The 42,577-nt window shown below is 33.1% G+C and carries 44 protein-coding genes and 1 riboswitch; of the genes, 24 read left to right on the forward strand and 20 right to left on the reverse strand.

From position 1 onward, the window contains the following. Positions 1 to 93 precede the first annotated feature (93 nt). Complete coding sequence (locus tag CD150_RS08440) at positions 94 to 951, reverse strand: ABC transporter substrate-binding protein (protein WP_073344420.1); 858 nt, start codon at positions 949 to 951, stop codon at positions 94 to 96. Positions 952 to 1,334: 383 nt separating this feature from the next. After that, a riboswitch (SAM riboswitch) is annotated at positions 1,335 to 1,444 on the forward strand. Between the two features lie 93 nt (positions 1,445 to 1,537). Between CD150_RS08440 and CD150_RS08445 the strand changes: the two genes are divergently transcribed. The 6 genes from CD150_RS08445 (at position 1,538) to CD150_RS08470 (ending at position 9,421) form a co-directional block, all read left to right on the forward strand. After that, positions 1,538 to 2,353, forward strand: coding sequence for a MetQ/NlpA family ABC transporter substrate-binding protein (locus CD150_RS08445; protein WP_064209198.1), 816 nt, complete (start codon positions 1,538 to 1,540; stop codon positions 2,351 to 2,353). 52 nt (positions 2,354 to 2,405) lie between these two features. Continuing rightward, a complete protein-coding gene (locus CD150_RS08450) occupies positions 2,406 to 3,338 on the forward strand; it encodes a lactate/malate family dehydrogenase (protein ID WP_073344409.1) in 933 nt (310 codons plus the stop codon). Between the two features lie 237 nt (positions 3,339 to 3,575). Further along, complete coding sequence (locus CD150_RS08455) at positions 3,576 to 5,438, forward strand: BglG family transcription antiterminator (RefSeq protein WP_073344407.1); 1,863 nt, start codon at positions 3,576 to 3,578, stop codon at positions 5,436 to 5,438. Positions 5,439 to 5,516: 78 nt separating this feature from the next. Beyond that, entirely contained in the window at positions 5,517 to 7,466 is a 1,950-nt protein-coding gene (locus CD150_RS08460) for a PTS fructose transporter subunit IIABC (protein ID WP_073344404.1), read from the forward strand. A 16-nt stretch (positions 7,467 to 7,482) separates the two neighbouring features. Further along, positions 7,483 to 8,418, forward strand: a complete 936-nt coding sequence (gene manA / locus CD150_RS08465; RefSeq protein WP_073344401.1) for a mannose-6-phosphate isomerase, class I — start codon at positions 7,483 to 7,485, stop codon at positions 8,416 to 8,418. Between the two features lie 106 nt (positions 8,419 to 8,524). Continuing rightward, positions 8,525 to 9,421 carry an ROK family protein gene (locus CD150_RS08470; RefSeq protein WP_103161491.1) on the forward strand — a complete coding sequence of 299 codons (897 nt, stop codon included), beginning with the start codon at positions 8,525 to 8,527 and terminating at the stop codon, positions 9,419 to 9,421. 100 nt (positions 9,422 to 9,521) lie between these two features. On the opposite strand, the gene CD150_RS08475 is transcribed toward CD150_RS08470, so the two are convergent. The 5 genes from CD150_RS08475 to CD150_RS08495 all read right to left on the reverse strand — a co-directional run bounded on the left by CD150_RS08475 (position 9,522) and on the right by CD150_RS08495 (position 14,618). Beyond that, on the reverse strand, positions 9,522 to 9,980 hold the full coding sequence (locus CD150_RS08475; RefSeq protein ID WP_046206676.1) for a threonine/serine exporter family protein: 459 nt from the start codon (positions 9,978 to 9,980) through the stop codon (positions 9,522 to 9,524). 11 nt (positions 9,981 to 9,991) lie between these two features. After that, positions 9,992 to 10,744 (reverse strand): threonine/serine exporter family protein, encoded by a 753-nt coding sequence (locus tag CD150_RS08480; protein WP_073344397.1) that lies wholly within the window; start codon positions 10,742 to 10,744, stop codon positions 9,992 to 9,994. A 469-nt stretch (positions 10,745 to 11,213) separates the two neighbouring features. Further along, positions 11,214 to 12,494: a homocysteine synthase gene (locus tag CD150_RS08485; protein WP_073344394.1), complete on the reverse strand. Its 1,281-nt coding sequence runs from the start codon at positions 12,492 to 12,494 to the stop codon at positions 11,214 to 11,216. A gap of 221 nt (positions 12,495 to 12,715) precedes the next feature. Then, entirely contained in the window at positions 12,716 to 13,960 is a 1,245-nt protein-coding gene (locus tag CD150_RS08490; protein ID WP_073344391.1) for an MFS transporter, read from the reverse strand. Positions 13,961 to 14,060: 100 nt separating this feature from the next. After that, complete coding sequence (locus CD150_RS08495; protein WP_073344388.1) at positions 14,061 to 14,618, reverse strand: TetR/AcrR family transcriptional regulator; 558 nt, start codon at positions 14,616 to 14,618, stop codon at positions 14,061 to 14,063. Positions 14,619 to 14,789: 171 nt separating this feature from the next. On the opposite strand from CD150_RS08495, the gene CD150_RS08500 reads away from it, so the two are divergent. From CD150_RS08500 to CD150_RS08510, 3 genes are read left to right on the forward strand one after another with little or no spacing between them, the layout of a single operon-like run. Beyond that, positions 14,790 to 15,494 (forward strand): ABC transporter ATP-binding protein, encoded by a 705-nt coding sequence (locus CD150_RS08500; RefSeq protein ID WP_046206681.1) that lies wholly within the window; start codon positions 14,790 to 14,792, stop codon positions 15,492 to 15,494. A gap of 2 nt (positions 15,495 to 15,496) precedes the next feature. Next, on the forward strand, positions 15,497 to 16,642 hold the full coding sequence (locus tag CD150_RS08505) for an ABC transporter permease (protein WP_073344385.1): 1,146 nt from the start codon (positions 15,497 to 15,499) through the stop codon (positions 16,640 to 16,642). Positions 16,643 to 16,660: 18 nt separating this feature from the next. Further along, a complete protein-coding gene (locus CD150_RS08510; protein ID WP_103161492.1) occupies positions 16,661 to 17,308 on the forward strand; it encodes a TetR/AcrR family transcriptional regulator in 648 nt (215 codons plus the stop codon). A 76-nt stretch (positions 17,309 to 17,384) separates the two neighbouring features. On the opposite strand, the gene CD150_RS08515 is transcribed toward CD150_RS08510, so the two are convergent. After that, positions 17,385 to 17,855: a thioesterase family protein gene (locus tag CD150_RS08515; RefSeq protein ID WP_046206684.1), complete on the reverse strand. Its 471-nt coding sequence runs from the start codon at positions 17,853 to 17,855 to the stop codon at positions 17,385 to 17,387. Positions 17,856 to 18,295: 440 nt separating this feature from the next. Between CD150_RS08515 and CD150_RS08520 the strand changes: the two genes are divergently transcribed. Together CD150_RS08520 and CD150_RS08525 are read left to right on the forward strand one after the other, a co-directional pair. Then, a complete protein-coding gene (locus tag CD150_RS08520) occupies positions 18,296 to 19,387 on the forward strand; it encodes a YkvI family membrane protein (protein ID WP_046206685.1) in 1,092 nt (363 codons plus the stop codon). A 104-nt stretch (positions 19,388 to 19,491) separates the two neighbouring features. After that, a complete protein-coding gene (locus CD150_RS08525) occupies positions 19,492 to 19,698 on the forward strand; it encodes a hypothetical protein (RefSeq protein ID WP_046206686.1) in 207 nt (68 codons plus the stop codon). Between the two features lie 326 nt (positions 19,699 to 20,024). Here the strand turns inward: CD150_RS08525 and CD150_RS08530 are convergent, their stop codons facing one another. From CD150_RS08530 to CD150_RS08560, 7 genes are read right to left on the reverse strand one after another with little or no spacing between them, the layout of a single operon-like run. Continuing rightward, a complete protein-coding gene (locus tag CD150_RS08530) occupies positions 20,025 to 20,867 on the reverse strand; it encodes an urease accessory protein UreD (protein WP_073344378.1) in 843 nt (280 codons plus the stop codon). Beyond that, a complete protein-coding gene (gene ureG / locus CD150_RS08535) occupies positions 20,867 to 21,481 on the reverse strand; it encodes an urease accessory protein UreG (RefSeq protein ID WP_073344375.1) in 615 nt (204 codons plus the stop codon). Before ureG ends, CD150_RS08530 begins: the two co-directional genes overlap by 1 nt. Positions 21,482 to 21,494: 13 nt before the next feature. Further along, on the reverse strand, positions 21,495 to 22,184 hold the full coding sequence (locus tag CD150_RS08540; protein ID WP_073344372.1) for an urease accessory protein UreF: 690 nt from the start codon (positions 22,182 to 22,184) through the stop codon (positions 21,495 to 21,497). Then, complete coding sequence (gene ureE, locus CD150_RS08545; RefSeq protein ID WP_064209209.1) at positions 22,177 to 22,629, reverse strand: urease accessory protein UreE; 453 nt, start codon at positions 22,627 to 22,629, stop codon at positions 22,177 to 22,179. The genes CD150_RS08540 and ureE overlap by 8 nt, the downstream gene beginning before the upstream one ends. A gap of 11 nt (positions 22,630 to 22,640) precedes the next feature. After that, a complete protein-coding gene (gene ureC / locus CD150_RS08550; RefSeq protein WP_073344369.1) occupies positions 22,641 to 24,356 on the reverse strand; it encodes an urease subunit alpha in 1,716 nt (571 codons plus the stop codon). Then, on the reverse strand, positions 24,353 to 24,766 hold the full coding sequence (locus CD150_RS08555) for an urease subunit beta (protein WP_070658020.1): 414 nt from the start codon (positions 24,764 to 24,766) through the stop codon (positions 24,353 to 24,355). The genes ureC and CD150_RS08555 overlap by 4 nt, the downstream gene beginning before the upstream one ends. 13 nt (positions 24,767 to 24,779) lie before the next feature. Continuing rightward, a complete protein-coding gene (locus CD150_RS08560; protein ID WP_046206693.1) occupies positions 24,780 to 25,082 on the reverse strand; it encodes an urease subunit gamma in 303 nt (100 codons plus the stop codon). 211 nt (positions 25,083 to 25,293) lie between these two features. Here CD150_RS08560 and yut point away from each other — a divergent pair, with 211 nt between their 5' ends. From yut to CD150_RS08610, 10 genes are all read left to right on the forward strand, one after another. Further along, a complete protein-coding gene (gene yut / locus CD150_RS08565; protein ID WP_064209211.1) occupies positions 25,294 to 26,193 on the forward strand; it encodes an urea transporter in 900 nt (299 codons plus the stop codon). A gap of 114 nt (positions 26,194 to 26,307) precedes the next feature. After that, on the forward strand, positions 26,308 to 27,786 hold the full coding sequence (gene nikA / locus CD150_RS08570; protein WP_103161493.1) for a nickel ABC transporter substrate-binding protein: 1,479 nt from the start codon (positions 26,308 to 26,310) through the stop codon (positions 27,784 to 27,786). Continuing rightward, the gene (gene nikB, locus CD150_RS08575; protein WP_073344363.1) at positions 27,783 to 28,763 is read left to right on the forward strand and encodes a nickel ABC transporter permease; all 981 of its coding nucleotides are present in this window, start codon (positions 27,783 to 27,785) and stop codon (positions 28,761 to 28,763) included. The genes nikA and nikB overlap by 4 nt, the downstream gene beginning before the upstream one ends. After that, positions 28,760 to 29,581 carry a nickel transporter permease gene (nikC, locus tag CD150_RS08580; protein ID WP_073344360.1) on the forward strand — a complete coding sequence of 274 codons (822 nt, stop codon included), beginning with the start codon at positions 28,760 to 28,762 and terminating at the stop codon, positions 29,579 to 29,581. The genes nikB and nikC overlap by 4 nt, the downstream gene beginning before the upstream one ends. Further along, positions 29,574 to 30,359, forward strand: coding sequence for an ATP-binding cassette domain-containing protein (locus tag CD150_RS08585; RefSeq protein WP_073344358.1), 786 nt, complete (start codon positions 29,574 to 29,576; stop codon positions 30,357 to 30,359). The genes nikC and CD150_RS08585 overlap by 8 nt, the downstream gene beginning before the upstream one ends. Then, positions 30,352 to 31,044 (forward strand): ABC transporter ATP-binding protein, encoded by a 693-nt coding sequence (locus CD150_RS08590; RefSeq protein WP_073344356.1) that lies wholly within the window; start codon positions 30,352 to 30,354, stop codon positions 31,042 to 31,044. Before CD150_RS08585 ends, CD150_RS08590 begins: the two co-directional genes overlap by 8 nt. A 119-nt stretch (positions 31,045 to 31,163) precedes the next feature. Beyond that, the gene (locus CD150_RS08595; protein ID WP_073344354.1) at positions 31,164 to 32,078 is read left to right on the forward strand and encodes an ABC transporter substrate-binding protein; all 915 of its coding nucleotides are present in this window, start codon (positions 31,164 to 31,166) and stop codon (positions 32,076 to 32,078) included. A 496-nt stretch (positions 32,079 to 32,574) separates the two neighbouring features. After that, positions 32,575 to 32,988, forward strand: coding sequence for a MarR family winged helix-turn-helix transcriptional regulator (locus CD150_RS08600; RefSeq protein ID WP_064209217.1), 414 nt, complete (start codon positions 32,575 to 32,577; stop codon positions 32,986 to 32,988). Positions 32,989 to 33,127: 139 nt separating this feature from the next. Next, positions 33,128 to 33,508: a VOC family protein gene (locus CD150_RS08605; RefSeq protein WP_073344351.1), complete on the forward strand. Its 381-nt coding sequence runs from the start codon at positions 33,128 to 33,130 to the stop codon at positions 33,506 to 33,508. Between the two features lie 58 nt (positions 33,509 to 33,566). Continuing rightward, positions 33,567 to 34,388, forward strand: a complete 822-nt coding sequence (locus tag CD150_RS08610; RefSeq protein ID WP_073344348.1) for a Cof-type HAD-IIB family hydrolase — start codon at positions 33,567 to 33,569, stop codon at positions 34,386 to 34,388. An 89-nt stretch (positions 34,389 to 34,477) separates the two neighbouring features. Here CD150_RS08610 and CD150_RS08615 read toward each other — a convergent pair whose 3' ends face one another. Both CD150_RS08615 and CD150_RS08620 read right to left on the reverse strand, forming a co-directional pair. Then, positions 34,478 to 34,900, reverse strand: coding sequence for a universal stress protein (locus CD150_RS08615; protein ID WP_070037261.1), 423 nt, complete (start codon positions 34,898 to 34,900; stop codon positions 34,478 to 34,480). Positions 34,901 to 35,006: 106 nt separating this feature from the next. Then, on the reverse strand, positions 35,007 to 36,071 hold the full coding sequence (locus CD150_RS08620; RefSeq protein WP_073344344.1) for a quinone-dependent dihydroorotate dehydrogenase: 1,065 nt from the start codon (positions 36,069 to 36,071) through the stop codon (positions 35,007 to 35,009). Between the two features lie 205 nt (positions 36,072 to 36,276). Here CD150_RS08620 and CD150_RS08625 point away from each other — a divergent pair, with 205 nt between their 5' ends. Beyond that, the gene (locus tag CD150_RS08625; protein ID WP_073344341.1) at positions 36,277 to 37,134 is read left to right on the forward strand and encodes a fructosamine kinase family protein; all 858 of its coding nucleotides are present in this window, start codon (positions 36,277 to 36,279) and stop codon (positions 37,132 to 37,134) included. Between the two features lie 215 nt (positions 37,135 to 37,349). Here the strand turns inward: CD150_RS08625 and CD150_RS08630 are convergent, their stop codons facing one another. Further along, positions 37,350 to 37,583, reverse strand: coding sequence for a DUF896 domain-containing protein (locus CD150_RS08630; protein WP_046206707.1), 234 nt, complete (start codon positions 37,581 to 37,583; stop codon positions 37,350 to 37,352). Beyond that, on the reverse strand, positions 37,567 to 38,538 hold the full coding sequence (locus tag CD150_RS08635; RefSeq protein ID WP_046206708.1) for an LLM class oxidoreductase: 972 nt from the start codon (positions 38,536 to 38,538) through the stop codon (positions 37,567 to 37,569). The genes CD150_RS08630 and CD150_RS08635 overlap by 17 nt, the downstream gene beginning before the upstream one ends. A gap of 303 nt (positions 38,539 to 38,841) precedes the next feature. Between CD150_RS08635 and CD150_RS08640 the strand changes: the two genes are divergently transcribed. Further along, positions 38,842 to 39,609, forward strand: coding sequence for a trypsin-like serine peptidase (locus tag CD150_RS08640; RefSeq protein ID WP_080937841.1), 768 nt, complete (start codon positions 38,842 to 38,844; stop codon positions 39,607 to 39,609). Positions 39,610 to 39,734: 125 nt separating this feature from the next. Here CD150_RS08640 and CD150_RS08645 read toward each other — a convergent pair whose 3' ends face one another. Then, positions 39,735 to 40,304 carry a TetR/AcrR family transcriptional regulator gene (locus tag CD150_RS08645; protein WP_103161494.1) on the reverse strand — a complete coding sequence of 190 codons (570 nt, stop codon included), beginning with the start codon at positions 40,302 to 40,304 and terminating at the stop codon, positions 39,735 to 39,737. An 88-nt stretch (positions 40,305 to 40,392) separates the two neighbouring features. Continuing rightward, on the reverse strand, positions 40,393 to 41,361 hold the full coding sequence (locus tag CD150_RS08650) for a DMT family transporter (protein ID WP_103161495.1): 969 nt from the start codon (positions 41,359 to 41,361) through the stop codon (positions 40,393 to 40,395). A 305-nt stretch (positions 41,362 to 41,666) separates the two neighbouring features. Here CD150_RS08650 and CD150_RS08655 point away from each other — a divergent pair. Continuing rightward, a partial coding sequence (locus CD150_RS08655) for a nucleoside hydrolase (protein ID WP_103161496.1) occupies positions 41,667 to 42,577 on the forward strand: 911 nt, incomplete at its 3' end.

Below are 42,577 nucleotides of genomic sequence, written 5' to 3' on the forward strand. Positions count from 1 at the left end.
ATCTTAAATAACTAACTATTTTTATAATTAATATCATCATTTATAACTAATTTTAAAAAACGAGTAAACTGATAATACAATTGTAAAGATACATTATTCTTTAAGATTAGCTAAAGTTTTTGCAATATCTTCAGAGGCAAATAAGCCACGCAGTTTTGACCATTCATCTCTATTTACGAAATGAACAGTATTATTTTTTACAGCATCAAGTTGGTCCCATTGATTACTGTTTTGTAATTTGTTTAAATCTTCATCATTATTTTCATCAATCATTATAATTAATCTTTCTGGATTAACCTCAGCAAGCTGTTCATATGACATTTCTAAATAATTTGATTCTCTGTATGCAGGTAGTTTATCCGCAATGTTTTCACTAAGTGCATTATTGAAACCTAATTTACTTAGAAGTTCACCTACATACGTTTTGTTAGAATGTGCAGTTATACCTTGTTCAGAAACTACAGCCGCCAATGTTTCTTTGTTTTTATCTATATCAATTTGCTTGTTGAAATCATTGATTAATTCATTGTGTTTGTCTAAGCGTTCTTTAGCCTCTTTAGATTTATTAACTGCTGTACCAATACGTTGGAATATTTCTAAAGTTTCTTGATAGCCAGCATCAAAACTTCTAAATAAAATAGTAGGTGCAATCTCACTTAATTCATTATATATATCTTGATGACGATCAACATCTCCAATGATAAGTTGCGGAGAGGCAGAACGAATTGATTCAAAATCTGGATCAATACGAGTGCCAACAGATCTATATTTACCAACTGCTTCTTTAATTGGTGATATTAAATTTGAGCTATCATTATCATCAGCAATGCCTTTAACATCTATATTTAAAGCAACGAATGCATCAACAAAAGAAAATTCTAAAGCTACTGCTGAATGAATATCTTCTGGTAAATCAGTCGTTCCTAAATCATGTTTAAATTCAAAAGTCATTGTATTACCTCCTAATAGATAGTACAGTATTAATATTCCACTTAACTGTTATACAAAACGTAATAGAAATCTATATTTTCAAATGCCAACAATGATTATAAACGAATGTTTTATATTTTAGAAAACCCACACAATATTGGTGGATTCATATACGGACAGCATCATGTTTATTTGAAAATAGAAGTAAAACCATTATGTAAACTTACAAATTAAATAATTAAGATGTGAGTGCATTGCCGGTTCATAGTGTAAATATATTCGTTTCACATGGAACAATTTTATTAACATTAGATTAATCAATAATTAATTAGAATTTTCTAAAATTTATTGACTATACATGAGTGGAATGCTAGGATTAATACAACTCAAATACATAGAATTGACTCTTATTTAGAGAGGTGGAGGGATGTGCCCGATGAAACCCGGCAACCATCGTTAAACGAAATGGTGCTAATTCACAGAAAGTAATCTTGATTACTTTCAAAGATAAGAGAAGGTGGATACTTTCTCTTTATTACAATAAGAGAAAGTATTTTTTTACATAATGAGTGAATTTTATTTTCAGACAAGGTTAAGGAGAGATGTTATGAAAAAGTTGATTAGTTTAACAATTTTAGTATGTTTTGCTGCAATACTCGTAGCTTGTGGTTCGTCCAAAGATAAAGAAAATAAAAAAATAACGATTGCTACATCACCAGCACCTCATGGCGAAGTTCTAAAACATGCGAAAGATGAAATGAAGAAAAAGGGGTATGATTTAGAAATTAAAGTTGTTAATGACTACAAAGTACCTAATAAACTTTTAGACAAAGGTGATGTTGATGCAAACTTCTTTCAACATGTACCTTATTTAAAGGCTGAAAGAGATGACCATAATTATAATATTGAGGAAGTAGGAAAAGTATTTACGACACCAATGGGCGTATACAGTAAAAAATATAAAGACATCAAAGACATTCCTAAAGGCTCTACAATCTACGTTTCCAATAATCCAGCTGAAGAAGGGCGTTTCTTATCATTTTTCGTAGATAAAGGATTAATAAAAATTAAAAAAGGTGTCAAAATTGAAGATGCCAAATTTGAAGATATCGTGGAAAATAAAAAGAATCTCAAATTTAACAATAAGCAGGGTGCAGAATTTTTACCTAAAACATATAAAAGTAAAGAAGGCGCAGCTGTCATCATGAATTCTAATTATGCGATAGATAATGGTTTGACGCCACACAAAGATGCTATTGCAATAGAAGGTAAATCATCACCATTTGCTAACATTATTGCAGTTCAAAAAGGCCATAAAGATGATGAAAAGTATCAAACTCTATTAAAAGTTTTACAATCTGAAGATATGAAAAAGTTCATAAAAAAAGAATATAATGAAGATGTTATACCGTATGAAAAATAAAAACATTAATTTATGATATAGATTTTAACAAACAGAGGAGGTATGGTTACACATGTCTAAGTTAGGAATTGTCGGACTTGGTAGAGTGGGCAGCCAAGTATTGACAGACGTTCAATATTTGAATTTATTTTCAGAAATTGTATTAATTGATAGCAAAGAAGAAATTGCAAGCGGTGAGGCGCTTGATCATAATCATTCGCAAGGACTGTTTAATACAAGTCATGTGCGAATTAAAGCTGGCGCATATCAAGATTTAGCTGATGCAGATTTTATAGTAATTGCCGCAAGTATACAAACGGATAAAAACGATGGTGATCGTACACTATTGGCACAAGATAATCATGATATTATAAAAAATGTTATGAAACAAATTGCTGAAGTAACGCAAGAAGCTATTATTATTTTAATTTCTAACCCAGTGGATTCGATGGTATATTTTGCTAATCAAGTCAATTATCCAACTCATAAAATCATTGGAACGGGTACAGCATTGGAAAGCTCAAGGTTCAAAACCATTATCGCTCAGCATTACCAAATTGATCCTAAAAATGTTGAAGCTTTTGTTATTGGTGAACATGGTCAGTATGCAGTGCCTGTATGGAGCAAAGTGCGCATTCATGGTATGGAACTATCAGAGTATGAAGCTTTAAGTCAATCACCAGTAATTGATAAAGCACATATTACATCAATTATCAATGAAGTATCAATGGATGTTTTTTATCAAAAAGGGTGGACCAATGCAGCGATTTCCAGGGTGACTACTACATTGATACAAGCGATTGCTTTGAATCAACGCACAATTATGCCACTAACATCAATCAGTCAGGAATATAGGCTAGATGACGGGGCGTATAGTTTGCCGACATTAATTGATCAGCATGGTATTGTACAAAGATATCCTATCACATTGGACGAACAAGAAGAACAGCAGCTCGTTGAAGCATATCAATATATCAGACAAACAATTCATATAGCACAAAAATAAGCTCATTTAATATAGAGTGAGAAACATAAGTATCACATAGCATAAAAAATGGCGATTTCTAGATTTTATATAGAAATTGCCACTTTTTTATTTTGTACTCATATTTTTGTTTCATCATTATGTCAGAAGTATCATAGTGTGACTGCTTGCTTTAATATGAAGGTATGGCTACAATGTATTTAAATATTAATACTGAATTTAATAAAAAATTAAACGATTAGAAAGCGCGGTGCAATCATGTTGATAAGACATGCTAAACTCATTAGGTTATTGTTGAACAACAGTAATCATTACCTAAGCGCAGATGAAATAGCTAATTATTTAAGTGTTTCCAATAGAACAGTGAGAAATGATATACAATACATTAATGGTGAAATTATAAATCGCTTGATTACAAGTGTTAAAGGGAAAGGATATAAACTCAATCATAACCATTATGATGAGACAGAATTAGAGACATTGATACATTCGTATTTAACAAAAGAAAATGAAAAGTTAATGAAAATTGGATATGAATTATTAATGTATCAGAAACCCACTACCATTGATCAAATAGAATCAGCATTTATGGTAACGAAAGCAGAAGCTAATGATTATATAAATAGAATAAAGGCTTGGTGTGCATCATTTGATATTAACGTTGAGGTCATTAAGAAAAAAGGTGTTACCATAACTGGTAATGAAATGAATATAAGGAATGCGATATTACATTTAAATCAATTGTCTAATAATGAAAAGACGGTAGAGGGTTTGATACTTAATGAAATACCTCAAGCGCACATCAAAACCATATGTCATATTATTAAAAACAGATTAGCGCAACATTATATTTTTACTTCTAATATGCGTATTCAACAATTACTCATTCATTTAGTCATTATTATAAAAAGGGAAAAGGTAAGTGAAGATTCATGGGTGATAAATGAAGAGGCTGAAGAAATAGCGATGCAGTGTATAGAAGATATCAACCATAAATTAGCTTATGGATTATCGAAAGATACAGCTAAGTTATTTTCTTTTTTCATTAGTTATTACTTTAATAAATATGATTTGGGTATAGAAACCTTTTTTGTTGAAAGCTATGTAGCGCGCATGATTCATCAAATGGAAAAAATAGTTGGTATCAATTTTACCCAAGACAATATTTTACGTGAAAACATTCAAGTACATTTTAGCAGAGCGTATTTGCGTATCGCTAAAAATGTATATATCAATAATCCATTAACGGATGAGATCAAAAAATACTATCCTTTTGTTTTTAATGCATTGTATGAAACTGTAAAATACTTGGCTAAAGATTCAAATTTAAGCTTAGTAGAAGATGAAATTGCTTTTTTAGCATTACATTTTCAATCATCTATTGATCGTAATAAAAAAGACGAAGTTAACATTGTGATAACCTGTTATTATGGTTTAGGAATATCTAGTTTGTTGGAAGTGAAAATTGCGAATCTAGATAGTCATATAAATATTGTTGATACTTTAAAATTAGAGAGACTGTCTCATTACAATTTTTCAAATATTGATATGTTGATTACCACGCATCCCATTGACACTGCTGACTTACCAAATACATTACACGTGATAGAGGTATCCCCTTTGCTTTCGGATAATGATATAAATCAAATTAAATCATTTATCAATAATAAAAGAAACCCTGTGTTGAAACAGGATGAAATATCTGCAATTCAATTTGATGTTCAAACGATGACAGATGAGGAAACTGCAACCCATGTTTTTGAAAACGCACAGTCAATGCTGATGAAACAACATGCTATTACGGAAAGTTATATGAAGAGTGCATTGGAACGTGAAAAATTTGCTTCAACATATATAGGGAATGGTATTAGTATGCCACATGGTGATCCTGCGAAAGTGTTGCGTTCACATGTTATTATATTTAAATGCCCTCATGGCTTACTATGGAAACAAAATAAAGTTAAATTAGTGTTCTTTTTAGCCATCGCAAATTCTGATACCTCAGCAATGAAGAAAATCATACATGTGATAGCTGGATTAAACGAGTATGATGTCGATCAACTTATGACTATGGATGTACAACATCTAAAACAGTATATGATTAAACTCATCAAAACATAATTGCCGTTATCAACGGCAATTATGTTTTTTTATCAATGTTAGAAAGCGTTTACAATTGAATGTGAGGAGGATGAAATGATGAAAATATTAGCGATTACATCGTGCCCAAATGGTATAGCGCATACATATATGGCACAAGAAAAGTTAGAACAGGCTGCTCAAGAAATGGGCGTCAATATAAAAGTAGAAACTCAAGGTGGTGTAGGGGCAGAAAATGTTTTAACATCAAAAGAAATTAAGGAAGCGGATGGCATTATCATTGCAGCCGATAGGCAAGTAGATTTGTCACGTTTTGATGGGAAATTAATTATAAATGAAAGTGTTCGTGAAGGCATTCATAAACCAAAAGAATTAATTCAACGTATCATTGATAAAGACGGACATATTCATCATGATCGTAATGGGGATACAAATCAAAAAGATGATGATCAAGAGCAAAAAAGTGGGATGCAAATGGTCTATCAACATTTAATGAATGGTGTATCATTTATGGTACCTTTCATTGTAGTTGGTGGATTATTGATGGCCATTGCTCTAACATTAGGTGGTGAGGCTTCATCAAAAGGTTTAGTTATACCAGATGATTCTTTTTGGAAATCAATTGAAAATATTGGTTCTCTAGCATTTAGTTTTATGGTTCCAATATTGGCTGGGTATATTGCAGTGAGTATTGCAGATAAACCTGGTTTGGTACCTGGTATGATCGGAGGCGCAATCGCAGCTGACGGTAGCTTTTATGGTAGTGATGCAGGCGCTGGGTTTTTAGGTGGTATTGTTGCAGGATTTATCGCAGGTTATATTGCAAAATGGATAAAAAATATTAAAGTACCTAAAGCGATGGCACCTATTATGCCAATCATTATTATTCCAATCATCTCTTCATTGATTGTAGGATTAATTTTTATCTTCTTGATTGGCGCACCAATTGCGAGTATTTTTGAAGGTTTAACAACTTGGTTAAAGAGTATGCAAGGGACAAATATTATTATTTTAGCATTAATAGTTGGCGCTATGATTGCTTTTGATATGGGTGGCCCAGTAAACAAAGTAGCATTTTTATTTGGTTCAGCATTAATCGCGGAGGGTAACTATGCTGTTATGGGAATGGTTGCAGTTGCAGTATGTACACCTCCTATTGGTTTAGGATTGGCTACATTTATCAATAAACGTAAGTTTAATAAAGGTGAAATCGAAATGGGCAAAGCATCATTTACCATGGGATTGTTCGGTATTACGGAAGGTGCTATACCATTTGCTGCACAAGATCCGTTTAGAATTATACCATCTAATATGATTGGTGCGATGGTAGCTGCCGTTATTGCTGCAATTGGTGGTGTAGGTGACAGAGTTGCACACGGAGGCCCAATAGTTGCAGTGCTAGGCGGAATTGATCAAATATTGTGTTTTTTTATTGCAGTAATCATTGGTAGTATCGTTACAATGAGTGTGGTTTTAATTTTAAGAAGACAAACGCCATCACTTGCAGTTGATACGAATAATATTGAAATGGGTATGGATCAATCAGAAAATGAGATAGAAACAGAAAAAAATAGTGTTTCAACGATGGATAATCAAGCATTAGAAGAACAAAGTGTATTTAGTGAACAAGTCATTCATATTTCAAAACAAACTTTATCTAGAGATGAAGCAATAGACCAGTTAATAGAAAATTTAAATGAACAAGGGTATATTACAGATCAATCACAATTAAAATCTGATGTCTTAAAGAGAGAGATGGAATCAACGACAGCGATTGGAATGAACGTAGCCATTCCTCATGCAAAATCGGATGCGGTTAAAGCACCTATCGTAGCAGTCATGAATAATAAGCACGGCGTGAAATGGGAAAGTTTAGATGGAACGTTACCTCAATTGATATTCTTAATTACTGTACCAAGTGATAGCAGTGACACACATCTCAAATTATTACAAAGATTATCAAGAACATTGATGGATGATGAAACTAGACAAAATTTAATAAATGCAACAAATAGTAAGCAGATTTATAATATATTAAAAGATATTTAAATGGAGGTATCATGCAATGCCATTATTTTTAAAACCTGTATTTCAAGAACGGATATGGGGTGGAACAGCTCTAAAAACATTTAATTATGATATTCCAAGTGATTATACAGGAGAATGTTGGGCGATTTCGGCGCATCCAAATGGTACAAATACAATAGAAAATGGAAGGCATCAAGGTAAAACTTTAGAAGAAGTGTGGAATGAGGATAAAGCACTTTTTGGTGTTTCAGGTGATGTTAAATTTCCATTGCTAACTAAAATTTTAGATGCAAAAGATAAATTATCAGTACAAGTCCATCCAGATAATGACTATGCCCAAAAGTATGAGGGTGAATACGGTAAAACAGAGTGTTGGTATATATTAGACGCACAAGAAGATGCTGAAATTATTTACGGTGTAAACGCTGAAAATCAAGATGAACTGAATGATATGATAGATCAACAACAATTTGATAAGTTATTTCATAAAGTTAAAGTGAAGGCGGGAGATTTTTTCTATGTGCCTGCTGGTACAGTACATGCTATCGGAGAAGGTATTTTAATATTAGAAACACAACAATCTTCCGATACAACATACAGAATCTATGATTATGAGCGCACTGACAACAAAGGTAACCAACGTGAACTACATTTAGCGCAAAGTAAAGCTGTGATTAATCTTGCTGCGACTTCGCCCAATACAACACCCAAACACGAGGTGAGACAAGGGCAAACATATACGCAATTTGTTTCAAATGATTTCTTCACGGTCGAACGCTGGATGATCAATGGTGCATTAAATTATGAAAAACCAAGCGCATATTGTCTTGTATCCATAGTTGAGGGTAATGGTAATGTAGAAACGAATAATGAAGTTTATAAAATAGAAAAAGGAATACATTTTATATTAACGACAGAAGATAAAAACATAGCATTTAACGGTGATATGACAATGATTATAAGTTATGTATAATGTTTAAGAGGTGAGGGCATGGATTTGCGTTAAGGCAGATTCATTTAACCTACACCTCTTTTTATCCAAAATTGAAGTAATAATATGAGTGATGAGGTGTATGGATATGCTTAAAATTTGCGCAGATATAGGTGGCACGAAAACCATTGTAGGGGTTATAGACCAAGACTTATCAGTGATTGACAGTCAAAAATTCGAGACGGATGTGGATCACCCAGAAGTAGAATTTACAAAAATTATTAATATAGCAAATGAATTCAGCAAAAAATATAATAATGTAGCGCAAAGTACGTTGAATATCGCGATGCCGGGACCTTGTGATTATACTGAAGGATTGTTTTTGAATCCGCCTAATTTACAGAAATATGTAGGTTTTAATGCTGGTGATTTTATAAAGGCGCAAAGTGCATTTCAACCACATTTTGTAAATGATACTGATGCAGCGATATTAGCGGAATATCAATATTTAAATTCAGATTTAGAAGATGTCATATACTTAACAATTAGCACAGGTATTGGTATGGCATATATAAGAAATGGTCAACTCGTTACTGGCATTGATGGTAATTTTGGAGAAATTGGTCATACTATCATAAAAAATAATAGCGATTATCAATGTCCGGTGTGTCACCAATTTGGATGTGTTGAAAATGAACTGTCAGGTTTAGCGATCAGTCGTAAAGCGAGTGATATTTTACAAAGAGCGGTGAGTACTAGAGAAGCAATCGACATCTACATGAATAATGAAAATGAAAATATCAGTCGTATGATGAATGAAGTAGTGTTACTAACCCAACAACTATGTACGAATTTGTTTAATATCTTTAATATATATCATATTATTCTTGGTGGTGGTGTTACACAAAGTGCATTACCATATAAAGCAAACATTGAAGCGTATGCGCAAAAGCATCATTTGATTCAAAACAAACCATTTCATATTAAAGTAAGTAATTTGGCAGAAAATGTGCTTACTGGTCTTTATTATGTAAATGAACAATAAAAACAGTTTGCACATTCATAAAGATAGCGAGAACCTGAAATGATTTAATGGAAATTTCAGATGCTCGCTATTTTTTGATGTCTAAAATGCTTAAGTTGATTTATAGTCTGTTGCGCTTAATTAAAATATATTTTCGTATGTTTAATGTTTTAGATAGTTGATCAGAAAGTAGTAATCCTAATGCAATTGAACCTGCAATTAAAATTGCTCGTATAAAGGTATTGGTTGCATCAGTGAAATTTAAAGTCACCAATTGCTGTGTCGCTCTAAAAGCAATACTTCCTGGGACAAGTGGAATGATACCAGGAATCATAAAAAGTACAACGGGCGCTTTAAAAATACGACTCATAATATGGGCAAGCAAACCTAATGTTAAACTGCCGAGCAAGCTAGAATATATACTATCCATTTCGAAGGATTGTTCTAAAATGTAGCTGACAAAATAGCCCATTGAGCCAGCAAATCCAGCTGGAAAAAATAATTTTTTAGGGGCATCGTATATCACATTAAAAAAGTATGATGCGCTAAAGCTACATAAAAAAGTAAATAAAATTGTCATTATGTGACCTCCTAAAAAATTAAGTAAGCAATCGCAATACCTGAACCAATTGCGAAGGCAATGACGAGTGCTTCTAAAAATTTTGCTGTAAACATTAACATGTGTCTACTAAATAAATCTTGTATCGCAGTCGTTATTAGTACACCAGGTACAATTGGCATAACGGAGGCAATCATAGCTGGTCCGAAAGATTGATTGACTTGAAACAGTTCTGAACCAAATATAACAGTCGTACCCAAGATAAATGAACCTACAAATTCAGGTATAAACATGGTGAGTGATTTACTTTGCATATACTCAACGATTAAAAATCCTATAGCACCAGCAATAATTGTAGTAATTGCATCAGACCAAGTACCGCCTTGTAAGTATAAAAAACTTAACGATATAATACCTGCCGCAATCACTTTTTTCCATAGTGGAATACTTAAATTGGATCTATCAATATTTTTCAGCGCTTCAAAAGCTTCTTCTATAGAAAGTTGATTGCCTGTAAGTTTACGGGAAATATTATTGACTTGAAATATTTTAAGTAAATTAGTGCTGTTTTTATCAATACGCAAAATTCGAGTATCGTGTTCTTCACTTAATGAAAAATTGATAAATACATTAATGACATATCCTTGGCTATTATAATAACCCATACAAATGGCGATTCGTCTCATTGTATCTTCAACACGAGAAACCTCAGCGCCAGATGACAATAAAATTTTACCAGCAAGTAATATCACATTCATCGTAACTTTATCTTTGTAGTTATCCAAAAGCGTACCTCCGACTTGATAAATAATTATCATTATTATCCCAATATTATTATGTAATTTCAAAAAGAATTTACTAAAGTAAAAAGCATAAACAATATGCATTGCTGACGTTAGCCTTCGGGTTGTCTGCGGTAACATTGCGAGGTGTCTAAAGTAATGATTAGACGTTATCGTTTCAGCAAAATGAAATTTAAAGGTTTTAAAAAGTTAAATCAATAAAATTTAAGTATAAAAACATGTCTTATTTTTATCGATGCGACGTCTACATAGACAATTAGATATTATATTGCTGATAAAAGTTAATTGTTTCAACCTTTAACATTTAATTAGCAATTAAAGTCCCACTTCTCAAATGAATTGAGTCAGTGGGACTTAATGTAAGCTTGTTCGCTCAAGTTTTAGCCATTCTATTGGAGAGCGCCATAATCATTTTGAATGAATTAGATTTTTTAAAGGCATGCAGATATCTTTATAATATTTGTAATCCTTGTTCAAGATCTGAAATAATATCGTCAATATTTTCAGTACCAATTGATAATCTTACTAATTCTGGTAAGACACCAGATGATTTTTGTTCTTCAGGTGAAAGTTGTAAATGAGTCGTACTAGCTGGATGAATAACTAATGATTTTGAATCGCCTACATTTGCTAAATGTGAAAATAAATTTAAAGATTCAACAAATTTGGCAATATCTTCAACTGAGCCATCCACACCAAAGGTTAAAATTGCGCCCTGGCCATTAGGTAAATATTTTTTAGCAAGATTATGATAGTCATTACTTTCTAAGCCAGGGTAATTCACCCAAGAAACTTTAGGGTGTTCTTCTAGAAACTGTGCGACTTTAAGTGCATTTTCTGAATGACGTTCTAAACGAAGATGTAACGTTTCTAAGCCAATTAGAAATTCATGTACATTAAATGGTGAAACAGCAGAACCAAGATCACGTAATAATTGTACGCGTGCTTTTGTAATATAAGCAGCTTCGCCTACATCATTTGCATATGAAACACCATGATAACTTGGATCTGGTTCGACTAAACCAGGGAATTTTCCATTATCCCAATTGAATTTACCACTATCGACGATGATGCCACCAATGGAAGTGCCATGGCCTCCTATAAATTTTGTGGCTGAGTGTATCACAATATCAGCGCCATACTCAAATGGACGTAATAAATACGGAGTTGGGAAAGTGTTATCAACAATTAAAGGTATCTCGTGGTCATGCGCAATATGAGCAACTTTTTCAATATCTAAGACGTCTATTCTAGGATTACCAATTGTTTCGGCATAAACTGCTTTGGTTTTATCTGTTAAGGCTGCTTTGAAATTTTCGGGATTACTTGGATCCACAAAGTGTACTTTAATGCCTAGTTTTTTGAAAGTGACATTAAATAAGTTGTAGGTACCACCATAAAGATTTGAAGATGCTACAATTTCATCGCCGCTTTCAACAATATTTAATAAGGCTAAGTGAATTGCAGCTTGTCCAGAAGATGTGGCTAGTGCACCGACACCACCTTCAAGTGCAGCAATGCGTTCTTCAAAAACGTTTTGTGTAGGATTCATAATTCTGGTGTAAATGTTTCCGGGTTCTTCTAATGAAAAAAGTTTTCTTGCGTGTTCTGTATCATCGAACACGTAACTTGAGGTCTGATAAATCGGTACTGCTCGTGATTTTGAGAATGCGTCTACCTCTTGACCCGCATGAATCGATAAAGTATCTAAATGCCAATGATTTTGAGACATACATTGTCCCTCCTATATATTTGAATTTTCTGATAATTATTACTATACAAGAGCATTTTTTTATTTTCAAGTATCCTTACTAAGAAAGTAAGGATTAATTTTATGTTTATAACAATAATATGTCCCCACGAATATTAATATGTAACAATATTCATGGGGAACTTTATAGGCCAAGTCTGTGCATTCGATTAGGATCATTATTTCCTAGGCAATTTTATATATTAGTAATGTTGATCATGCGCATATTGATCGTGTGTATCATCCATATTTTCATGATTTAAAACTTCGGCGTTTTGCTGTTGTAGCTGACTGTAATCTCCTTCTGGTAATTTGCTCTCGAGAGCTTCAACTTTAGGATAAATAAGTAGGGGAATAAAACCAATTAAACCGTATATCATAAATGTAAACATAAAATTAAACGTATCTATAAATAATCCTGCAAAAGTAGATCCAATCACTTGTCCAATAGCCAACATTAAGAAGGGTATGCCTATACCTAAAGAGGCATTTTTAACAAATATTTTAATTCCCCAAACTAAAAGTACGCCAGTTAAGAATATATAACTCATACCAAATAGTGCAGCAGATACAAAGGGAATAATCCAAATTTTGGGTGTGAAAGCAAGGGCGATTGTTGCGATGGCAAGTGCTATAACACCTAAATTAAATGCATAACGAAGTCCGCGTTTATCAATAATTGCACCTGATATGCCACCTATCATGCCGAATAATCCTATCAAAATCCAGAAGAGTGAAAGTGCAATATCAGAATAATTACCAGTATTTTGAACAAATGATTTGGAAAATGTCCAAAAGGTTGCAGTAGATACACCTAATAATATAGAAGCAGTCGTGATACGTGTACTAGCTGAAATATCACGAATGTTAAATGAACCTGTATGAATTTTAATATTTTGCTTTAATGATGGAATGATGAGATAGTTCCAAAGTAAAACGATAAGTGCCAATATCGCATAGATAAAATAAGTTTGTCGCCAATCTATAAAAGTGAACATGGCTGTTATACCCGTAAACATAAGGCCAATACTTGTGCCAGAATTAATCCAAGTATTTGCTTTTCCTTGTTCATGCACTTTAATCCATAAAGAAATGGTGTAGCCATATGGAGGTGAGATGAGTCCAGTACTCGCACCGGCAAAGATGACACCGATAGATAAAACGATTGCGCTTGTTGAAATGCCTATCCCTAATAAACCTATTAGTACAGAGATTCCTGCTAATATAATCATACGTTTAGGTCCAATTTTATCAGTTTGTAATGTTGAAAAGATAATTGTAAAACAATAGGATAAATAAAATAATGAGGAAATAATCCCTGATTGTGATGCAGATAAATGTAAATCAGTGGTTACTTCAGGTAAAAACAAACCAAAACTAAAACGTCCTAAACCATAGGTTGTTGCTATCATAGCTATACCAGGAAATACAAGTTTAGAAAATTTCACTATAAATTTCTCCTTTAGTAGATAGATTGTTCATTCTATTTTAATTTTAAAAAAATACGAGATGAGTATATAAAGTAAGATACTCATGCTCGTTTAAGAATTAAATTTCTTTGTGTGCTTCGTTAAGTAGTAAATCAGCCATAGTTATGGCGTGCGATGTAGCTTTTTTTGAACCTAGTAATGCTGTCATTGAGGTTGTTCCTTCAAGTAATAGTGTGAATTGAATTGCCAAATCCAATCCATTGACGATACCAGCATTATTTGCCAATTGCTCTAAGTAATTTAACAACTTTTGTTTATGTCCTCTAGCAATATTTTCAATTTCGTTATCTGTATTCGCATAATCTTCGATAGCCCTCATAAACATATCACCCTTATAAGAATGATCATTAAGCCACTGACAATGTGCTTTGACTGCAGAAATAAAAGGTTGGTGTGGTTGTTTTTCAACATAAGTGTCTAAATAATGCCAATATCTAGATTCACGTTGTTTTAACACCGCCTCAACTAAATTGTCTTTAGATGCAAAATGATTATATAAAGTCATTGTAGCTACATTGGCTTCTTGTATAATTTGCTTTAAGCCGATACCACGAAACCCATATTCATAAAATAACCTTTCAGCAGTTGATAATATATCTTGTCGCTTTTGTGACAATCGTCTCACACTTTCTTCTAAGTAGAATGACCGTTCTATTTAAAGTTAACAGCTAAATAGCAAAATGTCAAAGTAATATCAACATATTATGATTTTGACATTTTATATTTAGAAGTGTAATATAACAACAAAGTGAGTGTATACTCACTATTTGTGAAGTGGGGTGTAGAAATGATTGAAGTGAATAATTTAAGTAAATCTTTTAGTAATAAACAAGTATTAGAAGATATAAATGTTGCTTTTGAAAAAGGTGAAATCGTTGGATTAATTGGTCCGTCTGGAACTGGAAAAACAACGCTAATCCAATGCATGTTAGGAATGGAACGTATTGATGTAGGTTGGGTAACGATAAATGGAGTTGAAATGCCCAATAGAAAAATTTTAGGTGACATTGGATATATGGCTCAAAGTGATGCACTTTACACAGATTTGACGGGGAGAGAAAACCTAGAATTTTTTGGAAGTATATATATAAAAAAAAGAAAAGACATCAAAAAACGCGTGGAAATTTGTAGTGATATGGTAAAACTTCAAGAAGCATTAGATAAAAAGGTATCTACCTATTCTGGCGGCATGAAACGTAGGTTGTCTTTAGCTATTAGTTTTCTACAAGATCCACAAATATTGATACTAGATGAACCAACTGTTGGAATTGATCCTAAACTTAGACAAGCGGTATGGAGGGATTTGGATGCAGCCAAAAAAGAAGGGAAAAGTATTCTAGTCACAACTCACGTATTAGATGAAGCAACACGTTGTGACAGACTATTACTTATGAATCATGGTGAAATTATTGCAATAGGATCACCACAAGATATTAAAACGCAATATCAAGCTGAATCAATTGAAGATGTGTTTTTGAAAATGGAGGACTAAATATGAATGCATTTTATATTACTAAACGAATTTTCAAACAAACAATCAGAGACATACGTACGTTAATGTTATTACTAGTAGCACCTTTGCTAATATTAACATTACTGTATTATATATTTACAGTTTCAGATAACTCGAATGGTGTGAAAGTAGGCGTTCATGATATTCCTGCATCACTGAAGGATGAATTACAATCACAAGATATTACGATAGAAAATTTTAAGGACCATAAAAATATAGATGATAAAATAAAAGAAGATCAATTGACTGGTTTTATGTATATGCAAAATAATGAGTTAGAAGTCACTTTTGCTAATGATAATCCAACTGATAAGAGCATCATGGCTTCTACAAACCAAAAATGGTTAACCAATCATAATATGAATCAAATGAAAGAAAATACAGAATCATTAAAAAAGGCACTTGAAGAAGTTCAATCGCAAATGCCTGATAATGCTAATACAGGTCAAAGCATAACTGATAATCAGCAAAATATCAGCAAGCCAACAAAAGTTAATACACATTATTTATATGGGGATAAAGATGCTACATATTTTGATACAATTAATCCCATTTTAATAGGATTTTTCGTATTCTTCTTCACTTTTTTAATTTCTGGCATCGGTTTATTAAAAGAGAGAACTTCAGGGACGTTGGAACGGTTGTTGTCTTCACCAATTAAGCGCAGTCATATTATTTATGGTTATATAATGGGTTATGGTATTTTTAGCGTGATACAAACCTTTGTAGTAGTTATATATGCTATATATGTGTTAAATATAGCTGTTGCAGGTTCGATTTGGCTTGTCTTAGCTACAACGGTATTAACGGCCCTCGTAGCTTTAACTTTCGGTATACTGCTGTCTACTTTTGCATCATCAGAATTTCAAATGATCCAATTTATACCACTTGTAATTGTACCGCAAGTGCTATTTGCAGGATTAATACCAATATCGTCGATGAATATGGGGTTGCAATACTTTGCACATTTGATGCCACTATTCTATACGGGACAAGCTATGCAAGATGTCATGATTAAAGGATTTGGTATACAAGATATTTATATCAATTTATGTATATTATTTGGTATTTTTGTAGTGCTCTTGATATTGAATATTTTAGGAATGAAGCGTTATAGAAAAGTTTAAATATAGGTGGTATCAAAAATGAATCGAAATATTAAAGATATTGTGGAAGAAATTGTACCTAAGTTAGAACATTTAACTGAAAAGCAACGTTCAGTGATTGAAAGTGCCCTCGTACTCTTTAGTGAAAAAGGCTATAGTCAAACAAGTACAAGTGATATTGCGAAGCGGGCAGGTGTTGCTGAAGGTACAGTATACAAACAGTTTAAAAATAAAGAAGCATTCCTATATGCAGGTTTAGTGCCTATCATAAAAGATAATATAGCGCCAACTGTAGCAGAAGAATTCTTAAGTGAATTGAATCGTGCAAGCAACTTGGAAATATTTATAAATACATTTGTGGACAATCGTTCTCAATTTATTTATGAAAATAGAATGCTGATAAAGATATTCTTTAATGAGGCTATGACAAGTAAAACATTTCAGTCAGTTTTATTAGAAATATTTAATAAGCGTTTAGTTGCTCATTTAAAGCCGATAATCAATAAGATGATACGTTGTGGTGAAATGCGAGATGTCGAAGCGGAGTTTTTTGTACGTAGTTTAATTGCTCAAACAATCAATTTGAATATTAGTTGTTTAATTGATTTGAATTATCAATGTGACGATGCGTATGAAAAACATTTACTTTTTACAAAAGAAAGTCTTTACTACATGTTTAAAGCCTAACAATATAATAGCTTATTTAAAATAAAGAAAGTAGAACAGAAATGGAAGTTAGCATCTCCGTTCTACTTTTCTTTTTTTATTTTCTAGGTATACCAATAACGTGTCCTAGTTGTGATGGCGGATTAAACGGCGTTTGCATATTAAAAGCTGCTTGTATTTTCTCTAGTATAGGTTGAGGGAACGCCATGCTCCGACGTGTAACTTTACTAACACCTATCATGATAACTTCATATGTAGCAATACGCTCATCATTGTCATTATACATTGTCAGGAATAAATGTACTCTTTTCGCATCATAATCATAAATATGTACTTTGACATAAAAGGCATCATCTAACACAAGTTCTTTTAAAAATGAAATATGTGCCTCCAAACTAAAAATGGTAATTTCATGTGTTTGTCGATAAGAAACATATAAGTCGACTGATTCAAAAAAGCCAACGACAACATCACTGAAAATGGAATAATATTGTGCATCATGCATATGGTTATTATTATCTATCCAAGATGGTTGCACGGTGTTTTTATAAATGTATTCCTCTGCCACAAAATCACTCCTCGAGTAAAAATTAATAGTAACCTATATTATTGTAACAACATTAAACAGTTTAAGTTAGTATTTTGATTGAATCTAAGCATAATTCAGCATTAATTATTAAAAATGCGAGCATTGATAAACAAATGTAAGTAAGTTATTATAAAAATGTAAACGCTTGCATTTTGTATGTTTTAAGTTTATATCAGTATTTATAAATTTAAAATAAAAGATATAAAAATTTTGAATTTAAACAGAATTCGGTAGGTAACAAAGGTTTGGGTGACTAGGAAAAAGGGGTACAGACTTAAGGTTCTGTGAAAACCACAAACATATTTTAAGCTCGTTCATCCTATATCAAGATCAAAGATGCAAGCGAGCAAAGTAGTGTTATAGACATTTGTAAATGTTTATAAATGAAATTCAATGTAACTTTAGCGAAGGGGATTTATATGAAAAGGATATTTTTAATAGGTAGTGCATTCATTGGTATCATCGTGGGTGCAGGGTTTGCCTCAGGTCAAGAAATACTACAGTATTTTACTAGCTTTGGAACGTTAGGTATACTCGCGGGAATTGTTTCTACCGTGTTATTCGCTTACGTAGGTATGATGTTAGTTTGGCTAGGTAGTATATTTAAAGCTGAAGGTCATAACGACGTGATACATAAATTGACTGGTGGTACAATGTTTGGCAAAGTGATTGCATGGTTAGTAGACATTGTGCTCATTATTGCCTTATTTGGATTTGGTGTCGTTATGCTTGCAGGTGGAGGTTCGAATTTTGAACAACAATTTGGCATACCAGCTGTGTACGGTACCGCTCTTATGGTTATCTTAGTACTTGTATTTGGAATGTTACGTGTGGATAACGTTGTAAAAGTGATTGGTAACATTACGCCGCTATTGATTATCTGTATTGTTATCGTTGCGATATATTGTTTATTTACGATGTCAGGTTCATTTAGTGAATTGGATACATTGGCTAAAAGTCATACCTCAGCTGTCCCACATTGGTTTATCGCAGGTGTGAATTATGTCTCACTTAATGTAGGATTAGGTGCATCAATGTCAATTGTCATGGGAGGCAATGAGAAAAATAGTAAAATAGCGGCATGGGGCGGTTTAGTTGGCGGTATAGTATTAGGTTTAATGATTATGATTAGCCATTTGGCAATTTTTTCTAAGATTGAAACAGTTGGGCACTTGCCGTTACCAATGTTAGGATTAGTCAATGATATTTCACCTATATTAGGCGTATTCATGTCAATTGTTATTTATTTAATGATTTTTAACACATGCCTAGGTATGTTTTACTCATTAGCTACACGTTTCACTGAAATTGAAACGAAACAATTTAAAATATTTTATACGATATTCACTTTAATCGGTTTTGCAATTAGTTTTGCAGGTTTTACAGATTTAATGACATTTTTCTATCCAGTAATTGGTTATATGGGAATCATTATTATAATCGTATTAATTTATGCACCATTTAAGGTGAGACGAATAAAAAAACAAGGTAAATCATTACAAGATTTGTAAAATATCATATGAAAATAGCTATATATTTTTATAGTATAAATGTTAAGCTAGCAGGTACGTATAAGAAATGATAATTATTGAAATCCGAAAGGAGCCAATCGCAAATGGTTTATGTGGCATTGTTGTTACTGATAATAGCGATTATATTATTGATTTATTCTATTGCACTGCTGATGGGGAAAGATGGATCATTATTTAGCTTGTTTACACATGAAGAAAAATCATTAAAAAAAGGACAAAAGCTAGCGATTTACATTGCGACAATTATATTGTTAGTAATTAGTATCGTATGGTTGCTAAATATTGTTTAAATGAATGGTAAAAAAGCTATTTAAATAATACGTGTTGATAAGGTATTGCAAATAGCTGGCTCAAACATAAACATTTTAAGATGAGCAATAGAGGAGGCTGGAACGGAGCACTTTGTCTTAGCCTCTGATTGTTAAATTAGTAGAAACTGACTGGCTCTGATGATATAAATGATAGCCTCAGTCAGGCACGGTCAAAATCAATATGTTGTATAAAAAGAGAACTAATCCATCTTTTGTATGGATTAGTTCTCTTTTGTATAAGTTAATTTGTACGTCTTATTATTTTTGACGTGAAGGTGGTTGTTTGATATTTGGCACAATGAAAATTAATATTTTCTTAAGAAATTGACTTCTCTATCAAAGATTTGATGTACAACATACGTTTGAACTGCATTTAAAATGCGCTCAATAATTTGTGTTTTATTTGATAGAATTCGAATACTGAAACCATGTGTTGGCAGTTGCGTAATGCCAACACGGCAATTATATACTTTTTGATAATGCTTGATGTGATCATATACATCATCAATAAAGGATTGATTTACTTCAGGATGTATGAAATAACATGAGCCTAAATGTGTATAGTCTTCCATATATCCTAGGCCATCAACCTTATTTTTAGTTGGATCAAGTAACAAATTATCAAAAGTTACGAGTTCATTATCAACATAAATTTCATTAAGCAGATGCATATATGTGTATGTGAAGGCTTTGTCTTCTTTTGAATAACCAGGTGTCAGTATATCTGTATAGAACAGTGAACCGCTTGCACTTAAATTAAACGTATTTTGTTGGAAAAATTTGGCGTTTTCAAATGCAATTATAGGATCGCCGACATATTCAATATAACCATTATCTTTAATGGTAAAATTTTGATATTGTTCGACATGATCATTTAATGTTTTATAAATTTTTGTCGCACCTTGTGAAGTTAGCGTCACATGTGCATTTTCTTCTGCTGTAAAATCCATCTTGTAACGGTCACCATCTAAATAACCACCGCCTACATTTACAATATAAAATGTAGGTATATCTGAGCCGTTTAAGTAGACTGGGCGTATGACTTTTAATGCTTTTTCAAAAAAGATATTACGCGCTACAGATTTTCTACCATTATTAAAAATGGTTAAATCTAATATGCCAGTCCATTTTTGTTGTGCATCGGCCATTAAGCTAAACCTTTAAGAAAGACGTCTTGATCTATCCATTCGATAACCTTATCTAAGCCTTCATCTGTTTTAAGATTAGTAAATGCAAATGGTCTTTTGCCTCGGAATGTTTCTGTATCTTCGGCCATACGTTCTAATGAAGCACCAACATATGGAGCTAAATCGGTTTTGTTAATTACAAAGAAATCAGATTTAATCATGCCTTGTCCGCCTTTACGAGGAATTTTTTCCCCTTGGGCAACGTCGATAATATAAATAGAAAAATCGACTAACTCTGGGCTGAAGGTCGCAGCAAGGTTGTCACCGCCAGATTCGATAAAGATTAAATCGATATCGTCATTGCGTTTTTTTAATTCATCGATTGCAGCAAAGTTCATTGAAGCATCTTCACGAATTGCTGTATGTGGGCAGCCGCCTGTTTCGACCCCGATAATGCGGTCTGCAGGTAACACACCGGAATTGACTAAAATCTTTTCATCTTCTTTTGTATAAATATCGTTAGTAATGACTCCGATACTAAATTCTTTAGATAATTGTTTTACTAATTTTTCGATAAGTTGTGTTTTCCCTGCACCTACAGGGCCACCGACACCTATTTTAACTGTCTCTGTCATTTTAAATGCCCTCCTAAGATATAAATATTCTTACGTTTACGTTTTCATGTTCCATCTGGTTGATTTCTAATCCGGGTGCAGTGATACCTAGTTGTGATTCATCTAATGTCATAATATGATTTCTCGTATTTTTCATAAAGGGAATCATATCATGCACGATTCTTTGACCAGCAGTTTGTCCTAAAGGAATTGCACGAACGGCGTTTTGTGTTAAACTCGAAACATTTTGGTATAAATAGTAATCGATAATCATTTCAATATCGACACCCAAATGGTGACCGAGCATCGTAAAACAAATCGCAGGATGCAATTTTGCATTTTTATTTTTGTTTTGCGCTTGATACCACTTTAACCATTCACTATCATAAAGTTCTGCTGCTAATTTGACCATGCGGTTACCCATTTGTTTTGAACCTTGTCTGGTTTCTTTAGGTAGGTTTTGTACAAAAAGTATTTTATCTAAATACAAGATTTTTTCTGTGTTCTGATGATTGAGTGCATCATAGACAAGACGCATCGTTAAACCATCAGCAAACGAAAGTTGTTCATTTAAGAATAATTCAAGCCATTGTTTAAATGATGCTTCATCATGAACAATATCTCTTTGGATATATGTCTCAAGTCCGAATGAGTGACTGAAAGCGCCTGTTGGAAATTGAGAATCACAAAATTGAAAAAGGCGCAAATGTGCATGATCAATCATGTGAATGACCTATATGTCTGAATGCTTGATTTACTTTTCTATCTTCGTGGCTATAGGGTATGCCTAATTCTTTCAGTAAATCCTCTACAAGATAGTCATATTGTACAAGCATCTCTGTTTCTGTGAATTGTGCTGGCAAATGTCGATTACCTAATTGATGTGCAATGTCACCCATTTCTTGTAATGTGCGTGGCTTGATAACTAATAAATCTTCTGAATTGACGTCTATAATAATCATATTTGTATCGTCTTGATATAAAATATCACCATATTGTAAATCGATTGGCTGTTTTAAACGAATACCAATTTCATTACCATGATCTGTTGTAACGCGTTGAATACGTTTCACTAAGTCAGAATTTTCAAGGTAAACTTTTTCAACATGTTTGTTTTTTTCATTTTGCGTAAGATTTGCAATATTACCTTTAATTTCTTCGATGATCATACTTTATCCTCCTAAAATAAGAAATAACGTTGTGTTAGTGGCAATTCAGTAGCTGGTTCACTTGTTATTTTCTCGCCATCGACAAATACTTCATAAGTTTGTGGATCCACATCTAGTTTAGGTGTAGCGTTATTATTTTTCATATCTGCTTTAGATAAATTACGAATGTTTTTAACTGGTCTTAATTTACGTTGTAATCCTAAACTTTTACCAATATCATTTTCGTAAGCTGTAGACGAAACGAAAGTGATGGCAGTACTTTGCATATTACCACCTAATTGGCCGTACATATTACGGTATTTGAGCGGTTCAGAAATTGGAATAGAACCATTAGCATCACCGTTGATTGCTGTACTAATCATACCACCCTTAAGTACTACTTCAGGTTTAACACCGAAGAACGCTGGGTCCCACATCACAATATCTGCGAGTTTACCTTCATCAATAGACCCAACATATTCTGAAATACCATGCGTGATTGCAGGATTAATTGTGTACTTCGCAATATAACGTTTGATTCGATTATTATCGTTATATTCACCGTCTCCTTCAAGTGCGCCACGCTGTTCTTTCATGCGATGAGCCACTTGCCATGTACGTGTAATTACTTCACCCACACGTCCCATAGCTTGAGAGTCTGAACTAACCATACTAAATACCCCTAAGTCTTGTAATACGTCTTCTGCAGCAATCGTTTCTTTACGAATACGTGAGTCAGCAAAAGCGACATCTTCAGGGATGGAAGCGTTAAGATGGTGTGTGATCATAACCATGTCTAAATGTTCATCAATGGTATTGTGTGTGTAAGGCAACGTAGGGTTAGTGGATGATGGTAAAATATTTGAGTATGAAGCTGACTTAATCAAGTCAGGTGCGTGTCCGCCACCAGCGCCTTCTGTATGGTACATGTGTAACACACGGTCTTTAACTGCAGCCATTGTTTCTTCCATAAAGCCGGCTTCATTTAAAGTATCTGCGTGTAAGGCTACTTGAATGTCATAGTCGTCTGCGACTTGTAGAGCATGATCTAAGGCAGATGGTGTTGCACCCCAGTCTTCGTGGACTTTAAGGCCAATGGCACCCGCATGTATTTGTTCTACGAGAGCCGTATGATTAACGGCTTGTCCTTTTCCAGTAAAGCCAACGTTTAATGGAATTTGTTCTGCCGCTTCTAACATGCGATGAATATACCAAGGACCTGGTGTAACGGTTGTTGCTTTTGAGCCTTCAGAAGCACCTGTACCTCCGCCAATCAATGTCGTTGTACCACTTTCTAGTGCAACGAGTGATTGTTCTGGGTTAATGAAGTGGACGTGTGTATCAAGGGCACCCGCAGTTATGATTTTACCTTCTGCAGCAATAACATCAGTTGTTGCTCCAATAACAATATCAACATTATCCATAATATCAGGGTTGCCTGCTTTACCAATTTTCATAATATACCCATTTTTCACACCGATATCTGCTTTGATTACTTTGTCATAATCTAAGATTAACGCATTAGTAATCACTAAATCTGCAACTTTTTTATCGTCTCTTGTTACGTTAGGGTTTTGAGCCATACCGTCTCGGATGGACTTACCGCCACCGAAAGTAGCTTCGTCACCATAAGTAGCAAAATCTTTTTCGACTTTGGCGAATAAATTTGTATCACCGAGTCTAACTGAATCACCAATCGTTGGGCCATAAAGACTTGTATATTGAGATTGCGTCATTTTAAAACTCATTTTTTATACCCACTTTCTTTATTAGCATTATCTTCAGATAAATTAGCTTCATCGATAATTTCTGAGTCTTTAGTATAATCATCAGGTTTAACTACACGGGTTTCGTCTATCGGACCATTTACTTTGCCATGGAAACCATAAATATTACGTTTCCCTTTATATTCTACTAATTGAATTTCTTTTTCATCACCTGGCTCAAAACGAACTGCAGCACCTGCGGGTATATCTAAACGTTTGCCATATGCGTGTTCACGATTGAAATCTAAAGCAGGATTCACTTCGTAAAAGTGAAAGTGAGAACCAACTTGTATAGGTCGATCACCTGTGTTTTTTACTGTGATGACTGTGGCATGAAGCCCTTTGTTAACATCGATTTCTGTACGCTTAACAATAATTTCACCTGGTTTCATCAAGTATCCTCCTTTAGACTATCGGATGATGGACAGTAATTAATTTTGTACCATCAGGGAATGTTGCTTCAATTTCTAAATCAGTTAACATATCTGCAACACCTTCCATGACATCATCTTCACTTAATATTTGTTTTCCATAACTCATGAGTTCTGCGACTGATTTCCCATCGCGTGCGCCTTCTAATAATTCAAAACTAATGATAGCAGCTGCTTCAGGATAGTTTAATTTTAATCCTCTTTGTTGACGTCTACGTGCTAAATCGGATGCAATGACTAACATTAATTTATCTTGCTCACGTTGTGTAAAATGCACGTTGTTCACTCCCTTTCCAAAACTGTTGAAAACAACACTTATGTATAAGTGTCTACATTTTTATAATAAAGGGTTGCTAGGCTAACTACAAGAATTACACATTAGTGAAAATTGCAAAAATAACAAATTCAGTAAAATTTGAAAGACTTTTAATTATAGGTTGTATGATATAAGATAAATAACGTAAATTTTATAGAAATCAGGTGACATTGTGAATGCGATTCAAATATTATTAAAAAATATCGCGCAGGTTTTGTTGTTGAACAATGCATGGACAGGTTTATTTATCTTAATAGGCCTATTTGTAGGTAGTTGGAAAGTCGGTTTAATGGCACTTATTGCTAGTTTAATATCGTTATTATTAGCTAAACATACGAATTATTCAGAGGAAGAAATTAATAGTGGTTTGGCAGGGTTCAATCCAGTATTGACAGCAATTGCATTAACGTTATTTTTAGTACCTGAATGGTACAGCCTATTGATCGTCTTAGTTGCAATAGTCATAACAATGCCATTAGGATCTGCATTCAGGGAATTTTTCAAACCTTTTGGTGTACCAATGTTAACGATGCCATATGTGTTTGTAAGCTGGGTCGTTTTATTGATGTCTTTCCAATTCAAATTTGTAAATGCAGATGTAAAGATATTGCCTAACACAGTCAAAGAAATTACATTTTCGGGACATCAAATCGATTTTATCAGTGCCTTTTTATCAGGTTTTAGTGAAGTTTTTTTATTGAAAAGTGTTTTGGCAGGTACATTCATTTTAATTGGAATTTTTATTGCTTCCAGAAAAGCAGGATGCTACGCAATGATTGCTAATGTTATTGGCTTTGCAGCAGTTACAATACTCGGTGCAAATCATGATCAGATTAATGACGGTTTATTTGGATATAATGTCATTCTTACAGTTTTAGCGTTAGGCGTGGCATTTAAAACTAGAATTCCAAGGTATATGAGTATTGTACTTGGTGTTTTACTGACAGTGGTTATACATGCAGGCATGATTACATTACTAACACCATTTGGCTTACCTGTCTTTACCTTACCGTTTATTATTGCTACATGGATTATGTTATTCGCAGGTAATAGTATGCGTGTACAAAAATAAGTAACCACTGAGGCATGCGGTTTAATTAAATGTACAAACTAAGTATAATGAAAGAGGATGAACTTTGATTATGCGTTTATTATTTAATAAAAATTGTTGAAAAGAGGTATATTTATGAAAAAAATCATCACAGTATTAGCTTCTGCAGCAGTGATTTTGGCTGGTTGTAGTGGCTCTAACAGCGAGTCTAAAGGCAAAACTTTAGACGTAGAGTTACCTTTGAAAACGACATCTATCGCACCATATGAAACGGATGTGCCTGTGAAAATAGGTGCTGCAGAATCATTATTTAAAGCGACATCTGATGGCAAAGTTCAAAAGTTGTTAGTTAAATCTTATGATCAAACATCACCGACTCAATTAGATTTAACATTAAAAGATAATATTAAATTCCAAAACGGTAAAAAGGTGACAGGCGAAGCGGTTAAAGCTAGCTTGGAGGAAAGTATTCAAAAAAGTGATTTAGTCAAAGGTTCACTACCGATCAAAGATATCAAAGTGGATGGACAAAAGTTGCAAATCACAACTAAATCCGCATATCCTGAGCTCATTTCAGAATTAGCTAGCCCATTCTCAGCTATTTATGATACTAAAGCTAAAGGAGATATCAATAAAACCCCTGTAGGCACTGGTCCATATCAAATCAAAGATTATAAACAATCACAGAAAATTCAATTGGACCGAAATAAAGATTATTGGCAAGGCAAACCTAAACTAGACCACGTCAATGTTACATATCAAGAAGACGGCAATGCCCGCACGAGTGATTTAGATTCTGGAAAAGCAGATGTCATTACAGATGTACCAGTTGAAAAAGTTAAATCATTAAAAGAGAGTGACAAGACAAAAATTTCATCTGTCTCTGGTTTTAGAACTGGATTATTATTATATAATCACACGAGTGACAAAATGACAAAGCAGGTTCGTGAAGCCTTAGATAAAGTCATTGATCGCAAGCGTATTACAGATAATGTTTCAAAAGGTTATGCAACACCAGCAACTGGACCATTCAACAATAAACTCGACTTTATAGAAAATAAAGATGTGCAAAAACAAGATATTGCGCAAGCTAAGAAAATAATGAAAGATGCTGGATATAGTGAAGCACACCCATTAAAGCTGACGATATCTACGTATAATGGTCGTCCCGAATTACCTAAAATTGCACAAGTGATTCAGTCAGATGCTAAAAAGGCAAATATTGATATCAAATTACGCAATGTGGATGACATACAGGGGTATTTAAAAGATAAAGAACAATGGGATGCCTCACTTTACAGCTTCGGTACAATCCCTAGAGGAGATACAGGTTATTTCTTTAACCAAGCTTATAAACCAAAAGGTGCAATTAATGCAGGGGGTTATGATAATCATAAGGTCACAGCATTAATAGATGAGTTAAATAAAACAGTGGATAAAGAAGAACGAAATCGCATTACCAATCAAATCATTGATATTACAAATGATGACATCGCAAACAGTTATATTTCTTACAATGACAATATCGTTGGAATGAATAAGGATGTAGAAAATTTAACTTCAACACCAGAAGGTATTTACCTTATTGATTATAAGGTTGATAAAAAAGAATGATATTAAAGCAGATACTTTCTAGAATTGGACAAATGATCATTGTATTGTTTGTCCTTTCTACTATTACTTTTATATTAATGAAACTTACACCCGGAGACCCAGTTGACAAGGTTTTGCACTTAGATGTAGCGAATGTTTCGAGTGATCAAATTGAAGCTACGAAAGAGCGATTAGGGCTTAATCAATCCCCGGTAATGCAATATTTTCAATGGTTAGGTCAAATAATACAATTGAACTTTGGTACTAGTTATCAAACTGGCGAACCTGTGATTAAGGAATTGATTTTCTATACACCTCCAACCTTAACGATTGCAATATTAACGATAGTTATCGTATTTCTAGTTGCCATTCCTTTGGGTATGTTAGCAGCTAAGCGTTATCATACTTGGGTAGATACATGGATAAGAATACTGACTTCATTTACAGTAAGTGTGCCTTCCTTCTTTTTAGGAACGATATTAATTTATATATTTGCACAACGATTAAATATACTTCCTTCATCAGGTTTAGATTCCATTGCTGGTTATATATTACCTGTCATTGCATTGAGTGTTGGAATGAGTGCATATTATGTAAGATTGATGCGTTCGACTTTAGTTGAATTGTATCAATCTAAAGAAGTTGAAGCGGCTAGATTAAGAGGGATGTCAGAACAATATATATTATGGAAAGATTTATTTAAGCCAGCTATTATTCCCGTGATTACTGTATTAGGAATGTCTGTTGGGAGTTTAATTGGTGGAACGGTAGTGATTGAAAATTTATTTGGTATACCGGGCCTAGGTCACTTTCTTGTGGATAGTATTAGAGCGAGGGACTATCCGGTAGTACAAGGTGCCGTTATCATGATTGGATGCTTTGTGGTGTTAGCCAATACGATTAGTGATTTGATACTTTTATGGATCGATCCTAAACGTCGTTTTAATAAAATCAATGATACATTAAAACGCCACGGTCAGGATGGTGATATGGAATGAAAGACATGAATAAAAGCAGTTTTATCTTTTACGTGTTTGGTATTTACGTATTGTTGCTCATCATTGCCCAATTTTTTATTTCAACAGATAGTGCTTTGGAGGTACATTTGAATCATACACTAGAGCTTCCTAGTAGTTCACACTGGCTAGGTACAGATGATTATGGTCGCGATTTACTAGCAAGAGTAATCATAGGTGCTAGATATACATTAATCATCAGTTTAATCACGTTGTTAATTACTGTAATAATCGGTGTACCATTGGGGCTTTTAGCAGGTTATAAAAAAGGCTTTGTTGATACTATAATCATGCGTGTTATTGACATAGGATTAAGTATTCCAGAATTTGTGTTAATGATTGCTATGGCAAGTTTCTTTAAACCTAGTATTTGGAATTTAGTGATAGCAATTACGATTATAAAATGGATGACATACACGCGACTGACACGTTCGATTGTAAGTAGTGAAATAGGGAAACCATATATTCAAATGGCTAAACTATTTAATGTGCCAACACATCGTATTATTTTTAAACATTTTTTCCCACAAGTGATGCCGTCTGTGATTGTATTAATGACCGTAGACTTTGGGAAGATTATACTTTATATTTCTTCACTCTCATTTCTAGGTTTAGGTGCACAACCACCTTCACCAGAGTGGGGAGCAATGTTAAATGCAGGTAGAGATTATATCAGTTCATATCCTTTACTATTGATTGTACCAGCGTTTCTAATCACATTAACTATTTTATTGTTTAATTTAACTGGTGATGCATTGAGAGATAAACTTTTAAAAAGAAAGCGTGATGTAGATGGCTAATAGTAACCTTTTAGCAATAGTGAACTTAACCATCACAGATAACAGCGGACAAAGACTTGTAGATCAACTTGATTTAGCATTACGAAAAAGTAAAGTGAATGTTTTGGTGGGTGAAAGCGGTTCCGGAAAAAGTTTAACTGCAAAAGCACTTGTGCAACAAGTTCCTAATATGCTAACCGCACATTTTGATTCACTAGTTTACAAAGGGCAATCCATCACAGGTGTGCGTAATTTACTAGGAAAAGAAATTGGATTTATATCTCAGGATTATACACATAGTTTTAATGATCATACAAAATTAGGTAAGCAATTACTTGCGATTTATAAAATGCATTATAAGGTAGACAAAACAACGGCTAATAAGTTTGTAAAACAAGCACTTAAATGGGTGGATTTAGATCCAGAAACAGTGATGACGCGTTATAGATTTAACTTGTCAGGAGGTCAACTTGCAAGGGTGCAAATCGCCAGTGTTTTAATGTTAAAGCCAAGTGTTATTATCGCTGATGAACCTACAGCATCATTAGATGCAATCACTGGCTATAATGTGATGCATTTAATCAAACACTTAGCGGAAGTCCATAAGGTGACTTTATTGATGATTACACATAATTTATCCCATGTGCTCGATTTTAGTGACTGGATTAGTGTTATTCAACATGGTAAGGTCATAGACTTTAACCATGTACAAGCATTTAAAGATGGGAATGTAAAACCATACAGTCTTAAATTGTTTGATGCGCGTAGTCAGTTAAGGAAGGATGGCATAAATGATTAAGTTGAAACAGGTTAACTTTGCTTATAAAAATGCGCCCATTTTAAAAAATATTAACTTAACTATATCTCCAAATGAAAAACTAGGTATTGTTGGTGAAAGCGGTTCTGGTAAGACGACCTTGGCTCATATCATGCTAGGATTATTAACTGATTACCAAGGTTATTATTCAACACAAGGATTAAGTATGCTTCCAATATTCCAACATGCATATGACAGCTTTAATCCCAAATTCAAAATACAAACCGCGCTTGAAGAGCCATTACGATATTACAAAGGTTCACAATCAACATCAGATATTCGCTCAAATCTTAAATATTTAATGTCATACATGCAGTTAGAAGAAGTATTATTACAAAAATTTCCAGACGAGTTAAGTGGTGGTCAGTTACAACGATTTAACACCATACGCACGTTAATGCTAGAACCTGATATGTTAATCTGTGATGAAATAACAGCGAGCTTAGATGTCATCGCTGAACAAAGAATGATAAAAGTTTTGAAAGATTACTGTGATCAAACAAACAAAGGCATCATTATGATTTCTCATGATATCGCATTTTTAAATCAATTTGTTGAGCGTATTGTTGTTATGAAAGATGGAGAAATTGTCGATGATTTTATGATTACTAATTTATTTTCTGAAGATCGCCATCATTATACGAAAGCGCTACTTTCTCTATATTAAGCTGAGCAATAATTAAAGTACAATCAACAAATTTTTGTGGTTTGCTCAATATAAATGAAGTATAATATATAATTAAGCTCAGTTTAAATTGTAATTATATGAAAAGGGGATATTTATAAATGAAAAAATTATTATTACCATTACTTGCACTTATTTTGGTATTAGCAGCATGTGGTAATCAATCAGATAATGAATCATCAAAAAGTAAGAAAGAAACAAAGACGTATGTTCAAGATTCAGGGGATAAAGTGAAAATTCCTAAAAAACCTAAACGCATTGTCGTACTTGGGGCTACTTATGCAGGTGGCTTAAAACAACTTGATGGGAACATAGTAGGTGTAGCTAACATCGTGAATGATAGCAAAGTGTTAAAAGATAAATTTAAAGATGTTAAAAAAGTAGATGCAGAGAATGTGGAAAGTGTCGCAAAATTAAAACCAGATTTAATTATTACTTATAATACAGATAAAAATTTAAAAAAATTAAATAAAGTTGCTCCTACAATTGCCTTTGATTATTTGAAACATGATTACAAAGAGCAACATCAAGAATTAGGGAAAATTATAGGTAAGGAAAAACAAGCGAATGCATGGATTGATAAATGGGATAAAAAAACAAAAAATGATGGTAAAACAATAAAAGAAGCTATTGGTGAAAACACAACAGTTTCAATTATTAAAGATTTTGATAAAAAAGTGTATGCACTCGGTAAGACATACGGTCATGGTAGTGAAGTGTTGTATGATGCATTTGGCTTGAAAATGCCAGAGAATGTTGAAAAAGCTACTAAGAAAAATGATTTAGCTGATATCTCTGAAGAGGAAATTCCAGATATGGCGGGTGATTACGTGGTTACACCTGTCGCTAAAGGAACTAAATTATCTTTTGAAAATAAAGATCTATGGAAAAGTACCGAGGCTGTCAAAAATGGACATACAATTAAAGTAGACGAGGGTATTTATTGGCTAAATGATCCTTACTCTTTAGAATATGAACGTAAAGATTTGAAAGATCAATTATTGAAAAAGCAATAAATATAAACCGGATTAATTTTATAAATTAAAACCATTTTAGTTACTATTAACAGTTTAAACACTAATAGAATTGAACTTATTTTATTAGTAGTTGTTGTTAGTACACTAAAATGGTTTTTGTATTATGCTCAATGATAAATAATGTCATAATTATATAGGGTTGATGAAAGCATATATAATTTTTAAAATGTTTTAAAATGAATGTAGGCAAATGGTTTAGAAAATAACAAAATGATTAGCTGTACATAGTAAGGGTTGTGAGTATCTAGTCTTTAACTCGATATTTTTATCCTTTAAACTAGAAAGAAAATGCTAAAAATTTTTAGTATATTGAATGATATAGATTGCCAAATTTATTGTTGAAGCCAAGTATTTATGTAGGTAGTGTTAGACAAAAACCAGAAGCTAGAATTAATATTTTTTGTACAACATCATTTAAGAATTAATTAATGAACTGAAGAAACTTTCAAATGTATGGTTAGTGGGGAGATATATCATGAAAAAGGAACAAAAAGTGGATAACTGGATTAAAATGACGAAATATATACATTATATTGAAGCGATGATCGAGAGAAAATTGAAAGAACAATACCATCTAAGTATTAAAGAGTTTTATGTATTATATGAAATTTATAAGTCAAAAAATAAAAAATACAAGATCAATGATTTGATAAAAGTGGTTGATTTAAGTCAAAGTGCGATGTCTAGACTTATTGTAAGAATGGAAAATACAGAGACTGCGCTTGTATATAGACAAGAGTGTGTAGAAGATCAACGAGCCATGTATATTTACTTAACTAGTAATGGAGAAAAAGTAACCCAAAAAGCACTTCATACTTACGACCAATTATTAAAGCAAGTGAATTTAAAGAGTATTAGAACACTAGCAAAAATGGATGATAGTGATTAATGTTTGTCGTAAGAAATAAAAATTTTAAAACTTTACGCTATTGAAATGTAAAAATGATTAAGTCATGCTTTCTAATGTATTTTATGTTTTACTATAAGTGTGTAATACATTGAAAAATTTGAAAAGGGAGAGAATGCTGATGGAAATTAACGCTGCATGGCTCAATTTACCAGTACAAGATTTGGAAGCAAGTGAAAAATTTTATGATACGATTGGGTTTACAATCAAAAAACATAAAGACATGATGAATAAAATGCGAGGTATTCAAACGAAAGATGGCCAAATCATTATGCTGATAGAAAAAGAACAATTTGAAAATGTTTCTAGAGTTTCATCTATAGGTAGCAATGAAGCATTAGTGTCACTTTCAGTTTCAACAAAACCTGAAGTTGATACGTTGGTTTCTTTAGTTGAACAGGCAGGTGGAAAAGTACTCGAAACAGGCACAGAACATGAAGGGTATTATGGGGCATTATTTAGTGATATAGATGGCCATTTGTTCAATGTCATTGTAATGTAATGACTTACAAGACAATCTCATCTTTGAATGATTTGTACAGGAATGGAAGGTGTAACATTTGATAAAAGCAATAGCGGTAGATAAAGATGGTACTTTTTTTAAATCTGATAATACCTTTGATGAAGCTTATTTCAATAAAATTTTTAAGAGCATGATGGACAGGGATATGAAATTTATCATTGCTAGTGGAAACCAATATGCGCAATTGCGTTCGTTTTTTCCTGACAAAGATCAGCAGATAGCATGTATAGCCGAAAATGGTGCAGTGACGTATCAAAATAACAAGTTAGAAGCGGCTGAATATTTTGATCAACAATTGGTATTTGACGTTTTGAATTTGATTATTAATCATTATCATATTGAAGATATTGTGTTAAGCGGGGTTAAAACGGCTTATGTATTAGAAAGTGTGAGTAACGACTTTTTATCATTTTTATATAAATATTATTTTAATATAACAAAAGTTACAGACTTTAACACAATTAATCAAGATAAATTTGTTAAAATTGCGCTTAGAATTAAAGACCCACTACTTTTAGATGAAGTGATGAGAGGCTTGACTGAACAATACGGAGAAGAAATAAAGCCAGTAACGAGTGGAAATGATAGTCTAGATTTAATATTACCTAAAGTGAATAAAGGTGTGGCGATTAAAACACTTTTAGATAAATGGAAGATTCAACCTCATGAATTGATGGCTTTTGGAGATGCAAATAATGATATAGAAATGTTAGCTATGACGCCAAATAGTTATGCAATGGCTGAATGTAGTCCAGAAGTGGCTGAAGTCGCAAATTACAAAGCACCATCTAATGATGAATCAGGTGTGTTGCAAGTCATTGAACGATATTTAAAACAAGCTAACAATATGACAAACTAAAACAACGACAAAAAACTCATTATTCCATTACGACATATCCTTACGAGAGATTTGTTAACAGAATAATGAGTTTTATTAATGGTGTAACATTATTTTATAATAAGTACAGGAATATTTGCGCTATTAGCGATTTTATGAGTAACATTACCTAGTACATTTTTTATGTCTGGTTTGGCACGTTTATTACTCATAACGACGATATCATAGTTGTTTTCTTCGATTTCATTTAATATTTCTTGTTTAATGTAGCCAGAACGAAACTTCACTTGGATTTTTAAGCCGAGTGATTCTAGTTTTTCTACAAAAGGTGATATCTCTTTGCCTTTTTCTTCAGCTAATTCTTCAAAATGTTTGCCATCATAGCGAACTGAGGTTTGTAAATCACCTTCAGGTATCACGTTGAAAATAGTGATTTTTGCATTATCAACACCAGTAGTTAAATTTTGTAATTCTTGGGGAACATTATTAAAAGAATTATCAAAGTCATATGCTAACAATATATTTTTATACATTTTAGCGCCTCCTTCAGTAATTATTTACCCTATATAATAAAAAATTATCATAATTTCACTATTAATATTTTACAATAAATAATTCGATTAGAAAAACTAAAATATTTTACACATCTAATCCTATGATATCACTGACATGATTATATCCATTGTTTTGCAAATATTGTACGAGTTGTTTGTTCATTTTTTTAGTTAATCCGGGGCCTTCAAATACGAGAGAACTATAAATTTGCACCAATGTTGCACCATGACGTAACATTTTGATGACATCATTCACTGTGGAAATACCGCCCGTTCCAATGATTAAAAACTGCCCCTGCGTTTCCCTATATGCTTGTGCAATAAGTTTTAAATTACGTTCGAATAAAGGTTTACCACTTAACCCACCAGTTTCTTTTTGATTAATGGAGTGTAACTGTTCACGTTTTTGCGTAGTGTTAGCTAAAATGATGCCATCAAACGTTTGTGTGATAGGTTTAAGCATTTGTGATAAACCTTCTGGACTAAGATCAGATGTTAATTTAATAAAAATAGGTACATCTAGTTCATGCTGGATTTTGTAATTTTGTATAGCAGAACATAATTGAGAAAATTCATTTTTATCATGAAAACTTTGTAAGTTTTCCGTGTTAGGCGAACTGATATTAACAGTGAAAAATGTAACGTCATTTTTAAATGTGTCGATGACTTTTATATAATCTTGATAACGTGATTCATATGGTGTTGTTTTATTTACACCTACATTTATACCAATAGGTGTATGGTAACTAAATTTTCTTAAGTTGCTCAATGCTTTGTTCATACCTAAATTGTTGAATCCCATACGATTGATCAGAGCATGGTCCTCTACTAAACGATACATGCGTGGTTTAGCATTGCCAGGTTGTGGTTTAGGTGTTATTCCGCCTAATTCTAAAGTACCAAAACCTACTTTATCTAATGCTTTAGGAACTTCACAAGATTTATCAAATCCTGCAGCTAATCCAATTGGATTTTCAAAATGAATCCCTTTCATATTTTGCGATAATATCGGATGTTGATAATGAAATAATTTTTCAAGTATCGGCAACAATTTAGTATGTTTTTGTGGGATTTTAAGAGCATTTATCGTCATGCCATGCGCCTTTTCAGGGTCTAATTGAAATAATATAGGTTTAATTAACTTGTACATGTTGTCATCGCTCCATTTGTTTAAATTAGTAGTAGATGAAATGATTTGTCTTTAATAGACTAGCATTTTAGCATTCATATGCCTAGTGTAAATAAGTAATGTTAATACAACCTTCAAATTATTGGGGAAGACATTGATTTTGATTAAATTTTATATTAAACGGTAATAGTATAATTGTGTGATGGAATGATGGAGGGATAATATTATGAAAACACAATGGCAATCACAACTACCATTAGACAACATACGGTCTATCGTACCAGTAAGTGGTGGAGACGTTAACGAAGCATATAGAGTAGAAACATCTCAATCACCATATTTTTTATTAGTACAGCGTCAGAGAAGTAAAGATTTTTTTGCTGCAGAAGTCGCTGGGCTCAATTTGTTTGAGCAATCTGGCATCACTGCGCCAATCGTTATTGATAGTGGTGAAATCGATGGTGATGCCTATCTGTTGCTAAGCTTTTTAAATGAAGGAACACAAGGAAGCCAAGCCGAGCTTGGAGCCTTGGTGGCTAAAATGCATCAACAACAGCAGCCAGATGGTAAGTTTGGCTTTGATTTACCATATGAAGGTGGTGATGTATCGTTTAATAATAATTGGTCAGACAGTTGGATGACTATATTTGTTGAACGACGTTTAGATCATTTAAAAGATAGATTGGTAGATCAAGGTCTATGGATAGAGGATGATGTAAAAACTTATCATAAAGTGAGAGAAAAAATTGTAAGTTCATTAAGGGATCATACGAGTAAACCATCATTATTGCACGGTGATTTATGGGGTGGTAACTATATGTTCTTAGAAAATGGCCAACCTGCATTGTTTGATCCGGCGCCACTATATGGTGATAGAGAGTTTGATTTAGGTATAACCACTGTGTTCGGTGGTTTTACTCAAGCTTTTTATGATGCTTATAATAAGCATTATCCTTTAAGTAAAGGTGCGAATCAGCGATTAGAATTTTATCGTTTATATTTATTAATGGTGCATTTATTAAAATTTGGAAGTATGTATGCAGGCAGTGTAGATCGCTCCATGGAAAACATATTAAATGGTTAAACATGATAAAGATGATTTTCTATTGTTATAAAGTGACGTTACACATTGCATTCACGATGAATATACAATTTTTAAAAATGAAATAGACGGCAGTAGCCATTTAGAATGATGAGATTAGTATAAAATTAAATATGATGAACTGAATCATTAGTATATTTCAATCTAATTGATACAAAGAAAACCCGTTAAGCATTTGCTGCTTGACGGGTTTCTTATTAATCTAAATTTAGCGTGCCCATTTCTTCACGCAATTTATAAACTTTATCAGGCGTAACATCTTCACCTAAAGGATCCACAACTTTTAAAGTGGAAAATGTGTTAACGACTTGGCCACGAATCATTTGAAGATATTCTTGTCTTAATACTTGCTGTTCTTGTTTTTCTTCTACAGTCAAAGGCTGTACTTTTTCTTTATTTGCTAATTGGTTAATTCTATCTAGTAGTTTCATAAATTTTGTCCTCCTGTAAATGTCGAGGTGGAAAGTGTGGGATTATTTCATTGCCGACCTCTGTTAATATATCTTTATAAGTTCTGTCGTTGGTTATAAACTGCAACATGATATGATTGGTTCCGATGCGTTCGTACGCTTTTAGGATGTTTAACAAAGTGTTTCTTCCTAAGCGATAACCACCTTTAACTGGTTTTACAAGTTCATTTGGATTCGCTGATAAATCAATGACTAAAGGATGCATAAATGGTTTGAATGTTTCATTTTGATGCCATTGCTGTAATAATGCCTTTTGTTGTTGGAATGGTTGAGGATAAAATAACCATCCATCCAAATGCGTTTTTAACCAATCTATATGCTGTTTGGCGTATCCTGTTGCGAAAATTGGAATATGCTTATGCTTTGGTAATACTTGTAGGCCAGAATCTTCATACAGTTCAAATAAATGATTTGACGTTTGTGGTGATGATGATTGCCATAGTTCTTTTAAAGATGATACAGCTGATTGAAAATGTTGACTTAGCTCATTCGGATTGATTTTAAAAGTTGGAAATTCAAATTGCCGATCTCCAGTAGCAATCCCTAATAATAATCGCTCGTTTGATATTAAATCAAGAGAAGCAGATGCTTTAGCTATATGCACAGGATGACGTAATGTTGCAACAATACTAGATGTTCCGAGAGCGATTTTGGATGTGTTGGCAGCGATAAAAGTTAAAAATACAAACGGATCGTAGTTTGTCGTTACATTACCAAGATGCGGACTATATAAAGGACTATCTCGCACAAATAAGCTTGTGAATCCAAGTCTTTCAGCATATTGAACTAATGCTATTTGTTGATCAAACGGCAATGCGATATTTTCAGAATCGTCAAAGGGTAACATTAATCCTAAGGTTAAATGTTCCTGTTGAAAAGTTCGTTTGAAACCATTGTGTGTTTGAATTGTTGTCACGTCTATCCCTCCTCTTCAATCATATTAAACAACGATTGTAAACTAAGAAACATCTGTTGTTTAGATTGATTATATGTCACGACTTATTATAATGCAAACAACATGTTTATAGATTCATTGTATAAACAACAACGTGAGCAATATGTTGTTTAAGTTATTTAGTTAATGTCCCAATAATTGTTGAATTTGTGAATGAATATTAACGATTTATAAAATCATAATGAAACATTAATGATTATTGATTAAAATCTTAAAATTCTGTAAATTTAAAAAGTAATATCTTTTAAATAGGAGGTACTTTTGTTGAAAAATATTTTAGTTAGCATCGTTATAGGTGTTCTATTATTTTTATCAAGCGCTATCAATGATGAGACGCAAGCACAAACGCAAAATGGAACTTTGCCAGATTCACAACAGAGTAATGAACACAACCAAATAGGTACTGCCACGCCAAGGGTAATGCTACCAGGTGAAAATAGACATCAAATTAAAAATACTCGAACGAGTCATTACCAATCAATTGGCTACATAGAAAAAGGAGAAATGATTGCTACCGGTGTGGTTATTGGTAAAAATACAGTGCTGACGAATAAACATGTAGCGGATAACAATAATGCAAATCTGTCGTTTGCGCCCGCTGCTGAAAATGAAAATAGTTTTCCGTACGGTACTTTTAAGGCAAAAGAAGTGATAGCATATCCTGGTGATGCTGACTTAGTAGTTATTCATTTTAATAAAAACAGTGAAGGACAATCGGTTGGTGATGTTGTGACACCTGCCACTATTGGAGAATCTACCACTGTGTCGAGCAATGAGCCAATAACAGTTACTGGTTATCCAGGTGACAAACCTTTAGCAACGATGTGGGAAAGTTCCGGTAAAGTCAAAAGTAATAATGATAACATATTGACGTATAGTGCTAGCACATTTGGTGGGAATTCAGGCTCACCTGTCTTTAATGATAATAATGAACTAATCGGCCTACATTACGGGGGAGTGGAAGGAGAAAGCAATAATGCAGTGGCGATAACAGGTGAAGTATTGGAATTTATCAAGAAACACAATGTTTAAACAATTGTTGTGCCCAAATATATTATCCCCCTCGTGAAATAAAGTTATGATAACTGATGGTTTAACGAGGGGGATAAATGTTTACAGAACAACTATTTTCATTGTCTAAAATCATTGTATGTGAATTACTTTTGCTTTGAAAGTTGTGATGTAATGAAAGGTAATGACTTGTTGATATACGTTTCAGCAGGCAATTTACTTGAATGAAACCAATGTTTGGCAATGCCGTATAACCCCCATGAAAGAAAACGTGCACTTGTAGCAAGCGTTTCTCTATCTATATCTTTGTGTTCATCAGACATTAATTTTAAAAAAATATCTTCTAATTCTTCTTTAATTCTTTTTTCGACAATTTCACCATATGCTTCACTGTTTAGACGGCACTCTTCGTGCGTATCTTGAATATAGCTAGTGATTGTAATAAAACATTGACACAATGCATTTTCATTTAATTCTGCAACCATACTGAGTGATTGATTTAAATTTTTTAAGATTGTTTCAGACAATGTATAATCCATAATGTCATATTTATCGTAAAAATGAGCATAAAAAGTAGCGCGATTGACAGTAGCACGTTCGGTGATATCTTTAACTGTAATCGATACTAACTTTTTTTCTTTTGCAATTTCACGAAAAGCATCCATTAATAATTTCTTTGTTCTTATAATACGGGGATCTATATGAGTATGATTCAATTGATTACACCTCTATATTTGTTATTAGCATCAGACAAATTATCTTGCTTTACGCACAAGTTGTCAATAAACATAACTGACTATAACATTATTTTATTTCTATTTTACGATTATTTATTTTACTATTTAAAAAACAATAGATAATGATACCAAATGTGATGATCATAATACCAACGATACTCAATATATTTGGTAACGCTAAACCTAAAAGTAACATTTCACCAATTAATGTAAAAACGATTTCCATCGCTTGTGTTGCTTCAACTGCAGCTAACTTAGTTTGATTGTGTTTTACCATATTTGTAGCATAGAAGAATAATGTTGTTGCGATAATACCAGAGAAAATTGTAACTAAGAAAGTTTGCATGATTTGGTTTGAAGATGGCGGTCCTTGCCTAGCCAATCCAATGAGAAAGATGAGCAACCATAATGGTAAGGTGACTAAGGTCATACCATAAATCCGTTCAATCGTATTTAAGTCATTGCCAACAAGCACCATCATTTTACGATTGCCTAATGGATAACAAAATGCCGCAACGATTAACGGTAAAACCGATAATAAAAATATATGCAAGTCTATATTTGAAATGTGTGGTATTTGTACAATAATAACACCTAGAATCATAATGCTCGATGTAATTAACGGGCGCCATGCGATTCGTTCTCGCACTTTAATTGTAGCTGTATCTTGTTGTATGTATGTGTAGAAAAAAGGAGCAGTGAGAAGGCCGCAAATAATAGTTAATTGCCATGTTGCAGAAATAAGCCAGCCCGGGCTATAATTTGATACAAAAGTTAAAGGCACATAGAAAAAGACAAAGGCAAGAGAACTCCACAATAGCCACGCGAAAAAATGTTGTTTAATATGCAACAGAACAACATGATGGCGGGTTTTATGCTTCCCAATAACCATTATTAATAAAAACGGAAACATAAAAATAAAACGTAGTGACGCACTAAAAAGCCAACTTCCGCCGTCGTTAGACATTGCATGGTTTAATATGAATGTAATAGAAAAAAAGAAAGCAGCTAATATACCAATTAAAATTGCTCGCATTTAAGACCACCTCAAGTTGTGTAATGATACTAACTTACCAGTTTTTTTAATTACAGCAAACAAAATTCGTACAAATAAGATGATATTTTATAAAATAAGTGAATTTTCGGAAAAATAAAAAGCGGATGCAATGGAAAAGTAGTATGATAGATTTAACAGTAGTATAAAAAGACAGAGCAATATAATTGAAAGCATGTTGCTGCGATTTAGGTAGTTGTGTTTAATAATAAAATATTAACTTCAAAATGATACTTAGATAAAGTTAATACAATTTATATTTATATAAGAAGATTGGAGTGTGTTAAATGACTAAAAAAATAATCATGGATTGTGACCCAGGTCATGATGATGCGATAGCATTGATTCTTGCAGGTGCGAAACATAGCACGCTTGATATACTAGCAGTGACCACTGTAGCTGGAAATCAAGCAGTTGAAAAAAACACCAAAAATGCACTTAATGTATTAGAAGTTATGGGAAGACGAGATATCGAAGTATCAGTAGGTGCTTCACGTCCGCTCATAAAACCTGCTTCGTTTGCTTCTGAAATTCACGGAGATTCTGGATTAGATGGACCTAAATTACCAGAAGTACCATCGTTGAAACCAACACAATATCACGCTGCAGATGTAATCATTAAAACATTGAAACAAAGCTCTGACCCTGTAACAATTGTAGCAACGGGGCCGCTTACTAACGTTGCTACCGCATTAATTAAAGATCCTAGTATTGCTCAATACATTGATTCTATTACTATCATGGGGGGCGGTACTTTCGGAAATTGGACACCTACTGCTGAATTTAATATCTGGGTAGATGCAGAAGCTGCTACACGTGTATTTGAAAGTGGTATTAACATTAATGTTTTTGGGCTAGACGTGACACATCAAGTTTTAGCAACAGATGAAGTTATTCAAAGATTTAGTGCTATTGATAATAAAATATCCAAATTTGTTGTTGAACTACTAAAATTTTTCAAATCTACGTATAAAACGCATTTTAATATGGATGGCGGTCCTATTCATGATGCGTGTACAATTTTATACTTATTGCAGCCAGACTTATTTACCATGCAACAGACACATATCGACATAGAACATCAAAGTTCACTCACTTACGGTACAATGTCAGTCGACTTAAATAATGTTACAAACAAAGAAAAAAATGCATATTTTGCTACATCAGTAGATGTTGAACGCGTTTGGACTTTGATGGA

This window comes from Staphylococcus ureilyticus (assembly GCF_002902235.1).
Lineage (GTDB): Bacteria > Bacillota > Bacilli > Staphylococcales > Staphylococcaceae > Staphylococcus > Staphylococcus ureilyticus.

What these genes read in the sequence shown, in the direction of transcription:
- CD150_RS08525 (WP_046206686.1), top strand. Translation starts at nt 19,492, where the DNA reads ATGGTTTATGTGGCATTGTTGTTACTGATAATAGCGATTATATTATTG.
- CD150_RS08470 (WP_103161491.1), top strand. Translation starts at nt 8,525, where the DNA reads ATGCTTAAAATTTGCGCAGATATAGGTGGCACGAAAACCATTGTAGGG.
- ureG (WP_073344375.1), bottom strand. Translation starts at nt 21,481, where the DNA reads ATGACAGAGACAGTTAAAATAGGTGTCGGTGGCCCTGTAGGTGCAGGG.
- CD150_RS08600 (WP_064209217.1), top strand. Translation starts at nt 32,575, where the DNA reads ATGAAAAAGGAACAAAAAGTGGATAACTGGATTAAAATGACGAAATAT.
- CD150_RS08450 (WP_073344409.1), top strand. Translation starts at nt 2,406, where the DNA reads ATGTCTAAGTTAGGAATTGTCGGACTTGGTAGAGTGGGCAGCCAAGTA.
- CD150_RS08440 (WP_073344420.1), bottom strand. Translation starts at nt 951, where the DNA reads ATGACTTTTGAATTTAAACATGATTTAGGAACGACTGATTTACCAGAA.
- CD150_RS08460 (WP_073344404.1), top strand. Translation starts at nt 5,517, where the DNA reads ATGAAAATATTAGCGATTACATCGTGCCCAAATGGTATAGCGCATACA.
- CD150_RS08615 (WP_070037261.1), bottom strand. Translation starts at nt 34,900, where the DNA reads ATGTATAAAAATATATTGTTAGCATATGACTTTGATAATTCTTTTAAT.
- CD150_RS08585 (WP_073344358.1), top strand. Translation starts at nt 29,574, where the DNA reads ATGGCTAATAGTAACCTTTTAGCAATAGTGAACTTAACCATCACAGAT.
- nikB (WP_073344363.1), top strand. Translation starts at nt 27,783, where the DNA reads ATGATATTAAAGCAGATACTTTCTAGAATTGGACAAATGATCATTGTA.
- CD150_RS08505 (WP_073344385.1), top strand. Translation starts at nt 15,497, where the DNA reads ATGAATGCATTTTATATTACTAAACGAATTTTCAAACAAACAATCAGA.
- CD150_RS08625 (WP_073344341.1), top strand. Translation starts at nt 36,277, where the DNA reads ATGAAAACACAATGGCAATCACAACTACCATTAGACAACATACGGTCT.
- CD150_RS08630 (WP_046206707.1), bottom strand. Translation starts at nt 37,583, where the DNA reads ATGAAACTACTAGATAGAATTAACCAATTAGCAAATAAAGAAAAAGTA.
- nikC (WP_073344360.1), top strand. Translation starts at nt 28,760, where the DNA reads ATGAAAGACATGAATAAAAGCAGTTTTATCTTTTACGTGTTTGGTATT.
- CD150_RS08475 (WP_046206676.1), bottom strand. Translation starts at nt 9,980, where the DNA reads ATGACAATTTTATTTACTTTTTTATGTAGCTTTAGCGCATCATACTTT.
- CD150_RS08590 (WP_073344356.1), top strand. Translation starts at nt 30,352, where the DNA reads ATGATTAAGTTGAAACAGGTTAACTTTGCTTATAAAAATGCGCCCATT.
- CD150_RS08595 (WP_073344354.1), top strand. Translation starts at nt 31,164, where the DNA reads ATGAAAAAATTATTATTACCATTACTTGCACTTATTTTGGTATTAGCA.
- CD150_RS08455 (WP_073344407.1), top strand. Translation starts at nt 3,576, where the DNA reads ATGTTGATAAGACATGCTAAACTCATTAGGTTATTGTTGAACAACAGT.
- CD150_RS08620 (WP_073344344.1), bottom strand. Translation starts at nt 36,071, where the DNA reads ATGTACAAGTTAATTAAACCTATATTATTTCAATTAGACCCTGAAAAG.
- CD150_RS08520 (WP_046206685.1), top strand. Translation starts at nt 18,296, where the DNA reads ATGAAAAGGATATTTTTAATAGGTAGTGCATTCATTGGTATCATCGTG.
- CD150_RS08540 (WP_073344372.1), bottom strand. Translation starts at nt 22,184, where the DNA reads ATGATTGATCATGCACATTTGCGCCTTTTTCAATTTTGTGATTCTCAA.
- CD150_RS08500 (WP_046206681.1), top strand. Translation starts at nt 14,790, where the DNA reads ATGATTGAAGTGAATAATTTAAGTAAATCTTTTAGTAATAAACAAGTA.
- CD150_RS08650 (WP_103161495.1), bottom strand. Translation starts at nt 41,361, where the DNA reads ATGCGAGCAATTTTAATTGGTATATTAGCTGCTTTCTTTTTTTCTATT.
- CD150_RS08445 (WP_064209198.1), top strand. Translation starts at nt 1,538, where the DNA reads ATGAAAAAGTTGATTAGTTTAACAATTTTAGTATGTTTTGCTGCAATA.
- CD150_RS08530 (WP_073344378.1), bottom strand. Translation starts at nt 20,867, where the DNA reads ATGGCCGATGCACAACAAAAATGGACTGGCATATTAGATTTAACCATT.
- CD150_RS08510 (WP_103161492.1), top strand. Translation starts at nt 16,661, where the DNA reads ATGAATCGAAATATTAAAGATATTGTGGAAGAAATTGTACCTAAGTTA.
- manA (WP_073344401.1), top strand. Translation starts at nt 7,483, where the DNA reads ATGCCATTATTTTTAAAACCTGTATTTCAAGAACGGATATGGGGTGGA.
- CD150_RS08605 (WP_073344351.1), top strand. Translation starts at nt 33,128, where the DNA reads ATGGAAATTAACGCTGCATGGCTCAATTTACCAGTACAAGATTTGGAA.
- nikA (WP_103161493.1), top strand. Translation starts at nt 26,308, where the DNA reads ATGAAAAAAATCATCACAGTATTAGCTTCTGCAGCAGTGATTTTGGCT.
- CD150_RS08555 (WP_070658020.1), bottom strand. Translation starts at nt 24,766, where the DNA reads ATGAAACCAGGTGAAATTATTGTTAAGCGTACAGAAATCGATGTTAAC.
- ureE (WP_064209209.1), bottom strand. Translation starts at nt 22,629, where the DNA reads ATGATCATCGAAGAAATTAAAGGTAATATTGCAAATCTTACGCAAAAT.
- ureC (WP_073344369.1), bottom strand. Translation starts at nt 24,356, where the DNA reads ATGAGTTTTAAAATGACGCAATCTCAATATACAAGTCTTTATGGCCCA.
- CD150_RS08485 (WP_073344394.1), bottom strand. Translation starts at nt 12,494, where the DNA reads ATGTCTCAAAATCATTGGCATTTAGATACTTTATCGATTCATGCGGGT.